This window comes from Roseicyclus mahoneyensis (genome assembly GCF_003148775.1).
In the GTDB taxonomy this organism is placed as follows: domain Bacteria; phylum Pseudomonadota; class Alphaproteobacteria; order Rhodobacterales; family Rhodobacteraceae; genus Roseicyclus; species Roseicyclus mahoneyensis.
The window spans coordinates 1-54375 of sequence record NZ_QGGW01000003.1 but is presented as its reverse complement, the minus strand read 5'-3'; the positions used below and the strand labels follow the sequence as shown (position 1 = coordinate 54375).

The following is a 54375-nucleotide window of genomic DNA, read 5'->3' as shown; positions in this document are numbered from 1 at the left end:
ACCTGACAGCGCCCTCGTTCAACTGATAGGCCTCGTCGGCCAGATGAATGCGGATCAAGGCCTCGGTGAAGCTGTCTTGATCCAGCAGCCCAGTGCCGATCGCCCGGATCGCCATAGGGATCGAGATGCGGTGGCGCAGATCTTCGGTATGGGTCAGCGCGTCGAACAGGGGCACGGTGGTCTGCACAGCGTAGAAAGTCGGGGCCGCGTCGATCTCGGAGGCGTCGGTGTTCACCCAGATGCCGAAACGACGGTCCTTGCGGCGCACGGTCGCCGGTCGGTTCGGACCTTGCACAGTGATCACGACCTGCATCGGCAAGGTGCCGGGTGCGGGTGCCTCGCGGCGCACGGCACCATAGATCAAGATCTCCGAGCCATCGAAATTCGTAGTGATGGAAATCGCTTCCTGGCTGAGGCCCGCCACCACAGTCTCGGCCCGCGCCGCAGCGGCTCCCACAATCAGGAACAGGAGCAGGGCAACAAGCCGTGCGGCCATCACACACCCCTCCGATCGGCCAGAGAATAGATCTCGGACGGCATCAATAGCAGATCCAGCGCCAGCTTGCCGCAGACCGCCAGCACGAGGACAGCCAGCAAGATGCGCAATTGCTCGGCCTTCATCTTGAGGCCGATCTGCGTCCCGATCTGCGCCCCGACCACGCCCCCCAGCAGCAGCAGGACCGCAAGGACCATATCCACGCTGTAGGTGGTGATCGCATGCATCAGCGTGGCAAAACCGGTGACAAAGATGATCTGGAACAGCGACGTGCCGATGACGACCTTGGTGGGCATGCCCAGCAGGTAGATCATCGCGGGGACCATGATGAAACCGCCCCCCACCCCCATGATCGCGGCAAGGACGCCCACGAAAAGCCCCACCAGAACCGGCGGGATGACCGAGATGTAAAGACCCGAGGTGCGGAACCGCATCTTGAAGGGCAGCGCGTGGATCCATGTGCGATGCTTGCGCGGGGGCATCGGCCCCCCTGCCCGCACCCGCCACAGCGCGCGCAGGCTTTCGAACAGCATCATTGCGCCGATGGTGCCCAGAAACACCACGTAGCACAGCTGCACCAGCAGATCGACCTGACCCAGCCGCGTCAGCGCGGCAAAGACCTGCACGCCCGCCGCCGCCCCGATCACGCCGCCCACCAGCAGCACGACCCCCATCTTTATGTCGACGGTCTTTCGCTTGAGATGGGCGAGCAGCGCCGAAAACGATGACGCGACGATCTGGTTGGTCGAGGTGGCCACTGCCACGGCAGGCGGGATTCCGACGAAAAACAAAAGTGGCGTGATCAGGAAACCGCCGCCGACCCCGAACATGCCCGACAACACACCAACCAGCCCGCCAAGGCCAAGGATCAGGAACGCGTTCACGCTCACCTCGGCAATGGGCAGGTAGATTTGCATGGGAGCCGCGCCGTTTCCTTGCGTCCGAACCCAGCTTTAGCGCGCCCCGCGCCTCAAGGCCAGCAGGCAGACGGCCCGCCCCGCATATCCATCAGGACCAGCGGGGCGGACAGGGTCGCTCAGATCACCACGACGTCGAGCGGCGGAAAGCCGTTGAAGCCGACCGAGGAATAGGAGGAGGTATAGGCCCCGCAGTTGCGGATCATCACCTTGTCACCCGATTTCAGCGAGACCGGCAGCGACACCGGGCGCTTTTCGTACAGCACATCCGCGCTGTCGCAGGACGGACCGGCCAGAATGCATGGCCCGGTCGCCTCGCCATCATGGGGCGTCACGAACTGGTAGCGGATCGCCTCGTCGATGGTTTCGGCCAGACCCGAGAACTTGCCGATGTCGAGGTAGACCCAGCGGTGCAGGTCATCCTCGGATTTCTTGGCGACCAGCAGCACTTCGGCGGCGATCATGCCGGCCTCGGCGACCAGACCGCGGCCCGGCTCCGCCATGATGCGGATGCCTGTGGGGAAGCGGGCTGTCACCTGCTCCATCACACGGGCGGCATAGACGGTCGGATGCGGGATCGCGTCGCCGTAGAAGGCCGGGAAGCCGCCGCCGATGTTCAGAAGGTCCAGATCAAAGCCCGCGTCCACGGCCGCCTGCCACACGGCCGCAACCTGATCGAGCGTATCGGCCCACATTGCCGGGTCGCGGGTCTGGCTGCCGACGTGGAAGCTCAGGCCGGCGGGACGCAGGCCCAGATCGCGCGCCTGCGCCATCAAGAGCAGCGCGGTGTCGCGGGTGGTGCCGAACTTGCGCGTGAGCGGCCAGTCCGCGCCGGAGGCTTCGACCAGCAGGCGGATATAGACCTCGGCGCCCGGCGCATGCTCGGCGATCTTGGCGATCTCTTCCGCGGCGTCGGCGGCGTAAAGCGTGATGCCCGCACGATGCGCAAAGGCGATGTCGGCGGCGCGCTTGACCGTGTTGCCAAAGGAAATCGCCTCGGGGTGCGCGCCATGCGACAGGCACAGCTCGATCTCGCCACGCGACGCGGCATCGAAATGCGAGCCCAGATCGACCAGACGGTCGATGATGGCGTCAGCCGGGTTAGCCTTGACGGCGTAATGGATCGTCGCGTCGCCCAGACCGGCGTTCAGGGCATGGAACTGCGCCTCGACGCTGTCGATGTCGATCACCAGCGTCGGGCGATCAAACTCGTGCGCGGCGATGAAATCCGCGATACGGGAGGAAGCAATAGGAAAGGAGGCCGAGAAATCGGCAATCGTAGCGTTCATGGTCATCTCCGACAGACCGGGGGCCGTGGCCCCGCGAAATTCCAAGGGAGACGTTACCGTCGCTACGTAACTGCGATGGTTAGGCCGGTGACCGGATTACCACCCGTGACAGAGGCGCGTGCGTTGGCGTCTTGCGGCGGCGTATGAGGCCGTTTGCATATTCGCGCAAGTGATTATTTTTGGGACGCAGCGGTTTTTTTCCTGGCGTGGTCGCTTGGGTCTTTCTGGTCGCGCCACGCGGCTGTCCCTGCGTCACCGCGGTGTTGCGCCGTCTTGCCCGGTGGCTCTCGCAGGGGTCTGACCCGCCGGCGCGAACCACGGCTTGCGGGCACCCTCGGGGCCGTACCAATCCTCGTTGCGGGTCATGAACATGGTCAGCGCCAGCGCGAGGAAGGCGAGTGTCGATCCCGCCAGCAGCGCATAATCGGCCGAGCGCAGGATCAGGTAGAGAACTCCGTAGGTCACCGCCAGCATGATCCCAAGCACGAGGCTGCGGCGACCAAGTTTCAGGCCCACCCACCCGAAGAGTGTCAGCAAGATCGTGGTCGCAGCCGCCGAAAGGCCATAGGCGGGCCCGAACCCGATCTGTTCGGCATAGGATACCATCAGCAGAACAAAGATCGACTGCGCCAGCCCGATCAGGATGTATTGCACCGGATGGGTCGGTTTCGCCGTGCGGTTCTCGATCAAGAGCACGGTCAGGAAGGTCAGCGCGATGAACAAGATGCCGTAGCGCGCGGCGCGGAAGGCCTGGGAATAGAAATCATTGGGCTGGAAGAAGCGCACCCCGAACCCCGATTGCTGCCGCGCCGTGCCGTCGTAATCCTCGCGCGCGGCCTGCGGCAGAGGGCGGGCGAGATGCGGGATGGTCCAGGTGGCGCTGAACCCCTCCTCGCTGATCTCGGAATGGTCGGGCAGGAAGGCGCCAAAGAAACTGGGATGCGGCCAATCACTTGTCATGGTGACGCGGGTGGCCCGTCCCATCGGCGTGGCCGCAAGGTCGCTGGCGCCGTTGAACCCCAGCGTCAGGGCGTAATCGCGCGCCTCTCGCGGGTCGCCCAGCACCGCGGTTACGCCCGCGATGCCATCGGCACGCGGCTCCAGTGCCAGATCGCGCCCATCGACCGTCAGCGTGGTCTCGCCCCGCAACGCCCGGTTTTCTGACACCGTGACACGCAGATAGGCCTGATCCCACAGCAGGCGCTCTCCCTCGGTCAAAAGACCCTCGGCGCCGGCCGTGTCGAAATCGAACGCGGCGCGGGCCCCGGCCGAATAGACGGTGACATCAAAGATGCCGCGGCTGCGGGTGTCGGTTGTGGTGGCGAGGTCCAGATCGAAGCGTTCCGGCAACAGATGCACCGGCGGGCGCGGCCGGATCTCGGTGCGGGTACGCGGCTCTTGCCGGGTCAGGCCGGTGGCCGGATCGGTGAGCTGTGCCATGTCCGTGATCGTCACCGGCCCTTCCACCGGCACGATCAGGACAGGGCCCGACAACAGCTGGCTGCCGCCCCATTCCTGACCCACCTCGCGCATGGTCTGCCGGCTGAAGCTGCCCCGGTCGTCGATCACCGCCGACACGAAGAACAGCGGGATGAACATCAGCAGGGCGAGAAGCCCGACGATCAGAAAGCGACTACCCGCAGCACGCATGAAACTCGTCCAATCCCCAGAAGACAGCCCATCGCTATTGTCGGCAGATGGAGTTTGCAAGTCGGGGAATCCTCCGTCCGGAGCATCACAGGCTGGCAAGTCTCAGGGCGCGCTTGCAGTCTTTTGGGGCGCGACCATCGTGCGCATACGCCGCGACACCGCAAGCCGCACAGGTGTAGCGCCGCGACGCCAGACGCGTCGTGCCACCGCCACCATCCCGACGCCACCGACAGTCACGCCGCCGAACGGCAAGGTGCCCGGGTCGGGCCGCACCGCGCCAAACGAGCAAGCCGTAAACCCCAAGGCCACACAAGACGGCGGCCACCAAGGCGGCTGCAACCGGGTCAGGTCCATTGGCCATCATCATCACGCGCGACGTCCGTGCCAGATATACGTGAATGACCATTCTGCGCAGAACCCGGGCCGGATCATGACCATGGCCCGGCGGTTGTTGGGCGTCGCGGCTGTCTCGGGCAGGTCTTGGGATCTGCACAGGTTGGGTGCGGTTCTGTCCAATTCCAAACAAGGCGTCCCGACGCATATGCTCAAGCGAAGGAGATCATAGCCATGCGAAAGACCTACACCGCGCCTTCGGGAACAGGCATCGGACATGTCCATCTGAAGGTATCCGATCTTGACCGGTCCATCGCCTTCTACCGAGATATCATCGGCCTTGAGGTCACGCAGCGCTTCGGCGCGCAGGCGGCCTTTCTGTCGGCCGGGGGCTATCACCACCACCTCGGGCTCAACACATGGGAAAGTCTTGGCGGCCCCCGCCCGGCCCGGAACGCGACCGGCCTCTATCACACCGCCTTTCTCTTTCCTGACCGCCCCGCTCTGGCGCGCGCCGTCGCGCAGGTTCTGGCGGCCGGTGTCGCGCTGGACGGTGCCGCCGACCACGGCGTGTCCGAGGCAGTCTATCTGAGCGACCCTGACGGAAATGGCATCGAGCTTTATGTCGACCGACCGGCCGCCGACTGGCCGCGCAGTGCCGACGGCAGCCTGCGGATGGTCAACGACCGCCTCGATCTGGAGGCGCTGCTGACGCTGGCTTGAGGATATGTGCCAATTCGCACAGAGTTAGCGCCAACATGGCATTTGACTTGAATTAGCGCATAGTTCTATAGTCACGCTCGCGGCCTGTGATCGCGTATCAAAGGAGCGTTTCATGCAGAGCAAACCCACCGAACGGGCCATTGGCCCGATGGATTGCGCGACGTCCGGCCAGCCCCCCCGGCCCGAGGCCCGCATCCGCCCGGATCATGCCACCCTTCGCGGCCGCAGCACCCCGCGCCGGGGCGCGGCCAAGGCGCCCGGCGTCGTTTCGATGGACTACCAGCAGGGCTTCTTCTCTGGACCTTCCAGCTGATCCCGGCCTAGGCTCTCCACCGTCCAGACGGGGGAGAGCGCGATGGCCGTGGGAACCGACATCAAGACCTATGTGAACGGGGTCTGGCATGACGCCGACATGCCGATCATGTCCGCCGCCGATCATGGCGCGTGGCTGGGGACAACGGTCTTCGACGGTGCCCGCTACGTCGATGGCATGGCGCCCGACCTCAAGGCGCATTGCGAGCGCGTCGTGCGTTCGGCCCGCGCGCTGATGCTGCATCCGGGCGTCAGCGGGCAACAGATCTTCGAGATCGCGTGGGACGGGCTGAAACGCTACCCCAAGGATGCCGCGGTCTATGTGCGCCCGATGCTCTGGGGGATCGACGGTGGCGCCTATGGCATCTTGCCCGCCGAGACGGAGGCGGGGTTCTGCGTCTGTCTTGAACGCGTGCCGATGGCCCCGCCCGAGGCCGCCGTGCGTCTGACGCGCACACAGTTTCATCGTCCGGTGCTGACCGACAATGTCTGCAACGCCAAGGCGGGCTGCCTTTACCCCAACAATGCGCGCATGCTGGCCGAGGCCAAGGCCAAGGGCTACGACAACGCGCTGGTGGCCGACGCCTTGGGCAATGTGGCGGAAACCGCGACCGCCAATGTCTTCATGGTCCGCGACGGGGTGGTGTTCACGCCGATCCCCAACGGCACCTTCCTTGACGGGATCACGCGCCAGCGCCACATCGCCAACCTGCGCGCCGACGGGGTCGAGGTGGTGGAGACGGTGCTGTCCTTTGACGATTTCAAGCAGGCAGACGAGGTGTTCTTGTCTGGCAATCTCAACAAGGTGACGCCGGTGGCCGAATTCGACGGGACGCCGTACGAGCACGGCCCCATCACGCGCCGCGTGCGCGCGCTTTACTGGGATTGGGCGGCAGATGCCGTGGCGGCGGCCTGAACGCTCCACCATGGACAGACACGGCGCGGCGCGGCATGGTGCAAGGCCGGAAGGGGTAGCCAGATGCGCAAGTTCCTCGTGGTGCTCGACGATACCCGCGAATGCCTGAACGCCATGCGCTTTGCCGCCATGCGCGCGGCGAATACGCAGGGCGGGGTCGAGATCCTGTCGATCATCCCGCCCGATGAATTCAACCACTGGATCGGCGTGGCCGAGGTGATGCGCGCCGAGGCCCGTGAACGGATCGAGGCGCATTTCAACGTCTTCGCCAAATGGATGCGCGATAGGCAGGGCGTCGACCCCAGCCTCGTGATCCGCGAGGGCGAGCCGGTGACGGAAATCCTCGCCCATATCCGCGAAGCGCCCGAGATCGGCGTTCTGGTGCTGGGGGCGGCGACGGGCAAATCGGGGCCGGGCCCGCTGGTCACGGCCATGGTGCGGCAGGCGGGCACGCTGCCCGTGCCGATCACCATCGTGCCGGTGGAACTGAGCAAGGAACAGCTGGAGCAGATCACCTGAGAAGGGGAGGCGCACATGCCGATGCCCTGGACCTATCGCCATGGTGACGTCGAATGGCGCAGGTTTCTGGCCGATATCCGCGAGGTGATGGGCACACCATCCGACAATGTCGCCTTCACCACCGCCGAAGGGGCATTTCGGGCCTTTCGGGCGCGGTTGACGGTGGAACAGGCGGCGGACTTCGCGCAGGTGCTGCCGGCCATGCCACGGGCGCTGTTCCTTGAGGGATGGCGGCCCGCCCCACCCCTGCCTTGGGCGGATGGCACGACCTATGTGGCGGAGGTCAAGGCGCTGCGCAGGGATCACAACTTTGCCACCGATCTGGGCCTGACAGCGGTGGCGGTCGCACTTCACCGCGCGGTCGGGCCAGATCGGCTGGCCATCGCGCTCGACGCCATCGGCCCCGAGGCCCGCGCGTTCTGGGCGGTGGATGGCTATGGCCCCGAGGCGCTAGCGGCGCATGGGTTCTGAACCGTGGCAAAGTTTAGAATTGTTCCAAATCTTGACACTGCGGTCATGGCGGCGCATATCTGACGAAACCGATAAGGATTGCGCGACATGTTCATCCAGACCGAATCCACCCCGAACCCGGCGACGCTGAAATTCCTGCCCGGCCAGACCGTGCTGGACATGGGCACCGCCGATTTCCCAAGTGCCGAAACGGCGCAGAAATCGCCGCTCGCCGCCCGGATCTTTGCCGTCGAGGGCGTGACCGGCGTGTTCTTCGGCAGCGATTTCGTCACCGTCACCAAGGGCGAGATGATCGCGTGGGAACATGTGAAGCCCGCCATCCTTGGTGCCATCATGGAACATTTCCAGTCCGGCGCGCCGGTGATGGACGCGGACCACACGGGCGCCGGAGGCCATGCCGAACATTCCGGCGAGGACGCGGAAATCGTGGGCCAGATCAAGACGCTGCTCGACACCCGCGTTCGTCCGGCTGTGGCGCAAGATGGCGGCGACATCACCTTTCACGGCTTTGACCGTGGCGTGGTCTACCTGCACATGCAGGGCGCCTGCGCCGGGTGTCCGTCCAGCACGCTGACGCTGAAGATGGGGATCGAGAACCTGCTGCGCCACTACATCCCCGAGGTGCTCGAGGTGCGTCCTGTCAACGTCTGAGCCGCTGATCCTGGCCTTCGACACATCGGCCGCGCATTGCGCGGCCGCTTTGCTGTCAGGCGACCGAGTGCTGGCCGCAGCCCAAGAGGACATGGGCAAGGGTCAAGCAGAACGGCTGATGCCGCTTATAGCCGAGGTTCTGGCGACGGGCGGCGCTGATCTTGCCCAACTCGACGCGATCGGGGTCGGGATCGGGCCGGGCAATTTTACCGGCATCCGCATTTCGGTCTCTGCAGCGCGCGGCTTGGCCTTGGCCCTTGGCATTCCCGCGGTCGGTGTCAGCACGCTGGAGGCGCGCGCCCATAGCCTGCCCCGCCCCGTGACGGTGATCGAGGATGCCCGCCGGGGCGAGGTCTATGTGCAGACCTTCGACGGTGTTCAAGCCGAGGCGCCCGTCCTGCTCCATGCGGGCGAGATGGGGCATGTCGTGCCCACCGCCGCCGTCACGGGCACCGGCGCGGCTGCGACCGCGGCAATCGTTGCGAAGCTGACCGCCCTGCCCGCCGCGATGCCGCTGGCCGAGGCCATTGCCTGCATCGCCGCCACACGGTTTCGCGACCCCGCCCTGCCGCGCCCCGCGCCGCTTTACCTGCGCGCCGCCGATGCCGCGCCCGCGCGGGACGGCGGGCCGGTCATGCTGGCCAGATGACGCCTGCGCGGATGGCCGCCATCCATGCCGCAGCCTTTGGCGGGCGGGGTCAGGTCTGGTCCGAGGCCGAGATCGCCGCGATGTGTGCCCGGCCAGCCATTCACTCCATCGGGGTCGACGACGACGGTTTTGCCCTGCTGCAAATCCTCGCGCCCGAGGCGGAACTGCTGACGCTGGCGGTCGATCCGTTGGCGCAGGGCCGGGGCCTCGGGCGGATCACGCTGGAGGCCGCGATGGCGCGGGCCGCGCGCGCCGGTGCCACGACAATGTTTCTGGAGGTGGCCGAGGACAACGCGGCCGCCTGCGCGCTCTATCGCAGGGCAGGCTTCATGCAGACCGGGCGGCGGCGCGGCTACTACGCGCGCAAAGGCGCCACCCCTGTCGACGCGCTGATCCTGTCGCGTATGCTGAACGCCGAAAATTCCGGCAACGCCAAGGAAAGTTGACCTTGCGGCACCCGCAACGGGCCTGTCGCGAAACAGAATCCGGTTGACCCTGCCGCCTCGCTTTGCCCTTATTCCGGGCGGGGGATCGTTTTCGATCTTTGACCTTGCGGGGACCGCAGCCGACCAAACGCGCCGCGGCCCGATCCAACCGGGAGTTTACCTGATGACCATGATGAAAACGCTGATGGGCGCTGCCGCTGCACTGGCCGTGACTGCCTCCGGCGCATTGGCCGATCCGGCAATCATTTTTGACCTTGGCGGAAAATTCGACCGCTCGTTCAATGAATCCGCCTTCAATGGCGCTCAGCGCTGGGCCGAGGAAACCGGCGGCTCCTACCGGGAAATCGAACTGCAGTCTGACGCGCAGCGTGAACAGTCGATGCGCCGACTTGCCGAAGCGGGCGCCAACCCGGTTGTAATGGCGGGCTTCCTGCAGGAAAGCGCTTTGGCAGTCGTTGCTCCTGACTACCCGGACACCACCTTCGTCATCATAGACGGTGTGGTCGATCAGCCCAACGTTCGATCGGTTGTCTTCGCCGAACATGAGGGGTCGTACCTTGTCGGCATGCTGGCCGCTATGGCGGCCGAGAGCGATACCGTGAGCTTTGTCGGCGGCATGGATATTCCCCTCATCTCGCGCTTTGCCTGCGGCTATGCGCAGGGCGTCGTCGCAGTGAACCCCGATGCAATCGTGATTGCCAACATGACCGGCACCACGGGTGCAGCGTGGAACGATCCGGTGCGCGGTGGCGAGTTGACGCGCGGCCAGATCGGTCAAGGATCGGAGGTTGTCTTCGCAGCCGCCGGCGGTACCGGCCTTGGTGTGCTGCAGGCCGCGGCGGATGAGGGCATCTTGTCGATCGGCGTGGACAGCAACCAAAATTACCTGCACCCCGGTTCGGTCCTGACCTCGATGATCAAGCGCGTCGATGTAGCGGTCTATGACGCCTTCACGACCGGCCCCGAAGTGGAGACCGGTTTGCATGTTTTCGGACTTGCCGAAGAAGGCGTGGGTTACGCGATCGACGAATTCAATGCGGACCTGATCACCGAAGAGATGCAGGCGGCCGTCGATGCCGCGCGCGAGGCTATCATCGCGGGTGAGATCGTGGTCCACAACTTCACCGACGACGGCACCTGCCCCGTGCAGATGCAGTAACCGCAAGACATCGTGACACCGGCGCGGGCCGTGGCGCATCAGACGCCGCGGCCCGTTCCGCATCGGACACCCGAGCCCCGAGGTTGCCATGACCACAGCCGCCCCCGCCATCGAACTCAAAGGCATCTCCAAGGCCTTCGGTCCCGTGCAGGCGAACCGCGACATCTCCATGTCGGTGGCGCGCGGCACGATCCACGGCATCGTGGGCGAGAACGGCGCGGGGAAATCGACGCTGATGTCGATCCTCTACGGCTTCTACAAGGCCGACCGGGGCGAGATCTTCATCAATGGCAAGCCCACCCCTATCCCCGACAGTCAGGCCGCGATCCGCGCGGGCATCGGCATGGTGCATCAGCATTTCAAGCTCGTCGAGAATTTCACCGTGGTCGAAAACGTGATCCTCGGGGCGGAAGATGGCGCGCTTTTGCGCCCCTCGATCGCCAAGGCGCGCAGGCTTCTGACCGAATTGTCGCAAGAATACGGCCTCAAGGTCGATCCGGACGCGGTGGTCGAGGAACTGTCCGTAGGCCACCAGCAGCGCGTCGAGATCCTCAAGCAGCTTTACCGCCACGCCGATATCCTGATCCTCGACGAGCCCACGGGCGTCTTGACCCCCTCCGAGGCGGACCAGTTGTTCCGCATCCTCGAACGGCTGAAGACCGAGGGCAAGACGATCATCTTGATCACCCACAAGCTGCGCGAGATCATGGAGATCACCGACACCGTCAGCGTGATGCGTCGGGGCGAGATGACCAATACGGTCAAGACGTCCCAAACCTCGCCGTCCGAACTGGCCGAGATGATGGTGGGCCGCAAGGTGCTGCTGCAGGTGGACAAGACGCCCGCAAAGCCCGGCGACGTGGTGCTCAGGGTCGAGGATCTGCATGTGCGGCGCGGCGGGGTGGACCGGATCAAGGGCGTGTCGTTCCAGATCCGGCGCGGCGAAATTCTGGGGATCGCGGGCGTCGCGGGGAATGGCCAGACCGAGTTGCTCGAGGTTTTGGGCGGCATGATCGCGGCCACGGGCGGCGCGGTCACCTTGTTCAACGAGCCCATCGATATCACCGGAAAACACTCCAACGCCCAGACCCGGCGCGCACGCGGCATCGGCCATGTGCCCGAGGATCGGCAGGACGAGGGGCTGATCATGGCCTTCGAGGCGTGGGAAAACGTGGCCTTCGGTTATCACAAGGATCCGAAATACAATTCCGGACCGCTGATGAACCATGCAGCGATCAAGGCTGATTGCGCCGACAAGATGGATCGCTATGACGTGCGCCCGCCCAACCCGCGCCTGCCTGCGCGCAATTTCTCGGGCGGGAACCAGCAAAAGATCGTGGTCGCCCGCGAGATGGACCGCGCGCCCGACCTGCTTTTGATCGGTCAGCCCACACGCGGCGTCGATATCGGGGCGATCGAATTCATCCACAAGCAGATCATCGCGCTGCGCGATCAAGGCAAGGCGATCTTGCTGGTGTCGGTCGAACTGGACGAGATCATGGGCCTGTCGGACCGCATCGCGGTGATGTTCGACGGCCGCATCATGGGCGAGCGTCTGCCGTCCGAGACCGACCAGAACGAGCTGGGCCTCTTGATGGCGGGCGTCGTCACCGACAGTACGAGGGGGGCCGCGTAAGATGGACAAGATGCCGAAATGGGCCGATGTCATCTTGATCCCCGTGATCTCGGTGGTGTTGGCGCTGCTGGTCTCGGGCCTTGTGGTGGCGATCATCGGCGAAAGCCCGATCCGCGCGATGCAGGTGATGGTGCGGGGCGCGTTCGGCTCGGCCTATGGCTGGGGCTACACGCTGTATTACGCGACCAATTTCATCTTCACCGGGCTGGCCGTCGCGGTCGCGTTTCACGCGCGACTGTTCAACATCGGCGGCGAGGGGCAGGCGGCCATCGGGGGTCTTGGCGTGGCCATCATCTTGCTCAATGTCGCTTGGCCGCACTGGACCATCGCGCTGGTCGCCGCCATCTGTTTTTCGGCGCTGTTTGGCGCGGCATGGGCGGCCATCCCCGCCTATCTGCAAGCCAAGCGCGGCAGCCACATCGTGATCACCACGATCATGTTCAACTACATCGCCTCGGCGCTGCTGGTCTATGTGCTGGTCAACGTGTTCCGCGTCGAAGGCTCGATGTCGCCCGAAACCGCCCGATTTGCCGAAGCCACGAACCTGCCAACCGCGTCTGATTTCGCGGGGTTCCTTGGCTTTGGCACCTCTGCACCGCTGAATTTCTCGTTCTTCATCGCGCTGCTGGCCTGTGTGGGGGTCTGGCTGCTGATATGGCGCACAAGATTAGGCTACGAAATACGGTCTTTCGGACATTCCGACACCGCTGCCGTCTATGCAGGCATAAACCCGGTCAAGATCACCATGATCACCATGCTGATCTCGGGCGGGCTGGCGGGCATGATGGCCATCAACGTCGTCATGGGCGAGGCGGAGCGGCTGGTGCTCGATTTCGTCGAGGGCGCGGGTTTTGTCGGCATTGCGGTGGCGCTGATGGGCCGCTCGCACCCGGTGGGCGTCGTGTTGGCGGCGCTTTTGTTCGGCGCGCTCTACCAAGGCGGGGCGGAATTGCAGTTCGAGATGCCCGCCATCAGCCGCGAGATGGTCGTGGTGATCCAGGCGCTTGTGATCTTGTTCACTGGGGCGCTCGACAACATGGTGCGCATGCCGATGCAGGCAGTGTTCCTAGGCTTGCGCCGGCGCCGCGAAGCTGCTGCCCCGAGAACGCCGGCGGAGTGAGATCATGGATTTCCTGACCATCCTGCAAATCCTCGACTCGACCGTCCGCCTTGCCACGCCGCTGCTGCTGGCCTGTCTGGCGGGGCTTTATTCTGAACGCGCTGGCGTCTTCGACATCGGGCTAGAGGGCAAGATCCTTGCGGCCGCGTTCTTCTCTGCCGCTGTCGCCTTTACCTCCGGTTCGGTCTGGCTGGGCCTGCTTGCCGGGATCGCGGCATCCATGGCGCTGGCGGCCCTGCATGGCGTGGCCTCGATCACCTTCCGAGGAAACCAGTTGATCTCGGGTGTGGCGATCAACTTCCTTGCCGCGGGTCTGACGGTGGTGATCGCGCAGACATGGTTCTTGCAGGGCGGGCGCACACCGCAACTGTCGGGCGCTGCGCGGTTCGAGAACATCGTGCTGCCGGGTGCCGCAAGCCGCATCCGCGACATCGCCCAGCAAGGGCCTCTGGGGCAGATATATTCCGAACTGATCTCGGGCCATTCGATCATCGTCTATGTGGCGCTCGCCATCGTGCCGCTGACATGGTGGGTGCTGTACCGCACGCGCTTTGGCCTGCGGCTGCGTGCCGTGGGCGAGAACCCGGCGGCCGTCGACACGGCGGGCGTGTCGGTGGTGGGGCTGCGGTTCGCTGCCGTGCTCATCGCGGGCGTCTTGTGCGGAATCGCCGGGGCATATCTCGCCACAGCGCTGAACGCGGGCTTCGTCAAGGACATGAGCGCGGGTCGCGGCTTCATCGCCTTGGCCGCCCTCATCTTTGCCAAATGGCGGCCTTGGTATGCGCTGTCGGCCTGCCTGCTGTTTGGCTTCTTCGACGCGGTCGGCAACCGCTATCAGAACATCCAGTTGGGCGAGATCATCGTGCCGGTGCAGTTCATGCAGGCCCTGCCCTATATTCTTGTGGTCATCGTGCTGGCGGGCCTCGTGGGCAAGGCCATTCCGCCGCGCGCCGGGGGGGAGCCCTATGTCAAGGAACGCTGAAGATCTCGCCACGCTGATCCGCGATCGCGCGGGATCCGCCCCGCCCGCCTATGGCATGGTGCTGGGATCGGGCCTTGGCCATATCGCCGATCAGGTGGATGGCGTGGCGATCGACTACGCCGACCTGCCCGGCTTTCCGCATGCGGGCGTGTCGGGCCATAATCCAAAGCTTGTCATCGGCGATCTTGAAGGCACCCGCGTCGCCATCTTCGGCGGGCGCGCGCATTACTATGAAAGCGGGCGCGGCGATGTCATGCGCCTGCCGCTGGAGGTGTTGAAAGCGCTGGGGGGCGAGCGGCTGATCTTGACCAATGCGGCGGGGTCGATGCACCCCGACCTCGATCCCGGCGACCTGATGCTTTTGTCAGACCACATCAACTTCTCGGGGCTGAACCCGCTGATCGGCGAGAAGACCGACGCGCGTTTCGTGCCCATGACGCAAGCGCATGACCCCGGCCTGCGCGCCGCGCTCAAAGCCGCAGCCAAGGCCGAGGACATTCCGCTGATGGAAGGGGTCTATGCGTGGTATTCCGGCCCCTCTTTCGAGACGCCAGCCGAGATCCGCGCGATCCGGACGCTGGGGGCGGATGCAGTCGGCATGTCGACCGTGCCCGAAGTGATCCTTGCGCGGTTTCTGGGCCTCAGGGTGGCGGCGATCTCGACCATCACCAACAAGGCGGCGGGCCTGTCGGACGAGCAGATCAGCCATGAGCATACCAAGGCCATGGCGCCGATGGGGGCCGCCAAGCTGGAGCGCATCTTGCGGCGCATGCTGCGGGGCTAAGGCACAGGACATCCCGGGGTTTCCCGCTCGAAAAACCCGGGTTTTTCGGGCCAGCCCTCAGGCGAAGGCCGCTTCCAGCGCGATCTCGACCATGTCGCGGAAACTCGATTGCCGGTCGGATGAAGGCAGCGCCTCATGCGTCAGCAGGTGGTCGGAGATCGTCAGCACCGCCAGCGCCCGGATCCCGTAGCGCGCGGCGAGAATGTAAAGCTCGGCCGCTTCCATCTCGACGGCCAGAACCCCGTGCCGTGTCATCTGTTCGTTCAGATCGGGCCGCTCGTCATAGAACACATCGGACGAATAGATACCGCCCACATGGGTCGGGATGTCTTTCGCCTTCGCAGCCGCCCGGGCCGCCGTAAGCAGGTCGAAATCGGCGCAGGGGGCGAAATTCAACTCCCGGAACAACCCGCGCGAGGGCGTGGAGAGCGTCGAGGCAGTCATCGCCAGCACGATGTCGCGCAGGTTCACGCCCGGCTGCATGGCACCGGCCGATCCGATCCGGATCAGCGTTTTCGCCCCGTAGTCGCGGATCAATTCATTGGCATAGATCGACAGGCTGGGCATTCCCATGCCCGACCCGTGAATGGTCACGCGATTGCCGCGCCATGATCCGGTATAGCCCAACATTCCACGAACCTCGTTTATGCAAACGGGGTTTTCCAAAAATGTCTCGGCCGCCCATTTGGCGCGGAGGGGATCGCCGGGCATCAGAACGGTGTCGGCGATCTCCCCCGGTTTGGCCCCTATATGGACCGTCACGACCTCAGATGGCCATGGAAGAAAGCGGTTTGCCCGTCGCCAGCGCATCCTTGACCCAAGCGGGCTGACGACCGCGACCGGTCCAGGTCTGGGTCGGATCGGCGGGATTGGCATATTTCGCCATGCCCTTGGTCACAGCCTTGCCGGGGGCCTTGCCGCTGGTCAATTCTTCCAGCGAAAAACCGTGCTGCTTCGCGGTCTCGCGGACAGCCGCCAAGGCATCGGCCCTGCGCTTTTTCTCGTAGCCCTTGATCGCAGCCTCCACTTCTTTTTGGTAGGCCTGCAGTTCTTCGAGGCTCATCTTTTCGATGGCTTTAGCCATTTCGCATGTTCCTTGTTGCATAAAAGCAGAAATTTGATGCCTCAGCACCCATTCAAATGCAAGAGGAATTAGCGCTGGCGCGTGAAGGCAACCGTAAACGAGCCCTATTGCGCTGCGATTTCCCGCGGATCGGCCAACTCCACGATGTCCATCATGATCCGGTTCAATTCGAAATCCTTGGGCGTATAAACCCGTGCCACGCCAAGGGTTTTCAGTTTCACCGCATCCTCATCGGGAATGATGCCGCCGACCATCACGGGGACATGATCCAGCCCCGCCTCGCGCAGTCGGCGCATCACGTCTTCGATGAGCGGAACGTGGCTGCCCGACAGGATCGAGAGGCCTATCACATGGGCATCTTCGGCCTTGGCCGCCGCCACGATTTCTTCGGGGGTCAGACGGATACCCTCGTAAGCTATATCCATTCCGCAGTCGCGGGCGCGAAAGGCGATCTGTTCCGCGCCATTGGAATGGCCATCCAGACCCGGCTTGCCGACAAGGAACTTCAAACGCCGCCCCAGCCGATCGCTCACGGCATCGACAGCATCGCGGATATCCTCCAGCCCCTCGGTCTTGTTCGACATCGCCTTGGACACGCCCGTAGGCCCTCGGTATTCGCCGTGCACAGCCCGCATCACACCGGCCCATTCGCCAGTCGTGACCCCTGCCCTCGCGGCCGCGATCGAGGCGGGCATGACGTTGCGCCCCTCGGCCGCTGCCGCGCGCAGATCGGCCAGCGCAGCGCGCACCACACCGTCGTCGCGCCCGTCGCGCCACGTCTGCAAGCGGTCGATCTGATCTTGTTCCACCGCCGGGTCGACCACCATGATCCCGCCATCCTCGCCCAGCAGCGGCGAGGGTTCGGAGGCGGTATACTTGTTCACGCCCACCACCACGGTTTCCCCCCGCTCGATCCGGTTGACCCGGTCGGCGTTGGATTCGACAAGGCGTGCTTTCATGTAGTCGATGGCTGCAATCGCGCCGCCCATCGCATCAAGATTGGCCAATTCCGCCCGCGCGCCATCCTTCAATTCTGCGACCTTGGCATCGACCGCCGGGTTGCCGTCAAAGAGGTCGTCGAATTCCAGAAGGTCGGTCTCATAGGCCATGATCTGCTGCATCCGCATCGACCATTGCTGATCCCAGGGACGGGGCAGGCCCAACGCCTCGTTCCAGGCGGGCAACTGCACTGCGCGGGCACGCGCCTTTTTGGACAGCGTCACGGCCAGCATTTCGATCAAGATTCGGTAGACGTTGTTTTCGGGCTGTTGTTCGGTCAGGCCCAGCGAGTTGACCTGCACCCCGTAGCGGAAGCGACGGTATTTCGGATCGCCGACGCCATAGCGCGTTGCGCAGATCTCGTCCCACAGGTCGACAAAGGCGCGCATCTTGCACATCTCTGTGACGAAGCGGATCCCCGCGTTCACGAAAAACGAAATGCGCCCCACCAGAACCGGGAAATCCTCCTCAGGCACGCGCGGGCGCAATTCGTCCAGCACGGCAACGGCGGTCGCCAAGGCAAATGCCAGTTCCTGTTCCGGCGTCGCCCCCGCCTCTTGCAGGTGATAGGAACACACGTTCATCGGGTTCCATTTCGGCACGTTGGTATAGCAATACTCAGCCACATCCGCGATCATCGCCAAGCTGGGTTTGGGCGGGCTGATATAGGTGCCCCGGCTCAGGTATTCCTTGATCAGGTCATTTTGCACCGTGCCCTGCAATTGCCGAACGTTGGCACCCTGTTCCTCGGCCACCGCGATGTAGAGCGCGAGCAACCAAGGCGCGGTCGCGTTGATCGTCATGGAGGTGTTCATCTGCTCCAGCGGGATCTGGTCGAACAGCATCCGCATGTCGCCCAAATGGCAGATCGGAACACCGACCTTGCCCACTTCGCCGCGTGCCAGCACATGGTCGCTGTCATAGCCTGTCTGCGTCGGCAAGTCGAAGGCTACCGACAGCCCGGTCTGCCCCTTGTCAAGGTTCCCGCGATAAAGCGCGTTCGACGCCTTGGCCGTGGAATGGCCCGCATAGGTACGGATGAGCCACGGATTTTCGCGCTTGGGGGCGGTCATGGGCAGGCTCCTGTCGTGATGTCGGCAATAAGATTTCGTCAAGGGCGGTATATGGAGAATATTATGACCTTGTCAATTCGCTGCGTTGCGGCAGACAGGTCGGCGTCTGCGATCACAACTGCGCTCTGGCCCAAGTGCGCACGGCGCAGTAGCTTGCCCCCATGGCCCGTTACCTTCTCACCCGCGCCCTGTCCCTCGGGCTCAGCCTGATCGTGGCGAGCGTGGTGATCTTTGCCTTGATCGAAGTGATTCCGGGCGATCCCGCCAGCTACATGATGGGCCTGAACGCGACCGAGGAAAACCTCGCCGCATTGCGCACGGAACTGGGCCTGACAGGTTCGGCCGTCGAGCGCTATCTTGGCTGGATCGGCGGCATGCTGACAGGAGATTTCGGCACCTCCTACACCTACCGCGTGCCGGTGGCCGATCTGGTGGTCGACAGGATCGGCGTGTCGCTGCCCTTGGCGATCTACGCATTGACTCTGTCGACGCTGATCGCCTTTCCCATCGGCATCATCGCCGCATCCCGGCGCGGGACATGGGCAGATCACGGCATCATGGGGGCGACGCAACTGGGCATCGCCATCCCGAATTTCTGGTTCGCCATGCTGCTCGTGCTCTTGTTCGCGGTCACGCTCCGCTGGTTTTCGGCGGGCGGCTTTCCCGGTTGGTCCGATCCGCTGGCCGCGCTCAAGGCGCTGACCCTGCCCGCCGTTGCACTGGCGTTGCCGCAAGCCTCGATCCTGGCCCGCGTGATGCGGTCGGCGCTGATCGACACGCTCGAGCAAGATTACATCCGCACCGCGCGCGCCAAGGGGCTGTCGCGCGGGCAGGCCATCCGCCGCCATGCCCTGCGGAACGCGCTGATCCCGGTGCTGACGATCATCGGGCTGCAATTCTCCTTTCTGATCGCCGGCGCGATCATCATCGAGAATGTCTTCTTCCTGCCAGGCTTGGGGCGGCTGATCTTTCAAGGGATCACCCAGCGCGACCTGATCGTGGTGGAATCCGTGACCATGCTGCTGGTCTTCGCGGTGATCCTCGTCACCTTCCTTGTCGATCTGGCCTATGCGCTGGTCGATCCGAGGCTGCGCCGCGGATGACGCGCCTGCCCCCGGCCCTTGTCCTTGGTGCCGCGCTCTCGGGCGTCTTCCTGATTGCCGCGCTTGTCTCGCTGGTCTGGGTGCCGCATGGGGTCACCGGCGTCTCCATCGCAACGCGGTTGCAGCCGCCCTCGGCCACGCACTGGCTTGGGACCGATCAATTGGGCCGCGACCTTCTGTCGATGCTGATGGTGGGCGCGCAGACCTCCATCGCGGTGGCGCTGCTCGCCGTGGGCATCGGGATCTCGCTGGGCGTGCCCTTGGGCCTTGCCGCAGCCGCCAACCGGGGTGGATGGCTCGATGAGATCATCATGCGCGGCAACGACCTGATCTTTGCCTTCCCCAGCCTCGTCATCGCCATCCTGATCACCGCGCGCTACGGGCCATCGGCCAGCAACGCGATCCTCGCCATCGGGATCTTCAACATCCCCGTCTTCGCCCGCGTGGCGCGCGGCGCGGCACTGCCGCTCTGGACGCTCGACTACATCCTCGCCGCGCGCACGGCGGGCAAGGGCCGCTTTCGCATCAGCGCCGAACATATCTTGCCCAATATCGCCAACCTGCTGATCGTTCAGGCGACGATCCAGTTTTCGCTCGGCATTCTGGCCGAGGCGGCGCTGTCCTATGTCGGCCTTGGCGCGCAGCCGCCTGTGCCCAGTTGGGGCCGGATGCTGGCCGAAGCTCAGACCATGATCTACACGCATCCCATGCTCGCCGTCCTGCCCGGGTTTGCCATTGTGCTGACAGTACTTGGGCTGAACCTGATGGGTGACGGTTTGCGCGACGTGCTGGACCCAAGGCTGCGGCGGGGCCGCGCATGATCGCGGTCGAGGAGCTTTCGCTGGCGATCCACACCACGCCGATCCTGCGCGGGGTCGGGTTCGACATTGGCCCCGGCGAGATCTTTGGCCTTGTTGGCGAAAGCGGTTCGGGGAAATCCCTGACGGCGCTGACGCTGATGGGCCTTGCCCCGCGCGGCACGCGGGTGACGGGGACGGCACGGCTTGACGGCACCGACCTGCTGGGCCTGTCGGAGGCACAGATGTGCCGGCTACGCGGCAACGAGATCGGGATGATCTTTCAGGAGCCGATGACGGCACTCAACCCGCTGCAGACCATCGGCGCACAGGTGGCAGAGACCCTGACCATCCACGGCAAGGCAACGCGGGCCGAGGCCCTGACCATCGCCCGGGACCGGCTGGACCGTGTGGGCCTGTCGCACCTTCCCCTCGACCGCTACCCGCATGAACTGTCCGGCGGCCAGCGCCAGCGCGTCTGCATCGCCGCCGCCATTGCGCTCAACCCGCGCCTTTTGATTGCGGATGAGCCCACCACAGCGCTCGATGTCACAACGCAGGCGCAAATCCTCGCGCTGCTGAGATCGCTCGTGAGGGATGACGGGCTGGCGCTCCTGCTCATCACCCATGACCTTGCCGTGGTGGCCGGCATGGCCGACCGCATCGCCGTGATGCAGGCAGGCAAGATCGTGGAAACCGGCCCGACCGCACAGGTGCTGGCCCGCCAGAGCCACCCCTATACCCGTGCACTTTTCGCGGCCTCGGCCCATGTGCCCGCCCGCAGCCCCCTCCATGTGCCCGAGCCATTGCTGGAGGTGGAGCGCGTCCATCGCCACTACCCCGGACCCCGACAGGGCCTCCGGCGCGGCCCGCAGATCGAGGCCGTGCGCGGCGTCAGTTTCACGCTCCACCGGGGTGAAAGCCTTGGACTGGTGGGCGAAAGCGGTTGCGGGAAATCCACGCTGACCCGCGCGATCCTCGGCCTTGATCCGGTGCAGAGTGGTGATATCCGAATTTTCGGCCGGTCCATCGTGCCGCACATGCCCGCGGGCCTTCGGGCCGGGATACAGGTCGTGTTTCAGGACCCTTACGGCAGCTTTGACCCCCGCTGGCGCGTTGACCGGATCATTTCGGAGCCCTTCCACCTCCTGTCCGACCCACCCCGGGGCGAGAACCGACGCGCCCGGGTGGCCGACGCGCTGACTGCCGTGCACCTTTCCCCCGACGACATGGACAAATATCCCCATGAATTCTCGGGCGGCCAACGCCAGCGCATTGCCATCGCCCGCGCCCTGATCACCCGCCCGAAAATCATCGTCCTCGACGAAGCCGTCTCGGCGCTCGACGTCTCGGTGCGCGCCCGCATCCTCGATCTGCTGGCCGAGTTGCAGGCAGAATTGGGCCTCTCCTACCTCTTCATCTCGCACGATCTGACCGTGGTGCGCGCGATCACCGACCGAGTCTTGGTGATGCAGGCGGGCCAGATCGTGGAAGAAGGTCCGACCGCCACCGTCTTTGACGCGCCCGAACACCCCTACACCCGCCAGCTTCTCGCGGCCGCACCACGGCTGCCCATGGTTTCGGAGGCCATCACATGACCCCCTGGTTTGACCCTTCGCTTGTCTTCGTGGGCGGCGCATGGCGCCCTTGCGCCAGTGGCGAGACACTGCCGGTCATCGACCCCTCGACCGGGGTGGAGATCGCCCGCATCGCCAGAGGCAGCGCCACCGACATCGACGCCGCCGTCACCGCGGCCGAGGCGGCGCTGTCGGGCGACTGGGGCGCGATGCCCGCCTTTCAGCGCGGGCGCATCCTTGCGCGCCTCGGCCAGATGGTCCTCGACCACATCGACCAACTCGCACAGATGGAGGCCACCGATGTCGGCAAGCCCCTGACCCAAGCCCGCAACGATGTCATCGCGCTGGCCCGCTACTGCGAGTTCTACGCGGGCGCCGCCGACAAGCTGATGGGCGAGACGATCCCGTTCCAGCCCGGCTTCACCGTCTACACCCTGCGCGAGCCGCACGGCGTCACCGGCCATATCGTGCCGTGGAACTACCCGATGCAGATCATCGGGCGATCTGTCGGGGCGGCGCTGGCCACCGGCAACGCCTGTGTCCTGAAACCGGCCGAGGAGGCATGCCTGACCGCACTTGCCTTCGCCGATCTGGCGCACAAGGCGGGCCTTCCGCCGGGCGCGCTCAACGTCGTCCCCGGTTTGGGGGCAGAGGCGGGCGCGGCGCTGACGGCCCATCCGGGTATCCGCCACATCTCCTTCACCGGCTCTGTTGCCACGGGCCGCCGCGTGCAGGCGGCGACGGCCGAAAACGTCGTGCCGGTCACGCTGGAGTTGGGCGGGAAATCCCCGCAACTGGTCTTTGCCGATGCCGATCTGAATGCGGCGCTGCCCTTTCTCGTCAATGCGGGCATCCAGAATGCGGGCCAGACCTGCTCGGCCTCGTCCCGCATCCTCGTGGAACGCTCCGTCTACGCGGAGGTCTGCGACCGGATGGCCGAGGCTTACCGGGCGCTGACCACCGGCCCCGCCATGGCCGATCTGCGCACCGGCCCCCTGATTTCGGCCCGCCAAAAAGGCATCGTCGAACGCTACCTCGCCATGGCCGACCCCGCGCATATCCTTGCGCGCGGCCAGCTTGCCCCCGACCTGCCGCCGGGCGGCCATTACATCGCCCCCGCGCTGATCGCGGGCCCCGCCCCCGACCACCCGCTGGCGCAAGAAGAGATCTTTGGCCCGGTCCAGATAATTCTGCCCTTCGAGGATGAAGAGGACGCCATCCGTATCGCCAACGGCACGCTCTACGGCCTTGTCGCCTCGGTCTGGAGCCGTCACGGGGGCCGCCAGATGCGGCTCGCCAAACGGTTGCGCGCCGGGCAGGTGTTCATCAACAATTACGGGGCCGCGGGCGGCGTCGAACTACCCTTCGGCGGCACGGGCCTGTCGGGCCATGGCCGTGAAAAGGGGTTCGAAGCACTTTATGCCTTCACCACCCTCAAGACGGTCGCCGCCCATCACGGCTGAGCCATTTACGCCTCCCGCCGCCATCGCTAGGCTGACCGCGACCTGACAGACCGGAGCCACCATGCCGCTTGGCAAATTCCCCATCCTTTTCCTTCTCGTTGCGCTTGCTGCGCTGTCGGCGGCCGTCTTCGGCGCATTGCACAACCAGCTGAGCTACAGCGTCGGCCCGGACTATTTCGTGAGCTTCAAATTCCCCCAGTTCGGCATCCCCGAGGGCACGAGCCCGCGCTTTGGCGCCGCACAAGTGGGCGTGCTGGCCAGTTGGTGGATGGGCGCCATCGTCGGCCTGCCTGCGTTCCTCTTTGGGCTGTTAACCGTGCCGAACGCCCGCAGCTACTTGGCGGCGGGGATAGGCGCCATCGGGCTGGTGCTGGTGCTGGCCACCTTCTCGGCATTGGCGGGTCTGGTGGGCGGCATCGCGGCCGAGGCGACGGGCATCCTTGACGGCTACCTGACGCCGCCCGCAGGCATCGACCGGACCGATTTCCTGCGCGCAGGCTTCATGCATGACGCCAGCTATCTGGGCGGCGCGCTCGGCGCGCTTCTCGCCTTTTGGCCGATGCGGCGCGCGCGGGTGATCGACATGGCGCGGGCCTGAGCCATGCAGACGCTCCGCCGCCCCGTCGCGCCGCGTGATTGCGACATCCTGGGCCACATGAACGTTGCGGCCTATGTCGATGCTGTCTCGGACGCGATGTTCACGCTGCAGGGTCTGGCGGGGCTCGACCGCGCGGCCATCGCAGCGACCCACCGCTCCTTTGTCGCCGCGCGCCTCGAATGCGACTACCGGGCCGAGATGCTGACGGGCGATGTGCTGAGCATGGAAAGCCGCGTGCTGTCGGTCGGCACCAAATCCGCGCGCTTCGCCCATCGCATGACCCGCCTGTCAGATGGGGCCTTGGTGTTCGAGGCTGAAAACATCTCGGTTTACTTTGATTTGCAGGCCCGCCGGGCTCTGCCCATCCCCGACGACCTGCGGCAGGCACTGGCACGTTTGAGGGACGCGACATGAGACTGCAGGGAAAGACCGCCATCGTGACCGGCGCAGGCTCGGGCTTTGGCGCGGGCATCGCGCGCATCTTTGCCCGCGAAGGGGCTGCCGTCATGGTCGCCGACATCAACGAAGGCGCGGCCACGGCCATCGCCCGCGAGATCGGCGGCATCGCGCAGACGGTCGATGTGGCCAACGGCACCTCGGTCGCCGCCATGGCCGGGGCCGCGCGTGACGCATGGGGCCGGATCGACATCTTGGTGAACAACGCGGGCATCACCCACCTGCCAAAACCGATGGAGGAGGTGACCGAGGAAGAGTTTGATCGCGTGTTCGCCGTCAATGCCAAGTCCGTCTACCTGACCGCGCGCGAAATCGTGCCGGGGATGAAGGCTGCGGGCAGGGGCGCGATCCTCAACATCGCCTCGACCGCGGGGCTTTCGCCGCGGCCGCGGCTCAATTGGTACAATGCGTCCAAGGGCTGGATGATCACGGCGACCAAGACCATGGCGGTGGAACTGGCGCCCCATGGCGTCCGGGTCAACGCGCTCTGCCCTGTGGCGGGGGAAACGCCGCTGCTGGCCAGTTTCATGGGCGAGGATACGCCCGAAATGCGGGCCAGGTTCCTGTCCACCATCCCCCTGGGCCGCTTTTCCACGCCCGACGACATGGGCGAGGCCGCGGCCTTCTTGTGTTCCGACGCCGCCTCGATGATCACCGGTGCCGCGCTCGAGGTCGACGGAGGCCGCTGCATATGACGGGCTACACCCGCCACGACCTGCCATGCGATATCGTGGTCCATGCGGGCCATTTCACGGGCCAGCCGGAAGCCTTCGCCCATCTGCTGACCGCCTGCCCCGCGCTGGACCTCGGCCATGTGGAGGTCATCCGCGACCGTCCCTCGACCCGGCTGCGCGCCCGGTTCGCCCCCGATATCGCGGACGAGATCGCCATCGTCGGCGCGGTCTGGAACACCTTGATCCTGATCCTGCCCGCCGCCTATGACGGCCTCGATTGCCCGCTGACCGACAGCCGCACGCTGCCCTATCTTGGCACGTGGCGCGGGCATGTGCCGCGCATGGTCCCCGAACGGCCCGCGCCATGATCCGCCCCGGGCCGCGCAACCTGATCACTGATGTGGCGGGCCTGCGCGTGGGCCATGCGCAAGACGACAAGATCAAGACCGGCGCGACCGTGCTGGTGGGCGACCGCCCCTTTGTGGCGGCGGTTCATGTCATGGGCGGTGCGCCCGGCACCCGGGAAACCGACCTACTCGCCCCTGACAAGACGGTGCAGGAGGCCGACGCGCTGGTCCTGTCGGGCGGCTCCGCCTTTGGGCTCGACGCCGCCTCTGGCGTGGCCGACGCGCTGCGCTTGCAGGGACGCGGCTTTGTCGTGGGCAACCAGACCGTGCCCATCGTGCCCGCTGCCATCGTCTTTGACCTTTTGAACGGAGGCGACAAGGACTGGCCCCAGAACCCCTACAAGAGGCTGGGGGCACAGGCGCTGGCAGCCGCGTCCGACTGGTTTGCACTGGGGTCTGAGGGGGCGGGTACGGGCGCGCTGATCGCGGATCTGAAGGGTGGGCTCGGGTCGGCCTCGGCCACATGGAACGGCATCACGGTCGGCGCGCTTGTGGTGGTCAATGCGTTGGGACGCGTCACCGTGGGCGACACGCGCCATTTCTGGGCCGCTCCCTTCGAGATGGACGCTGAATACGGCGGGCTGGGGATGGCGCCACGCTTCGACCCTTGCGCCGTGCCGCCCGTCAAGGGCGGGGACAGCCGAAACACCACCATCGCCATCGTCGCCACCGATGCGGCCCTGACCCAAGCGCAGGCCACGCGCATGGCCATCGCTGCGCATGACGGCATGGCCCGCGCGATCTACCCCAGCCACACACCGATGGATGGCGACCTTGTCTTTGCCGCCGCCACCGGTGCACGAAGGCTTGAGGACAGCGTAAAGGGGCCGATGATGCTGGGCCATCTGGCCGCCCTTTGCCTTGCCCGCGCCATCGCCCGCGGCGTCTTTGCGGCCGAACCCGCGCAGGGCGACACCAAGCCTTGTTGGTCCCAGCGCGACGATTGAAAGGTCAGGCTTTCCTGCCGTGGACTTGTGCCCGTCTGGCACCTAGCCTTTTGCCATACCGCAAAAGGAGATACCGACATGCGCATCCTCACCCCTATCCTTGCCGCAAGCGCCTTGCTGTTGCCGCTGCAGGCCCATGCCGATGACATCACCGACGCCCTGACTGCCGCCATCGAAGCATACGAGGCGGGCGATATCGCCGATGCGTTGGACGAGATGGCCTATGCCGAACAGCTTTTGCAAGGCTTGCAGGCACAGGGGCTGTCCGCGCTCTTGCCCGAGGCGCTCGAGGGGTGGACCCGCACAATCAACGCCGAGGCCGGCAATGCGATGGCCGTTTTCGGCGGCGGGTTCAGCGCCGAGGCAAGCTATGCCGGTCCGGGCGGCAATTTCACCCTCACCCTGATGGCCGACAATCCTATGGTCATGCAGATGGGCGGAATGCTGGGCAACCGCGCGATGATGGCCATGATGGGCGAGATCGTGCGGATCAACCGAGAGAATTTCGTCAATCAAGATGGCGAGTTGATCGGCCTGATCGGGGGGCGAGTGCTGATTCAGGCGTCGGGCGGGGCGATCGACGACATGGTCGCCCATGTGGAACAGATGGATTTCGTCGCGCTGCAGGACTTCGGCCGGTAAATCGCCCGAAAACCAAAGCACCCCGGATCGGCGATCCGGGGTGCTTTGCGTGTCGCCTGCTTGACCGTCAGTGCAGGCGGCGTTCGACCTCGCCGATGGCGTCGTCGATGAAGCGGTTGGCATCCGATGCGCCCATGCCCTTGGCCACGCTGTCTGCTGCAGCCGCGATGGCCACCTCGACCGCACGGTTGCGGATCGAGCGCACTGCCTTGTCCTCGGCACTGGCGATCTGGTCTTCGGCGGCGGCCAGCCTGCGTTCGATGGACCGGGCCAGATCGGCACGGGCCTGTTCGGCGGCGGCTTCGGCGTCGGCCTTTGCCTGCGCCACGATCCGCTCGGCCTGATCGGCGACTTCACGGCTCTTGCGCTCGTAGGAGGCGAGCAGCGTCTGCGCCTCTTCGCGCAGCGCGCGGGCCTCGTCGAGATCGGCCTTGATCCCCTCGGCCCGCTTGTCGAGCATGCCACCCAACATGGCGGGCACGTTGAAGTAGAACAGGATCGACAGGAACAGCAGGAAGCCGATCAGCACCACGAAATCGGTGTTGAAGAGCGAGGTAAATCCGTAGCCCGGCGCATAGCCCGGTTCGGCTGCCAGCGCGGGACCGGAGGTTACGATCAAGGCGGGGATCAGCAATCTGTTCATGGCTTACCCTTTCACGCGGGCCGAAACGGCCGCGGCCACGGCATCGGCGTCGATCGAGGTGCCCGGAGCCACGGCGGCAGCGATGTCACCGGCGATGGCGCGCGCCACCTCTTCGATGCTCTGGACGGCACCTGCGCGGATTTCACCGATGCGGGCTTCGCTTTCGGTGGCCTTGGCCGCGATCTCGGCGTCGGCGCGCGCAATGGCGTCGTTCAAATCGGCCTGAATGGCGGCGCGGGTTTCCTCGGCGATCTTGTTCGCTTCGTTCCGCGCATCGGCGAGCGCCTTGTTGTAGGCGGCCTCGGCCTCGACGGCCTTGCGCTTGAGATCCTCGGCTGCGGCCAGATCATTGGTCAGCGTCCCCTGACGCTCGGCCAAGACCGAGGCGATCCGGGGCAGCGCAACGCGGCTCAGGATGAAATAGATGGCGACCAGCGTGACGACCAGCCAGAAGATCTGGTTGGGAAAGCTGCTCGGGTCGAGCTGCGGCATGCCCGGGGCAGCGGCAGCAGTGGCGGCGTTGTCGGCCATGGGCGTCCTCCTGGAACCGGATTACTCCGGGGGTCCGCGTTTAGCCGCGAACCCCCGGACGCAAGGATGGTCTCGGAAGGGTCGGATCAGGCCGCGAACATCAGCAAAAGCGCGGTCAGGAACGCGAAGATGCCCAGCGCTTCGGCGAATGCGATGCCGATGAACAGAGTCGCGGTCTGGCCAGCTGCGGCCGAGGGGTTGCGCAGCGCGCCGGCAAGGAAGTTGCCTGCCACATTGCCCACACCAAGGGCGGCGATGCCCGCGCCCATGCCAGCAATGCCGGCGCCGATGTATTGACCCAGTTGTGCGATATCGCCTTCCATAGTGGTATCTCCTTACGTTGGAAGTTCGAGAAATCCGTAGGGTGGGCGATCCGCCCACCACTCCGTCAGTGATGCGGATGCAGTGCGTCCTTGAGGTAGACACAGGTGAGAATGGTGAAGACATAGGCCTGAATGGCCGACACCAGCACCTCGAGCCCATAGATCGCCACGACGCCGAGGATCGGCACGATGCCAGCCGCGCCCAGCGCACCGGCAAATCCCGCGAAGACCTTGAGCACCGCGTGACCGGCCATCATGGCCCCTGCCAGACGCACGGAATGGCTGACCGGGCGGACGAAGTACGAGATCAACTCGATGATTGCCAGAACGGGGCGCAGAACAAGCGGAGCCGACGACACCCAGAAAAGGCTGAGGAAACTCGCGCCGTTCTTGACGAAGCCAAGGATCGTCACCGACAGGAACACTGCCAGCGCCAACGTCGCCGTCACGGCGAAATGCGAGGTCGTGGTGAAGCTTGTCGGGATCAGGCCAAGGAAATTGGCCGACAGGATGAACAGGAAGACCGTGAAGATGTAGGGGAAGTAGGGCAATGCGTCCTTGCCCGCCACATCTTCGACCATCTTGCGGACGAAGCCGTAGGCCAGTTCCGCCATCGACTGGCTGCGCGAGGGGATGACCGCGCGGCCCTTGGTGCCCATCACCATCAGCGCCGCGACGGCGGCGATCGACAGGCCCATCCACAGCGTCACGTTGGTGGGCGTATACCACTGCACCGGGCCATTGCCGAAGAGCGGCTCGACAAGGAACTGCTCCATCGGTTTGATGTTGAAGCCGGGCTGCGTGTAGCTGTCCGTCAGGCCCAGCACGAACAGGATGGCCGCCAGCCCGATCAGCACGAAAAAGACGATGCGGCTGGCGCCGGACTTGCCTTGCGTATTGGTGCTTTCGGTCGCCACGGCCTTACCCCTTCTTTTCGTTTGCGGCATCCGCCGCCTCGATCTGCTTGCGCTGGACCTCTTCGGCCGAGCGGATCATCGTCTTGACCCCGGCAATGAAGCCAAGGACCGCAAACACCATCATCATCCACGGCGACGTGCCCAGAAGGGCGTCGAGGCCGTAACCGATGCCGAACCCGATCCCGAGACCCGCGACCAGCTCGATCACCATCCTCCAGGCCAGATGAGCCTGTGAATAGTGTTCCTCTGTGTGGGGTTTTTGCGTCTGGCCCTGTCTGGCCGCCGCGATCCGGGCCTCAAGGGCCTTCAATCGCTCGGCTTCGCTGGGCCCGGACATGACGCAAAACCCCCTCGAGGAAGTTGCGCGGACGCTATGTCGGGCGCGGCGCAGAGTCAACGCATGCCGCGCTGCAGAGAATTTCGCGTAAAAATCTGATAAAAAACGATTTTATCTCGATACGCGAATGCAGGTGGTCCAGCCCCACGCCCGGTCCTGGCCGGTTTTGACCCTTTGCGCATATTCAACCGATCGGTTGACGATCGCGCGCCGCGCTGTCACCTCCTGTGCCATGGCACCTCATCTCGACACCGTCTTTGCCGCCCTCGCCGATCCCACCCGGCGCGAGATCCTTCGCATGCTGCTGGAGGATGACATGGCGGTGACCGATGTGGCCGAACCCTTCGCCATGTCGCTGGCCGCGATTTCCAAACACCTCGGCATTCTCGCAGGGGCGGGTCTGATCACGCAAGAAAAGCGGGGCCGGGTGAAATGGTGCAAGCTGGAACCCGACGCGCTGAAAGCCGCCTCGGTCTGGATGCAGGGGTTCGGGCAATTCGAGCCGGTGAACCTCGACGCCTTCGAGGCGTTTTTGGAGCGTGAGCTCGGGGCCGAGCCCTTCGACACCCCATAGGAGCGCAGCCTTGCGCCCGGAGCCGCACCCTGCCCCCTAGTCTTTGAGCAAAAGCGCCAGCGCCGCGATGGTCAGGCCGACGCCGGCCAGCACCAGCAGGGGCGGCACAGGCTGACCCAATGCCAGTTCCCACATCAAGACCCAGCTGGGCGTCAGGTAGGTATAGGCCATCACCTTGGAGGACGGCAGCCGCATCGAGGCGAATTGCACCAAGAACACCGTCATCGAGGAGGCCGCCACCCCCGTATAGGCCAGCGTGACCCAGACCAGCGGGCGCAACGTTCCCCAGTCGGTCGCCGCGATGTCGCGCCAGCCCAAGACCCCGATGATCAGGGCCGTCGCCGTCAGCGTCCAGAAGGTGAAGGACAAGATCGGCTCGCCCCGGTTCAACACGCGCACCATCGGCGTATAGGCCGCGTGCGCCATGCAGCCCCAGAAGAATATCGCTTCGCCCCGCCCGATCTCGAAGGCCATGAGCGCCGTCAGGTCCGCGCGAAAGATCACCCACAGCGCGCCTGCCGCGCCGAGGCCCAATGCCAGCCAGATGCGCGCGCCCATCATCTGCCTGAGCAAGACATAGCCGAAAACGCCGCTCATCACCGGGGTCAGCGTGAAGACCGCAGCCGCAGAGACGGGTGGGGCTGTCTTGAGCCCCTCGAACATGGTGACGAAATACAGGGCGAAGAAGCCGCCGAGGATGCCATAGCGCCACGGTGCCGCAAGCGCCGCCGCCGTCGCCGTCCATCCGCCCCGCAGCCCGATCACGGCACCGACGACCGCCGCCGACAGCGCAAAGCGGACCGCGTTCAGCGCCGTCGGGGCGATCTCGTTGGCGACCTGCCCGCCCAGCGAGAACGACCCCGCCACCAGCGCCGAGAACAGTAGCATCGCCAGATGGCCGCGCCGCGCTTCGGGCATCGGCGCGGACAGCGTGCTCACGCGGCGTCCACCCCCCAGGCCTTGACCTGTTCCTTGAGGAAGCGCACGAAGGTCTGCACCTTGGCCGTCCTGTGCAGGTCCATGTGGGTGACCAGCCAGACCTTGGCCGACCAATCCTCCAGCGGCGGAAGGACCTCGACCAGATCCTCGACCCCGTCCTTGTCCCAAGACGCGATGAAGCCGATGCCTATGCCCGAGCGGACCGCCACCTTGGACGCCATCATCGAGGTCGCGCGGAAATAGATCGAACTGGCCGGCACATGTTCGTTGAGCCAGCGGAAATAGGGCGCGCGCGGCGTGTCCTCGGTCGCGCCGATGAAACGGTGATCGGCCACATTGCCGGTTTCCAGAGTGCCGAACCGGGCGACATACTCGCGCGAGGCCATCATCCGCAGGGTCTGGGTGAAGAAGGGCTGCACCACATTGTCGGGCTGGTCGGGCAAGCTGCCCGCCCGGATCGCCACATGCGCCTCGCCGTATTCCAGCCGGAACAGGCGCTGGTCGGTCATCAGCCGCACCCGCAGGTCGCTGTGGCGCTGCCCGAAAATGGCCATCGAGGGGATCAGGAGCGGTGAAAGTGCGTCGATCGAGGTCACGATCAATTCGCCCGTCACCTCGTCGCCGCGCCCCTTGATGCGACCCGCAAGCTGGGTGAACTGGTCATCGGTCTGGGCCGCGACGTTCAGCAGATCCTGCCCCGCCTCGGTCGGCGTGTAGCCGCGGGCATGGCGCTGGAACAGCTTGGCGCCCAGCCGTTGCTCCAGCGCGTCGATATGCCGGATGACGGTTGCGTGGTGCACGCCCAGCGCCTCTGCCGCACCCGACACGGTGCCGACGCGGGCGACCTGATAGGCGGTGCGGATCTCGTCCCAGTGGTCGAAAGACATTTCTGTGCGCTCTCCCACACGACTTTGCCCCAGATCGATCTTGCGTGCCGGTTTGCGGAAAGGCAAGCGGGGCGTATGGACCCCACCAGACATGTGCCGAAGGCCGCATCGCGCGGTGGCAGATCGTGCGGTGGCGGGGCGCGGCACCATCCGGCGATGTCTTGACTCCATCGATCGTGCCGCATATGCCCCGCAGTAATCCGGAATGCGCCAGCACTCCGGTCCTGATTGTATCAGGATCGCCCCCCGTCAGCGAGGTTTCGCCCACGGGGGTCATGGTGTGTTTGCGGCAGGCCCCTTACATTTCGGGGCAACCGAGACTTGCGAAAGGGGCATCCGCCCATGTTTGAAAACCTGTCAGAACGCCTCTCCGGCGTGTTCGACCGCCTCACCAAACAAGGCGCGCTGTCGGAGGATGACGTGCGCACCGCCATGCGCGAGGTGCGTGTGGCCCTGCTCGAGGCCGATGTCTCGCTGCCCGTGGCGCGCGATTTCATCAAGGCGGTAGAGAAGAAGGCGACGGGTGCCGCGGTCACCAAATCCGTGACGCCCGGACAGCAGGTCATCAAGATCGTCCACGACGAACTGGTCCATGTTTTGTCCGGCGACGAGGACCCCGGTCGCCTCAAGATCGACAATCCGCCCGCCCCCGTCCTGATGGTCGGCCTTCAGGGCGGCGGCAAGACCACCACCACCGCCAAGATCGCCAAGCGCCTGAAAGAGCGCGAGGGCAAAAAGGTGCTGATGGCCTCGCTCGACGTGAACCGCCCGGCGGCCATGGAACAGCTTGCCATCCTCGGCACACAGATCGGCGTCGACACCCTGCCCATCGTCAAGGGCGAGGATCCCGTAGCCATCGCCAAGCGCGCCAAGACGCAAGCCAGCCTTGGCGGCTACGATGTCTACCTGCTCGACACCGCCGGTCGTCTTTCGATCGACGATGAGTTGATGGCGCAGGTGGCCGCCGTCCGCGATGTCGCCAACCCGCGCGAGACGCTTCTGGTCGTCGACGGCCTGACCGGTCAGGACGCAGTGACCACGGCGGAAAACTTCGACGCCCGCATCGGCATCACCGGCGTCGTTCTGACCCGGATGGACGGCGACGGGCGCGGCGGCGCGGCACTGTCGATGCGCGCGATCACCGGCAAGCCGATCCGCTTCGTGGGTCTGGGCGAGAAGATGGATGCGCTCGAGACGTTCGAGCCTGCGCGCATCGCGGGCCGCATTCTGGGGATGGGCGACATCGTCGCGCTGGTGGAACGCGCGCAAGAAACGCTGGAGGCCGAGCAGGCCGAGCGGATGATGAAGCGCTTCCAGAAGGGTCAGTTCAACATGAACGACCTCAAGGCGCAGTTGGACCAGATGATGCGCATGGGCGGCATGAAGGGCATGATGGGGATGATGCCCGGCATGGCCAAGATGCAAAAGCAGCTCGATGACGCGGGCTTTGACGACATGGTGATCCGGCGGCAGATCGCGCTGATCAATTCCATGACGAAAAAGGAACGGGCCAATCCCGACCTGATGCAGGCCAGCCGGAAAAAGCGCGTGGCCGCCGGCGCCGGGCAGGAGGTGTCCGACATCAACAAGCTGCTGAAGATGCACCGCCAGATGGCGGACGCGATGAAGAAGATGGGCAAGATGGGCGCCAAGGGCCTGATGCGCGGCGGGCTTGGCGCGCTGATGGGCAAGGGCGCACCGGCTGCGCTCAAGGGCATGGACCCCAGCCAAATGGACCCGGCCGCCATGGAAGAGGCCGCGCGCAAGATGGGGCTGGGCGGCCCGGGTGGATTTGGCGGCGGCGGGATGCTTCCGCCGGGCCTGTCGGGGTTCGGGAAGAAGAAGTGACCATGCAGGCCCCGACCCTCCAGACCGCGCGGCTGACGCTGCGCCCTATGCGCGAGACGGATTTCCCCTCCTATGCCGCTCTGATGGCCGGTCCTCGGTCGATCTACATGGGCGGTCCCTTCGACACGGGAGCAGCCTGGGGCTTGTTTTGTCACGATGTGGCCTGTTGGGCGCTGTTCGGGCATGGCGCGCTGATGCTCGAACGGCACGACACCGGCGAGACCGTTGGGCAGGTCGGCCTGAACGCCGGGCCGCTGTTTCCCGAGACCGAGCTTGGCTGGATGGTCTATGATGGCCATGCGCGGCAGGGCTTTGCCACAGAGGGGGCCGCCGCTTTGCGCGACTGGGCATGGGACGCGCTGCCCCTCGACAGCCTGGTCAGCTACACGCACCCCGACAACGCCGCCTCGCAAGCGGTGGCCCGTCGTCTGGGCGCGGTCGAGGATGGCGATGCACCCCGACAGGACGCCGAGGATATCGTGTTTCGTCATTGGAGGGCCGCGTGATGGGTTGGATGCATCTCTGCGATCTGCCCACAGGCTTGCCCACAGGCGCGGCGCTGTTCCCTTGTCCTTTAGCAATCCTGCACGGGGGGTGGGGCCGATGAGCGCTGGCATTTTCCAGATCCCGACCCTCACCACCGAACGCCTGACCCTGCGCGCGCCGCGGATGTCCGATTTCGACGCCTTCGCGGAATTCCGCGCCTCGGACCGGGCGCGTTTTGTCGGTAGCCCAAATACCCGCAGCGAAGCTTGGGGCCAGTTTTTGGGCCTTGCCGGGCAATGGGCGATCCTTGGCTATGGCCGCTGGATCGTCGCCGACACGGCTACGGACGCGCCGCTGGGCGTGGTCGGCCTGCTGTTCCCCGTGGGCTGGCCCGAGCCTGAGATCGGCTGGACCATGTTCGCGGACGGCGAAGGCCGGGGTCTTGCCCATGAAGCCGCCCTTGCCGCCCGCGCCTATGCCTACGGCACCGCAGGCTGGACCACCGCGATCAGCCTGATCAACCCCGCCAACGAGCGCTCCGTTGCGCTGGGTCGCAAGATGGGTTGCCACCCGGAGGGTCAGTTCGTTCACGACGCCTATGGCACCATGCACATCTGGCGCCACCCCGCCCCGGAGGATTTGCCATGACCGACGCCACAATCCGCGCCGCAGAGCTCTTGAAAGGCCACCGCGAAAGCATCGACCGGCTTGATGCGATCCTCGTCTATACGCTGGGCGAGCGGTTCAAGCACACCCAGGCGGTCGGCAAACTGAAAGCCGAACACGACCTTCCCCCGTCCGATCCGGCCCGCGAGGCGGCCCAGATCGCGCGGCTCGAAGACCTGGCCATCAAGGCCGACCTCGACCCCGATTTCGCCAAGAAGTTCCTGAACTTCATCATCGCCGAAGTCATCCAGCACCACAAACAACACCAGGAAACCGGGGTCTGACGCCCCATCCCATCCCCAAGGAGATACCCCCATGGCAATGAAGATCCGACTGGCCCGCGGCGGCACGAAAAAGCGCCCCTTCTACCGCATCGTCGCCACCGACAGCCGCATGCCGCGTGATGGCCGCTTCATCGAGAAGCTGGGCATCTACAACCCGCTCTTGGCCAAGGACAACGAAGACCGCATCCGCATGGACATCGAGCGGATCAAGCATTGGCTCGATCAAGGCGCGCAGCCGACCGACCGCGTGGCCCGCTTCCTCGAAGCCGCCGGCGTGATCCCGGCCAAGACCCGCAGCAACCCCAACAAGGCAGAGCCGGGCAAGAAAGCCAAGGAACGCGCCGCCGAAAAGGAAGCCAAGGCCGCCAAGGCCGCCGAAGCAGCCGCCGCCCCGGCCGCAGCTCCCGCCGAAGACGCGACCGAGTAACCGGTGCGCGCATGATGCGCCGCGCACAGATCACGACGCAGGCCCGGCCATGACGGACCGGGTCTGCGTCGGTGCCATAGCTGGGGCCTTTGGCGTCCGTGGCGAGGTGCGGCTGAAAAGCTTTTGCGCCGAGGCGGCGGATATCGCCGCCTATGGCCCGCTCACGACCGAGGATGGGGCGCGGTCTTTCGAGGTCACGCTGACCCGGCCAGTGGCGCAAGGTTTTGCCGCCGTGCTGTCCGGTGTCACAACAAAAGAGGCCGCCGACGGCCTGCGCGGCACACGGCTCTATGCCCCGCGCGCGGCTCTTCCCAGCCTGCCCGACGATGAATTCTATCATGCCGACCTGCTGGGGCTGACGGCGGTGGACACCGGCGGACAGACCCTTGGCAAGATTGCCGCCGTCCTGAACCATGGCGCGGGCGATCTGCTGGAATTGCGCGGCCCCGGTCTAACGGGTTCGGTGCTTGTGCCCTTCACCCGCGAGATCGTGCCGACGGTCGATCTGGCGACGGGCCGCATCATCATCGACCCGCCCGAGGGTTTGCTGGACTGAGCGCCTTGCTGCTGTGGCGCACCGGGTCGGGCGGGACCTGGTCCGGCGCTGCTACAGGCAGGTGTCGATTTCCACCATCATCCGGCTGTCCAGATCGCGAATGGCGTAGCCGTCTGCGATCGGCTTGCAGAAACGCTCCAGAAATTCCGGGATCGCGGGTTCAAGACGCGGGACGGCGCCCTGTGCCGGGGGCGCACGAAACTCCGGGATCTTGAGCGCGGCCTCGGGCGTGATCTGCCAGTGCTGCGCCCGTCCGCGAAACTGTTCGGTCGAAATTTCCCTTGTGTTGCGCACCGCCTGACGCCGGGCGAATTCCCCGACGTCGACAAGCCGCAGATGCACCAGCGCCAGCGACGGCGCGACCGGCGTCGGACGCTCCACCAGCGTATGCTGACCCTTTCCGAACAGCCAGGATTCGCCCTTCCAGATCGCGGGCTTGGTGAAGGCGCTTTCGATCCGTCCGATCCGACGCTGCGCCGCCACCGGGCGCAGCGGGTCGAACGGCGCCTCGCGCGCAACATCATGGATGACCGACACCCCGACAGGCGCCGCGAAAGGCGCAGGTGCCTCCATCAGCAGATCGAACAGGGGCCGGGCGCGCGCCGCGCCGACGGGCATCACGATCTCGTCGGCATCGCTGGCGATCACGACGGCATGGCGTTCGACCGCCACGGTTGCCAGCGCAGAAAGCGCGTTGGCCTTGTACTGCACGTCGAAGGGCCCGTCGGGCAGGCGGATCACCTGAACATCTGCCGCGGGCACGCGCGCGCAAGCGGCCTCGATCGTGCCGGGCGCGGAGCCGTCATCGAGGATCAGGAAACCGGGCGCATCCAGCGCCTGCGAGTAATGCCACAGCCAATGGGTGAGAAAGAGACCTTCGTCGCGCGCCATGGTCACGAGACAGACGCCGCTGGTGGCCTGCGACCGGGTGCGCACCATGCGCGGCCCCGCCCCCGGCCCAGGCGACGCCGCGACAGACGCGGGTGGCGGCACGGGTGGGGGGGACGCGCGAAACCATTTCAACATGGCGCACAGATTTGCGGCTGGCTCGCGCCAGCGTCAAGCGCTTCGGACCCGCACCTTCGGGCTTGTCGCCCTGCGACGGGCCGCCTATTGCAGCGCCATGCCTGTTCCGCCCACGAAATCCCACGGCCGTCTGGCCATTTCCGCCAGCGCCAAGCCGCGCGAGGTGATGAGCGACACGCCGCGTCTGAAAGGTGCGTGGTGCGCCAAGGTGGTGACGCTGTTTCCTGAGCTGTTTCCGGGCGTGCTGGGCGCCTCGCTGACCGGCAAGGCATTGCAACGCGGCCTTTGGGCGCTTGAACCCATCGACCTGCGCATTTTCGGCACCGGCAAGCACCGGCAGGTCGATGACACGCCCGCAGGCGGCGGTGCGGGGCTGGTGATGAAGCCCGATGTGGTGGGCCGCGCGCTGTCCATGGCCGCTACCGGAGCACCCGATGATCCCGCCCGCTGGCCGCGCGTCTACCTGTCTCCGCGCGGCAAACCCTTTACGCAGGCGCATGCGCAGCGCTTTGCGCAGGCCGAGGGCATGACGCTGCTGTGCGGCCGGTTCGAGGGCGTGGATGAACGGGTGATCGAGGCCTTCGGGCTGGAAGAGGTCAGCCTTGGGGATTTCGTCCTGACCGGCGGCGAGATCGCGGCGCAGGCGATGATCGACGCCACCGTTCGGCTGATCCCCGGCGTTCTGGGCAATGCCGCCTCGACGGAGGACGAGAGCTTTGCCGCTGGCCTGCTGGAACACCCGCAGTATACCCAGCCGCGCGAGTGGCAAGGCCGCGCCGTTCCCGAAGTTCTGCTATCGGGCAATCACGGGGAAATCGCCAAGTGGCGCCGCGCCCAGGCCGAGCGGCTGACCCGGGAACGACGCCCCGACCTCTGGGCCGCGCACCTTGCCCGCAAGGACGAGTGAGCGCGGAATCGGCTTGATCCCACGGCCCGCCGCGCCTATACGCCCCCCATCCCCGCGGGAGGTCACTCCGGCGGGATTCCGTTTTGCGGTTGCTTCACCGCGCGTTCCGAACGGACCAGACGACAAGCAACGGTCAGACGACCTCTGACGGGCGCCCCGCATCGGCGGATCACGGCGGACCCGGGCGAAGATCAGAGCTCTCGGCGCAAGGCCACCAGACCTCCGCGGGCAAACCGTGGGCAGATAGAAGGAGCGGATCAGATGAACCTGATCGCACAGATCGAGGCGGAACAGATCGCCGCCCTCGGGAAGACCATTCCCGATTTCAAGGCCGGCGACACCATCCGCGTCGGCTACAAGGTGACCGAAGGCACCCGCACCCGGGTGCAGAACTACGAAGGCGTCTGCATCTCGCGCAAGCATGGCGCGGGCATCGCGGGTTCGTTCACCGTTCGCAAGATTTCCTTTGGCGAAGGCGTGGAGCGCGTGTTCCCGCTGCATTCCACCAACATCGACTCGATCGAGGTGGTGCGCCGCGGCAAGGTGCGCCGTGCCAAGCTGTATTACCTGCGCGCGCGTCGCGGCAAATCGGCCCGGATTTCCGAAGACAACACCTACAAGCCGCAAGGCGCGAAAGCATAAGGAGCGACGTGATGAAAAAGGATATCCACCCCGACTATCACGTCATCAACGTCAAGATGACCAACGGCGACATCGTGCAAATGCGCTCGACCTGGGGCAAGGAAGGCGACACCATGTCGCTCGACATCGACCCGTCGGTGCACCCGGCCTGGACCGGCGGCTCGTCGCGCCTGATGGACACCGGCGGCCGCGTGTCGAAGTTCAAGAAGAAATACGAGGGCCTCGGCTTCTGAGCCGTCGCAACCTTGCTGCATCTCTTGCAACGCCGCCTCTCGGGGCGGCGTTTGCGTTTGGCGATTGACGCTTAACCTTTGGGCGACATCGACGTATAATCCGCTACAATTCGCGCCCCGAACAATGAGGGCGTCCATATCTGGGGTAAGTCGGGGGACGGGCAGTGGCGCATATAATCGTCTTGGGCAATGAAAAGGGCGGGTCGGGCAAATCCACCACAGCCATGCATGTGGCCACTGCGCTCGCGCGACTGGGGCATGTGGTGGGGGGGCTCGACCTGGACCTGCGGCAGCGCAGCTTCGCGCGCTACATGGAAAACCGGAAGGCCACCATCGCTGCGCGCGGCCTCGACGTGGCAGCGCCCGAGTTGATGGAACTGCCCGAGATCGACGCGGGCACGCTGGCCGAGGGTGAGAACATCCTCGACAAGCGCCTGTCGGCTGCGGTGGCTGACCTGGAGGGTCGCTGCGATTTCATCGTGATCGACTGCCCCGGCAGCCACACGCGGTTGAGCCAGGTGGCCCACAGCTTGGCTGATACACTGATCACGCCGCTGAACGACAGTTTTGTCGATTTCGACCTTCTGGCGCGGATCGATTCCGAGACCTACGAGATCAAGGCGCCGAGCGTCTATTCCGAGATGGTCTGGCACGCCCGGCAATTGCGCTCGCGCGCGGGCTTGACCCCGATGGACTGGATCGTGGTGCGCAACCGGCTGCCGACGCAGCAGATGCACAACAAGCGCAAGGTGGGCCGCGCGCTTGAGACCTTGTCGAGCCGGATCGGGTTTCGCGTGGCACCGGGCTTTTCCGAACGGGTGATTTTCCGCGAGCTGTTCCCCACCGGCATGACGCTTCTGGACCTGCAGGAGTTGGGCGTGGACCGGCTCAACATCTCGAACCTTGCGGCACGGCAGGAATTGCGCGACCTGATGCGGGCGCTGAACCTGCCCGGCGTGTCCGTGGATTTTTGAACGACCTTGTGACCACGGTGCGCAGCCGTGTATGTGCGGCCACGCGATACGGAAGGGAATGACTGATGCGGAAACTTCTGGACCGGGTGGTTCGCCCCTTTGGCCTGAGAGTGATCAAGGCACATCATGCGGAAATGGTGTATCAGCACGAGTATTCGGGCGGCTATGCCCAGTATCGCGATGTGCAGATCACTCATAACAAGCGCAAACTGCAAAACGTCTGGGCCGACGACACGACACTGTCGGTCATCGCAACGGATCTGAAAGCGCGCGGGCTTGGGGCCAACGGCATCTGCCATGGTGCACGGAACGGCTACGAGGTTGAATGGTTCCGCAAGACGCTGCAGGGTGACGTGATAGGCACCGACATATCGGAAACCGCGACCGATTTTCCGAACATGCATGTCTGGGATTTTCAGAACGAAAACTCCGACTGGGCGGGAAAATTCGATTTCGTCTACACCAATTCCCTCGATCAGGCGATGGAACCACAGCACGCCCTGTCAGCCTGGACCAAGCAGCTTGCCCCGAACGGCCGCATCTATATTGAACACACCATGGCCCATGCCCCGCAAGGCGCGGGCGAAATGGACCCGTTCGGCGCCCATCCGATGGCCATGCCCTACCTGATTTTCACTTGGGGGAGAGGGCAATACCGGCTCGCCGACATCCTCGAAATACCCGCCAAGCAAAACAATGCTCAGCGGGCTTGGGTCTTTGTGCTGGAACGCGCTCAATCGTAGCGCAGTTCCGTCGCCTTGCCGCGAAAGATCGTATAGGCGAGCACCGAGTAGCCAAGGATGACAGGCACCACGAAACAGGCGCCGATCAAGATGATGAACAGGCTTTCGGGGGCCGATGCGGCCTCGTAGATCGTGAGGCGGTCGGGGACGACATAGGGGTAGAAGCTGTAGGCCATCCCCAGATAGGCCAGCGTAAAGAGCGCCGTCGCCGCGGCGAAGGGCAGCCACGAGCGGCGGTCTTCGGCGTATGGCATGGCGCGCAGCATGCGCCAGAGCCACAAGATCAGCAGCCCTGAAAGGATCGGAAGGGGCGCAAGGTAGAAGATCTCGGGGAAGGTCAACCACTTGTCGAAAATGCGGGTGGAAACCATCGGCGTGGCGAGCGACACCGCCCCGATGCCCAGGATCACGCCCCAGAGGCTTTCGCGGCCCCAGCGCACCGATTTCAGTTGCAGCGCCCCTTCGGTCTTGTGGATCAGCCAGGTCGACCCGATGAAGCTGTAGCCCACGGCCAGAAAGACCGCCGTCAGCGTCGCGAAGGCATAGGTGGCCCAGGTCTGTTCCAGACCCATGACGTAGAGGCCCAGCATGAAACCCTGCGCCAGCGCCGTCATCAATGAGCCGGTGAAGAACAGCCGGTTCCACAGCCGCTTGTGCCTGTCACGGGCCTTGGCGCGAAATTCGAAGGCCACGCCGCGCAGGATCAGGCCCACCAGCATGATGAAGACCGGCAGGTAAAGCGCGGTGAGGATCATGCCGTGCGCTTGCGGGAAGGCCACCAGCAAAAGCCCCACCGCCAGCACCAGCCAGGTTTCGTTGGCATCCCAGAACGGCCCGATGGAGCCGATCATGCGATCCTGTTCCGCCGGGGTCGCCAGCGGGAACAAGATGCCGACGCCAAGGTCGAAGCCGTCGAGGACCACATAGATCAGGATCGAGAGGCCCATCAGCGAGGCAAAGGCCCAGGGCAGCCAATCGGCGGGGTTGGTGAAATCGGGCAGCATGGGTGTCACTCCGCCGGGCTGAGGGCGATCACGCCGGCCTTGCCGGAATGATCCATGTCGATGGCCCGACCGTCTTCGCCGCGTGCGGCCTTGCGGGCGAGATAGGCGATGACGCCGATATAAGCGAAGAGCAGCGCTGCGTAGATCGCGAGATAGGTGATCAGCGTGCCCAAGACCAAGGGTGCGGGGACGTCGGCCACCGCCATCTCGGTCGTCATGACACCGTGCACCAGCCAAGGCTGGCGGCCGATTTCGGTCGTGTACCAACCGGCCAGCGTGGCGACCCAGCCGGAAAAGGCCATGGGCACCAGCGCCCAGAGGATTGGCTTGGGCAGCCCCTCGACAGCCAGCCAGTGACCCGCAATCCGCCCTTCATGCAGGGCGCGGCGGCGCCACATGAACCAGAGCGAGGCCCAGCTGAGAACCAGCATCGCCATGCCGGTGGCCACCATCACCCGGAAGGACCAGAAGACGGGGGCGACGGGCGGGTGCAGCACGGTGCCATCCTCGGCCACGAAATCGTTCAGGCCCCGCAACTCGCCGTTCCAGTCATGGGTCAGGATGAAGGAGGCAAGCCCCGGGATCTCGATCACGGCGCGGTTCGTCCGCGCCTCCTCATCGGGGATACCGAACAAGACGAGCGGCGCACCTTCCTGCGTTTCCCACAGACCTTCCATGGCCGCGACCTTGGCGGGTTGGTATTCCTTGGTGTTCAGCCCGTGCAGGTCGCCCATGAAGATCTGCACCGGGATCAGAGCCGCGCCCAGCACCACACCGGTCTTGAGCATCGCACGCACCTCGCGCGAGCGGTCACCGATCAGCCAGCGGAAGGCCGAGACGCCCGCGACCAGAAAGCTCACCGTCAAGAAGCTGGCCAGCATCATGTGCGCAAAGCGGTAGGGCATGGACGGGTTGAAGATGATCGCCCACCAATCGGTGGCAAAGGCCTGCCCGTCGATCATCTCGAAGCCTTGCGGCGTGTGCATCCAGCTGTTCAGCACGATGATCCAGAAGGCCGACATGGTGGTGCCGAAGGCGACAAGGAAGGTCGCCAGCATGTGCAGCCAGCCCGGCACACGCGAAAAGCCGAAGAGCATGATACCGATGAACACCGCCTCGAGAAAGAAGGCGGTCAGCACCTCATAGGCCAAGAGCGGCCCGGCGATATTGCCCACCGTTTCCATGAACCCCGGCCAATTGGTGCCGAACTGGAAGGACATTGTGATGCCCGAGACGACGCCCATGGCAAAGCTGAGCGCAAAGACCTTTACCCAGAAGCGATAGGCCGCCATCCATTTCTCGTCGGCCGTTTGCGCAAAGCGAACGCGGAAAAAGAACAGGACCCAGCCCAGCGCGATGGTGATCGTGGGGAACAGGATGTGGAACGAAATGTTGGCCGCAAACTGGATGCGGCTGAGGATGAGGGTATCAAGCGTTTCCATCGGTCTGGTGCCTCACTTGCGGTTCGTCAGTGTGGGGAACATGCCCGCGGTCTTGTCGATCAGCCCGGCAATCTTGCTGCCCAGAGTCATGAGCTTGACCAGCCGCTCGGTCTCGAGGCGTTCCATCTCGGCATAGAAGCCGGTCATCATCTCGATCAGCTCGCGCAACTCGGCGATGCGCGCTTCGGCGTAGTCGTCGCCGGCGGGACCTTGCAGTTCCAGCTCCCGCAGCTTGCTGAGCGTCGGGTCGATCTCGCGCTTCTTGCGCTCGGCCACGAGCGTACGCACGATTTCCCACAGGTCGTCCGGCGTGGTGAAATAGTCGCGACGGTCGCCGGGGATATGCTTGAGCCGGACAAGGTTCCAGCTTTGCAGCTCCTTCAGGCCCATCGAGGTGTTCGACCGGCTGACGCCCAGCGCGTCGGTGATGGTTTCGGCGTTGAGCGGCTCGGACGAGATGAACAGCAGGGCATAGATCTGCCCCACGGTGCGGTTGATGCCCCACCGGCTGCCCATTTCCCCGAAATGTAGAACGAACTCCTGCTGGAGCGGTGTAAGTGTCACGGTCAGGCCCCTGTTCACGCAGAGATTTCAGAAATTTCTGAAACAGAGGTAACGTTCATGACGGTCAAGGCAACCGCAAGAGGGTGCGACAGGGTGGCCTGCCCTTCCGGGCGGGCTCAGGCGGGACGGCCGCTCAGGCAGTCGCGGCGCAGGCCAGCACTTCGATATTGGTGAGGATATCGGTCAGGTGGTCGAAATCCTCGGCGATGATCGAGGCACCTTCGCGCAGCAGGTCGCAGGCCGGGGTATATCCCCAGGACACCCCAATCGCCCTGATCCCGGCGGCCCGCGCCATCTGCATGTCATAGCGGGAATCCCCGACAAGCACGGTTTCCGCAGCGCAGCGCCCGGTTTCGAGCAGGGCGCGATAGACCATCGCGGGCGAGGGTTTGGACGGGTTGATATCGGCGCATTGCACGGTGTGGAAGAGCGGGCCCCAGTTCATTTCGCCGAGCAGATGGCAGGTGCTGCGCCGCGCCTTTCCGGTCGCCACGCCCATCGCAAAACCCAACCCGGACAGCAAATGCAGGGTTTCTCCGGCGCCGGGATAAACGGGCAGCATGTCCATGTCCTCGACCATGTCGAAATACCGGAACCGGTAGCCGCAAAGGATCTTTTGCTGCACATCGTCGCCTAGGTCCGCGGCGAGGGCGAAGACCATTTCGGGCAAGGAAAGCCCGATCAGCGCCCGCACATCGGAATCTCTCGGCGGGGTCTGTCCTGCCGCGAGAAAGGCATCGGCCATGATGTCGCAAATTCCGGGCGCGCTGTCGAGCAAGGTGCCATCGACATCGAAGAGCACAAGCGCGCGACGCGTGGGATTGATCGCGCAAGAGCGACCTTCCATGCTGCGCCTTGTCCAGTCTCGCCCCATTTCAGTCATTCAAACCTTTTGTCGTTCATGACTTTCACGCAAGTAATTGTGGAATCATTATAGTCATCTTGACTTAGCATGACCCGAAGAATGACGAAAGTGTGGAAAATTTGCGACACCTGATCGCGGGGCCCGAAGCCTGCTCATGAAAGGTTGTTCGGGCCGTTTCGGCGCTTGGTCAGCGACAAAATACGCCGCGTGAGACATGGTTTGCCGAATACGGAACGACAAAAGGCCCCGCCTGGATGGCGGGGCCTTTCTTGGTCACCCGGTGAAGGGTTGTTCGGTGTCAGTCGGCGTCGCGCTTGAGCGCTGCACCCAGGATATCGCCCAGAGATGCGCCGCTGTCGGACGAGCCGAACTGTTCCACGGCTTCCTTCTCTTCGGCGATCTCGCGTGCCTTGATCGACAGGCCCAGACGGCGGGTCTTGGCGTCGATGTTGGTCACGCGCACATCGACCTTGTCGCCAATGCCGAAACGCTCGGGGCGCTGTTCGGCGCGGTCGCGCGACAGGTCGGAGCGGCGGATGAAGGACTTCATGCCCTCATATTCCACTTCGATGCCACCATCCTCGATCGCCGTGACGGCGACGGTGATGATAGAGCCGCGCTTGACGCCGCCGATGACCTCGGCCAGCGGATCACCTTCGACCGACTTGATCGAGAGCGAGATACGCTCCTTCTCGGTGTCGATCTCGGTGACGACGGCCTTTACCATGTCGCCCTTGCGGTAATCGCCGATAACATCCTCGCCGCGGCCTTCCCATGTCAGGTCGGACAGGTGGACCATGCCGTCGATGTCGTTATCCAGACCGATGAACAGGCCGAACTCGGTGATGTTCTTGACCTCACCCTCGACCTGCGTGCCGACGGGATGGGTTTCCTCGAACACTTCCCACGGGTTGCGCATGGTCTGCTTGAGACCCAGCGAAACGCGACGCTTGGCGGTGTCGATTTCCAGCACCATGACCTCGACCTCTTGCGAGGTGGAGACGATCTTGCCGGGATGCACGTTCTTTTTCGTCCAGGACATTTCCGAGACGTGCACCAGACCTTCGACGCCCGGTTCCAGCTCCACGAAGGCGCCGTAGTCGGTGATGTTGGTGACGCGGCCGGTGTGGGTCGATTCCAGCGGGTAGCGCTTTTCAACGGCATCCCACGGGTCGTCCAGCAGCTGCTTCATGCCAAGGCTGATGCGATGCGTGTCCTTGTTGACCTTGATGACCTGCACCTTGATCGTCTCGCCGATCGAGAGCACGTCCTTGGGGTCGTTCACGCGGCGCCATGCCATGTCGGTGACGTGCAGCAGGCCGTCGACACCGCCCAGATCCACGAAGGCACCGTATTCGGTGATGTTCTTGACCACACCATCGACGATATCGCCTTCGTTGAGCTTGCCGATGACCTCGGCGCGCTGCTCGGCGCGGGATTCCTCGAGGATCGCACGGCGCGACACCACGATGTTGCCCCGGCGGCGATCCATCTTGAGGATCTGGAAGGGCTGCTTGAGACCCATGAGCGGGCCTGCGTCGCGCACGGGGCGCACATCGACCTGAGAGCCGGGCAGGAAGGCCACGGCACCGCCCAGATCGACGGTGAAGCCACCTTTGACTCGTCCAAAGATCGCGCCGTCGACGCGCTCCTCGGCGGCATAGGCTTTTTCCAGCCGGTCCCAGGCAGCTTCGCGCTTGGCCATTTCGCGCGACAGCACGGCCTCGCCCTTGGCGTTCTCGACGTTGCGCAGGTAGACCTCGACCTCGTCGCCGACGGCGATTTCGGGGGCCTCACCGGGATTTGCGAATTCCTTGAGGTCGATGCGGCCTTCCATCTTGTAGCCGACATCGATGATGGCTTGTCCCGCCTCGATGGCGATGACCTTGCCGCGGACAACGGACCCTTCGTCGGGCGTGTCGATTTCGAAGCTTTCGTTCAGGAGGGCTTCGAATTCCTCCATCGTGGTTTTAGCGCACATGCGGTTCAGTTTTCCTTTGCGGTGTTTTGCTGGCCGCGCGGTTGTCTCCGCCGGTCTTGGATTGGTCCAAGGCGGAACGCCCCGGAAAGCACGAAGGGCCGGAGGTTGCCCCGACCCTGCCTGCATCCGACGTTGACCGCCTGCTTGATGACCCGCGCGCCATACGACATCGACGCGCGATAGGCAACCCCGCAAGGGGCGAAGGGTCTGCGCTGCGCCACGACGACCAAGGCGGCGTGGCGCAGCGGGTATCCTTCGTGGAACGACAGTATCGTTTGACCGATGCGCAATCCGCCCCCAACGTCGCCCTCCACGGTCGGGATGTACCCTTCATGCATAATGAGGGGGCTTCATGCCACTACTGATCACCGAACTTGCCATCAACGCCGACGGCCAATGGGCGGTCGAGATCACGAACACCGGTCCGGATGCCATCGCGTTCGACGGCACGACGAGCTTCACGCTCCTCGCGTATTCGCAGAGCGGCAACAACGTTAACCTCAGCTTGTCCAATTTTGCGGCATCCATCGCTGCCGGTGAAACGATCGTGCTGGGCCACAGCGCGATCACCGGCGTGGACAACGGGAACGATTTCAGGTTTTCGCATGACAATCTGTCGTACCTGCAATTGGCCACTGACGATGTCATTGATGGTCGCCCGGTATCTGCAAGCCTCGACACCATCGGCGTCCGGTCGGGCCCGATTCTTCCCGATGACACCGTCTGGACCAGCGACACGTCCCGCACGACCGACCCTGACCCCGACAACCTCGGCGATTTCACTCAGACCTCGCCGTTTTCCACCAACACGCTGGGCACCCCCACCCTCAGCTGTTTCCTTGCCGGGACCGCCATCGCCAGCCCGTCCGGCCCCCGCGCGGTCGAAACGCTGGCCCCCGGCGATATGGTCCTGACCGCCGATGGCCGCGCCGTGCCGGTGGTCTGGCTGGGCATCTTGACGCTGCGCCGCGTCACCGCCGACACCCCGCACCCGATCCGCATCGCGGCGGGCGCGCTGGGTCATGGCCTGCCGCTGCGCGCCCTGCGGCTGACCGCCGATCACGCGCTGCTGCTGGACGGCCTGCTGGTCAACGCGGGCGCGCTGGTCAACGGCACCACGATCCGGCCCGATCCCGTGGCGGCACCCTTCGCCGTCTACCATGTCGAGACCGAGGCGCATGAGGTGCTGCTGGCCGAGGGCGCACCTGCCGAAAGCTTCATCAACTACGCCGGGCGCAATCCTTTCGACAATCACACCGCCGATCCGCGGCGGGGGCAAGGGCATGTCATCGCGGAGCTCAATTTGCCCCGCGTGACCACTGCCCGGGCAGTGCCCGCACCCTTGCAAGACAGGTTGCGTGGCGTCGCGCCGGGCCGCGACGCCGCCTGAGGACGCAAGACCCCGGTCGCAGGCCTTGCCCCCGCCTCATCGCATCCCGGCTCAGCCTTCGGCTGCGTCTTGCAACCGCTGCGTCAGGCGATCGTTCAGCGCAGGATCGGCCGCCGCTTGTTCGAGGATGGCGGAATACAGCTCCACATCCATGCCATCGACCTCCTCGATGGCAGCCACGATGGCGGCATTGCCTTCCTCGACGATCGCCTGCTGCTCGGCTTCCTCGGTCGATTGCTGAAGGCGATCGGTGTAGGTCGAGCGCAATTCGCTGACTTCGAGGAAGGCCGCGACAAAGGCGTCAAGCTGGGTGGCGGAATAGGCCGTCTCGGTGGTCTGCGCTGTGGCGGATTGCGCCCCCACCATCAGCGCCGGGACGGCCGCAACCGTCAGTGCAACCGCGGTTGTGGCCGCCGCGAGCGTGGTCTTGAGCGTCATGATCTCTCCTTCGGGCGTTGCCCTTTGTCTGGTTCGGTCACGCCGGCCCCTCGCAAGGCACCGACCGTTTCACAGCATAGGGATAGCGGCGACGGATCACAAAACGGGCGGCACGATCTTGCCGACATAGGCCCGCGCCATTGGCGAAGGTCCGCGCGGCGTGCCCTGTGCGACAGACTTGACCCCCGAAGGCCCGTCATCGCACGCATGACAGCGCGCGGCGAAACATGTCCTTTTGGACAGGTTGGAAAAAAACATCACAGCCACTAGAAGGTTTCTTAATCAAACTGACAAAAAGTGTGGATGGTTACTGGTACGATGGAAAAGCTGTCGCTGATTGCCCAACTGTCTAATTTGAGAAAAGTCGTTCACGATATGGAGGTTGACCTCGGGCTCGCCGCGCTCGAACGCAAGGAACGCGACATCTTGCTTGCCTTCTTTGCCGCGAGCACGAAGGATCCAGATCACGGCATAATCGCACGCACGGACACCGTGCGCCAGCACCCCACGGTCCGCGACATTTCCCAGCCCACCTTTCACCGCGCCCTGCGCCGATTGATCGAACGCGGGATGATCCGGCGGCTGCCCCAACTTCCGGCGGGAACCTACCACCTCAACCTCGACTGACGGATTTCCGCCGACTGGTATGCCAGCGCATCACGCGGTGTGGACAAGCCCGCTTGATCCGACATAATGCACTGCAGTCAAAACGCATATGGGGGCTTCTGGCACCGATGTAATTGACAGCGTGCCGGTTGCACCCCTCAGCTGGCACAGCCATGGAAAAAAATCCGGAGACACGCCGCGTTCTTAATAGTCCGCCCGTGAAAACATTGGTCCTCAGCGGGATCCTCGTGGCGCTTGTGGTGATCACACACAGCGTCATCGTGCCGTTCGAACACACTGTACTGGGCGATCCCTTTGACCAAGGCGTGCTGTTCTACCTGCCCTTCGGGTTCTGGGTGATCGTCGCCTATTTCGAACGCTGGCACGCCGCGCTCTATCTGGCGCCCGGTTTTGCGCTCGGGATGGTTTTGTACGCCGGTTCCGGTGCGCCCATAACCGCACGCGTGCTGACGCTGGGGGTGCTTACGCTAACGGCGCCAGCGGTCTTTGCGATTCTTGCATGGGCGTCCGGCCGGGCCAATCACCCGGTCAGTGAACCCTCTGCCTGGCGCCTCATCGTCACGGCGGGCCTTTTCACGGCTATGGTCAACGCGATCGGGCTGAACCTTGTCCGCAATAGCGTCGTGCCCGACAGCGCCAGTCTGACCGGCGTCATCCAGTATTTCGCGGGCAGCATTGTCGGGATGTTCACCTGCCTGATCGGACTGGCCATCGCGTTCCGCATCCGCAAGTCCGTTCTGAACCTGCGCTGACCGCACAGGGGCGGTAGACCAACACTTGCAACCGTCTGACGGCAGAGATGCCGGCCGCCACAACGTCGTCCACACGCATCTGGCTGGTGCCGAGCCACACGCCATCCCCCGGCGCGCCCTACGCAGCGGCACCGTCGGAGAGCTGCAACCCCTCACGTCAGGGTTGCCCGCCATCCGGCGTGGAATTCAGAACCGCAAAACGACCCATGACGACCGGATCGACTCGGCCTCGACGCCCATCTGAGACGGAAATGGGTCTGTCCTCTCGATATCGCGCACGACATATTCGAGGCCCATGAACACGCGGTCGGTCACCGCGTATTCAACCCCAAGGCGATCGGTAATCCCGTCCATATCGATGCTCAGGGGGCTGAACGCGTCCGCATACTCCTGACGTGCGTATCCGATGGACGCCGAAACGGGCAGCCGACCGGTCGCATAGCCTACGCGGCCGCGAAGCTCCAAGATGCCTTTGATGGAAAAGGCCGGAAAATTGATGAACTGGCTGTCATGGGACACATACCCCAGCTCACCCCAGTAGACCAGCGAACCGGACTGGAACAGGCAGCCCCCGAAGATATCGAATGCCATGTCCTCGTCGAAGGGGTCATTGCTTGCCACACCTAGCGCGAAGGTCGCGCGCGGATTGAAGCATCGTTCCTAACCGGATCGTTGCAGACCCACCATAGGCGCGTCGGTCCGGGCGCCCCGGCCACGGACCTTGTCCGGCGTCAATCGCCGCGCGGTGCGCCGCCACGGGCTTCCACCACTGCGATGGCAGCCGCCACCGCCTCGGCTATGCTCATTTTGCTCGTATCGAGGATCACCGCGCGCTCCGCCGCGATCATCGGTGCGATGGCCCGCTCGGCGTCGCGCGCATCGCGAAGGCGCACATCGGCCAGCACCGTCTCGAAATCCGTGTCATGCCCCGCCGCGCGCAACTCGTTCAGGCGGCGCAGCGCGCGCACCTCGGCGCTGGCGGTGACAAACAGCTTCACCGCCGCCTCCGGACAGATCACCGTACCGATGTCGCGCCCGTCCAGCACCGCTCCGCCGGTGCGGGCGGCAAAGGCACGCTGGAAATCGACCAACGCGGCGCGCACCTCGGGTATGACGGCGACGCGGCTGGCGGCATCGGCGATGGCGGCGCTGCGCAAGGCGTCCGGGTTGGCGAGATCCCCCGGTGCCAGCTCCTGCGCGGCGTCAACAGGGACCTCACCTGCCAGCACCCGCCGCCCGACGGCACGGTAAAGCAGCCCAGTGTCGAGATGGGCAAAGCCGAAATGCGCGGCGACCGCGCGCGCAATCGTGCCCTTGCCCGCCGCTGCGGGCCCGTCAATGGCGACCGTAAAGCTCATGGGCTGGCGTTGAAACAGACCGCCGCACCCGCGACAAGGGCGAATGCGCGATCACTCGGCGCGCCGGGCCTCGGGAGGCTGACCCTCGCCCGCCTCGTGTTCCGCACGCACCTCGCGCCGCAGCGTGCGCGACGGCGGGCAGACCTCTTGCATGAAGGCCCAAAGATGCCCTGCGAGGTTGCCCTGATCCATCCCATACAGCACGAATTGCCCCTCGCGCCGCTTCCAGATCAAGCCCGCGCCTTCGAGGATCGACAGATGCTTGCTCACTGCCGGGGCCGACATGTCGAACCGAGCGGCGATGGCACCTGCGTGCAGCGGCCGGTCTCGCAAATAAGCAAGGATCTTGCGCCGCGTGGTCGAGGCGAGCGCGTCGAACACCTTGTCCGGGCTTGACATGAAACACCTTTTAGCTAATCAGTTAATTCATTAGTTCACTAATGAGTTAATCATTTAAACCGGGAGATGCAAGATGACCCGCCTGATCGACACTGACCGCGTCACAGCCACACCCCAAACCTCCGGCACCGATGGGCGGATTGTCTGGGCCCCGGCCAAGTCGCTTTGGTTGACCGCCCATGTCGCGGGCGGGCTGGCTGCGGTGATCTGGGTCCCAAGCTGGGGCGGAGCGCTGGCCTTCGTGCTCATCGCCGCGCTCACCCTGATGGCCGGGCATTCGATCGGCATGCACCGCCTGCTGATCCACCGCAGCTTTAACGCGCCCAAGAGGCTGGAACGGCTGCTGGTCTGGCTCGGCACGCTGGTGGGCATGGCCGGTCCTTTTGGCATGATCCGCGCCCATGACATGCGCGACTGGCACCAGCGGCAGGCGGTCTGCCCACCGCATCCCTCGCATGGGGCGGGCTGGATGCGCGATGCGTGGTGGCAGTTGCATTGCGAGTTTCGCCTGACCCGCCCGCCCCGGTTCGAGATCGAACCCGAGGTGGCGGATGACCCTTGGTATCGCTGGATGGAGCGCACATGGATGGCGCAACAACTGATCCCGGCGGCGGTGCTGTTTGCACTCGGCGGTCTGGGTTGGGTGCTCTGGGGCGTCAGCCTGCGCATCGCGGTCTCGCTGATCGGGCATTGGGCCGTCGGCCATGCGGCACATAAGGGCGGGCATCAGGGCTGGTCGGTCGAGGGGGTGCCGGTGCAGGGCTACAACCTGCGGGGGCTGGGCCTTGTCACCTTCGGCGAAGGCTTTCATGGCAACCACCACGCCTTTCCGCATTCTGCGCAACTGGGGGTGGAGCGCGGGCAGCTCGACCCCGGGTTCTGGCTGATCCGGGCGCTTGCGGCCACGGGCCTTGCGTGGAACGTCAAGGGACCGGCCTCTGAACCGCCGCGCGACGGGCTGACACGGGTGGTTCACGCCTCGGCAGACCAAGGCGCGGCGGTTGTGATGCCACAGACAGTCTAGGACCGCCGGCAGCCGCGCCCTGCCCTGCCATGCCTCAGGCGCGGTTGGTGCGGTCCAGCCGCGCACCGAGGCCGCGCATGAGCGGCTCGAACACCGGGAAGGACGTGGCGATAGGGCCTGCGTCATCCACCGTGATGGGCTGGGCCGAGGCCATGCCCGCACAGAGGAAGGACATCGCGATCCGGTGATCGAGGTGCGTCGCCACCGTCACGCCACCCGGCACTCCGCCCGCGCCCCGGCCATGGACGATCCACCAATCCGGACCGTCCTCGACCGTCACGCCCGCCGCCCGCAGGCCCACCGCCATCGCCTCGATCCGGTCGCTTTCCTTGACCCGCAACTCCTTGACGCCGCGCATCACCGTTTGCCCCTTGGCATTGGCAGCCACGACCGACAGGATCGGATATTCGTCGATCATGCTGGCCGCCCGCTCGGGCGGCACCTCGATGCCCGTCATGTCGGGCGAGAAGCGCGCACGCAGATCGGCGACGGGCTCGCCGCCTTCCTCGCGCAGGTTCTCGTAGGTCAGATCCGCACCCATCTCGCGCAATGTCTCGAACAGACCCGCGCGGGTGGGGTTCAGCCCGATATTGGGCACCAGCACGTCGGACCCCGGCACGATCAACGCGGCACAGACCGGGAAGGCCGCTGAAGAAGGGTCGCGCGGCACGACGATGGTCTGGGGCTTCAACTCCGGCTGGCCGGTCAGGGTGATGACCCGCCCCTCGGGCGTGATCTCGGTCGTGATCTCGGCACCGAACCCCGCCAGCATCCGCTCGGTATGGTCTCGCGTCGCTTCCGCCTCGATCACGACGGTCTGGCCGGGTGCGTTGAGCCCAGCCAGCAGCACGGCGGATTTCACCTGCGCCGACGGAACGGGCGTCTTGTAGCGCACCGGCACCGGATTGGCGGCCCCGGTGATCGTCATCGGCAACCGCCCTCCCTTGCGCCCGACGGAGGTCGTGCCGAACAATGCCAGCGGGTCCGTCACCCGCGCCATGGGCCGCCCACGCAGGGACGCGTCGCCGGTGAAGGTAGCAACGATGGGCGATGTTGCCATGGTGCCCATGATCAGCCGCACCCCGGTTCCGGAATTGCCGCAGTCGATCACATCCTCGGGCTCGGCGAAGCCGCCCACGCCGACGCCATGCACATGCCAAACGCCCTCCGCGTCGCGCGTCACATCGGCCCCGAAGGCGCGCATGGCCTTGGCCGTGTCCAGCACATCCTGCCCTTCCAGCAAGCCGGTGATGACCGTCTCGCCCACCGCCATCGCGCCAAGGATCAGCGAGCGGTGGCTGATCGACTTGTCGCCCGGCACATCGGCCACGCCTTTCAGTGCCGTGCCCTTGCGGGCGGTCATCGGAACGGGGTCACCATGGCTGGACATCGCGCGTCTCTCCTCGCTGGCGTGCCTGCGCCTGATAGCCCTGCGCGGGGGGGCCGTAAACTCCCCCCATCGGCGAGAGCTTGGGGATGGCGGCGGCGACCGTAATGAGGCCAGAGGAACACCTCCGACATGCGCCGAAACCGGACGACCCGCAAAACCCGGCCGTGCCCCTTTTGCCGCAAGGTGAGCTACTCCCCAACTCTTGGACAGATTCCGAGGGTGATTTAAGCTACTGCCTGGACCTGCTGATCGGTTTGGGTTGCGTTGAAGTAGACCACGGCGGGCGGCTGTCCGCCATGGGCGGCATGGGGCCGCTGGTGGTTGT

At 64.9% G+C, this 54375-nt stretch carries 64 protein-coding genes (1 of these 64 only partly in view); 39 read left to right on the top strand and 25 right to left on the bottom strand.

What is annotated here, in order from left to right:
• The 4 genes from C7455_RS07325 to creD form a co-directional block, all read right to left on the bottom strand.
• Positions 1-496 carry the 5' portion of a TIGR02186 family protein gene (locus tag C7455_RS07325; RefSeq protein ID WP_109666979.1) on the bottom strand. The gene continues 266 nt to the left of window position 1, outside the view, so the window shows 496 of its 762 coding nt (coding positions 1-496); it begins with the start codon at positions 494-496; its stop codon lies off the left edge, out of view.
• Positions 496-1413 carry a sulfite exporter TauE/SafE family protein gene (locus C7455_RS07320; protein WP_109666977.1) on the bottom strand — a complete coding sequence of 306 codons (918 nt, stop codon included), beginning with the start codon at positions 1411-1413 and terminating at the stop codon, positions 496-498. Before C7455_RS07320 ends, C7455_RS07325 begins: the two co-directional genes overlap by 1 nt.
• Before the next feature lie 119 nt (positions 1414-1532).
• Positions 1533-2702 (bottom strand): type III PLP-dependent enzyme, encoded by a 1170-nt coding sequence (locus C7455_RS07315; protein ID WP_170119040.1) that lies wholly within the window; start codon positions 2700-2702, stop codon positions 1533-1535.
• A gap of 252 nt (positions 2703-2954) precedes the next feature.
• Positions 2955-4352: a cell envelope integrity protein CreD gene (creD, locus tag C7455_RS07310; RefSeq protein ID WP_109666973.1), complete on the bottom strand. Its 1398-nt coding sequence runs from the start codon at positions 4350-4352 to the stop codon at positions 2955-2957.
• Between the two features lie 567 nt (positions 4353-4919).
• On the opposite strand from creD, the gene C7455_RS07305 reads away from it, so the two are divergent.
• The 13 genes from C7455_RS07305 (at position 4920) to C7455_RS07245 (ending at position 15053) form a co-directional block, all read left to right on the top strand.
• Positions 4920-5408, top strand: coding sequence for a VOC family protein (locus C7455_RS07305; protein ID WP_109666971.1), 489 nt, complete (start codon positions 4920-4922; stop codon positions 5406-5408).
• Positions 5409-5520: 112 nt separating this feature from the next.
• Positions 5521-5721 (top strand): hypothetical protein, encoded by a 201-nt coding sequence (locus tag C7455_RS07300; protein WP_109666970.1) that lies wholly within the window; start codon positions 5521-5523, stop codon positions 5719-5721.
• Between the two features lie 42 nt (positions 5722-5763).
• On the top strand, positions 5764-6636 hold the full coding sequence (locus C7455_RS07295) for a branched-chain amino acid aminotransferase (protein ID WP_109666968.1): 873 nt from the start codon (positions 5764-5766) through the stop codon (positions 6634-6636).
• Between the two features lie 63 nt (positions 6637-6699).
• Positions 6700-7155 carry a universal stress protein gene (locus C7455_RS07290; protein WP_109666966.1) on the top strand — a complete coding sequence of 152 codons (456 nt, stop codon included), beginning with the start codon at positions 6700-6702 and terminating at the stop codon, positions 7153-7155.
• A 15-nt stretch (positions 7156-7170) separates the two neighbouring features.
• Positions 7171-7626 (top strand): DUF2267 domain-containing protein, encoded by a 456-nt coding sequence (locus tag C7455_RS07285; protein WP_109666964.1) that lies wholly within the window; start codon positions 7171-7173, stop codon positions 7624-7626.
• Positions 7627-7713: 87 nt separating this feature from the next.
• Complete coding sequence (locus C7455_RS07280; RefSeq protein ID WP_109667520.1) at positions 7714-8277, top strand: NifU family protein; 564 nt, start codon at positions 7714-7716, stop codon at positions 8275-8277.
• Complete coding sequence (gene tsaB / locus C7455_RS07275; protein WP_109666962.1) at positions 8264-8926, top strand: tRNA (adenosine(37)-N6)-threonylcarbamoyltransferase complex dimerization subunit type 1 TsaB; 663 nt, start codon at positions 8264-8266, stop codon at positions 8924-8926. The genes C7455_RS07280 and tsaB overlap by 14 nt, the downstream gene beginning before the upstream one ends.
• Entirely contained in the window at positions 8923-9372 is a 450-nt protein-coding gene (locus C7455_RS07270) for a GNAT family N-acetyltransferase (RefSeq protein WP_109666960.1), read from the top strand. Before tsaB ends, C7455_RS07270 begins: the two co-directional genes overlap by 4 nt.
• A gap of 163 nt (positions 9373-9535) precedes the next feature.
• Positions 9536-10531 (top strand): BMP family lipoprotein, encoded by a 996-nt coding sequence (locus C7455_RS07265; protein ID WP_109667519.1) that lies wholly within the window; start codon positions 9536-9538, stop codon positions 10529-10531.
• An 88-nt stretch (positions 10532-10619) separates the two neighbouring features.
• The gene (locus C7455_RS07260; protein WP_109666959.1) at positions 10620-12167 is read left to right on the top strand and encodes an ABC transporter ATP-binding protein; all 1548 of its coding nucleotides are present in this window, start codon (positions 10620-10622) and stop codon (positions 12165-12167) included.
• A gap of 1 nt (position 12168) precedes the next feature.
• Positions 12169-13287, top strand: coding sequence for an ABC transporter permease (locus C7455_RS07255; RefSeq protein WP_109666957.1), 1119 nt, complete (start codon positions 12169-12171; stop codon positions 13285-13287).
• Positions 13288-13291: 4 nt separating this feature from the next.
• Positions 13292-14269, top strand: coding sequence for an ABC transporter permease (locus C7455_RS07250; protein WP_109666955.1), 978 nt, complete (start codon positions 13292-13294; stop codon positions 14267-14269).
• Positions 14253-15053 carry a purine-nucleoside phosphorylase gene (locus C7455_RS07245; protein WP_109666953.1) on the top strand — a complete coding sequence of 267 codons (801 nt, stop codon included), beginning with the start codon at positions 14253-14255 and terminating at the stop codon, positions 15051-15053. Before C7455_RS07250 ends, C7455_RS07245 begins: the two co-directional genes overlap by 17 nt.
• Positions 15054-15110: 57 nt before the next feature.
• On the opposite strand, the gene deoD is transcribed toward C7455_RS07245, so the two are convergent.
• The 3 genes from deoD to C7455_RS07230 all read right to left on the bottom strand — a co-directional run bounded on the left by deoD (position 15111) and on the right by C7455_RS07230 (position 18209).
• Positions 15111-15815: a purine-nucleoside phosphorylase gene (gene deoD / locus C7455_RS07240; protein WP_109666951.1), complete on the bottom strand. Its 705-nt coding sequence runs from the start codon at positions 15813-15815 to the stop codon at positions 15111-15113.
• A 4-nt stretch (positions 15816-15819) separates the two neighbouring features.
• Positions 15820-16137, bottom strand: coding sequence for an H-NS histone family protein (locus C7455_RS07235; protein WP_109666949.1), 318 nt, complete (start codon positions 16135-16137; stop codon positions 15820-15822).
• Between the two features lie 104 nt (positions 16138-16241).
• Complete coding sequence (locus C7455_RS07230; RefSeq protein WP_109666948.1) at positions 16242-18209, bottom strand: protein meaA; 1968 nt, start codon at positions 18207-18209, stop codon at positions 16242-16244.
• A gap of 161 nt (positions 18210-18370) precedes the next feature.
• Here C7455_RS07230 and C7455_RS07225 point away from each other — a divergent pair, with 161 nt between their 5' ends.
• From C7455_RS07225 to C7455_RS07180, 10 genes are all read left to right on the top strand, one after another.
• Positions 18371-19312 (top strand): ABC transporter permease, encoded by a 942-nt coding sequence (locus tag C7455_RS07225; protein WP_109666946.1) that lies wholly within the window; start codon positions 18371-18373, stop codon positions 19310-19312.
• Complete coding sequence (locus C7455_RS07220; protein WP_211315460.1) at positions 19309-20133, top strand: ABC transporter permease; 825 nt, start codon at positions 19309-19311, stop codon at positions 20131-20133. The genes C7455_RS07225 and C7455_RS07220 overlap by 4 nt, the downstream gene beginning before the upstream one ends.
• On the top strand, positions 20130-21707 hold the full coding sequence (locus tag C7455_RS07215; protein WP_109666944.1) for an ABC transporter ATP-binding protein: 1578 nt from the start codon (positions 20130-20132) through the stop codon (positions 21705-21707). The genes C7455_RS07220 and C7455_RS07215 overlap by 4 nt, the downstream gene beginning before the upstream one ends.
• A complete protein-coding gene (locus C7455_RS07210; protein ID WP_109666942.1) occupies positions 21704-23149 on the top strand; it encodes an aldehyde dehydrogenase family protein in 1446 nt (481 codons plus the stop codon). Before C7455_RS07215 ends, C7455_RS07210 begins: the two co-directional genes overlap by 4 nt.
• 61 nt (positions 23150-23210) lie before the next feature.
• Positions 23211-23747, top strand: a complete 537-nt coding sequence (locus C7455_RS07205; protein WP_109666940.1) for a hypothetical protein — start codon at positions 23211-23213, stop codon at positions 23745-23747.
• A 3-nt stretch (positions 23748-23750) separates the two neighbouring features.
• Positions 23751-24161, top strand: coding sequence for an acyl-CoA thioesterase (locus C7455_RS07200; RefSeq protein ID WP_109666938.1), 411 nt, complete (start codon positions 23751-23753; stop codon positions 24159-24161).
• Entirely contained in the window at positions 24158-24898 is a 741-nt protein-coding gene (locus C7455_RS07195) for an SDR family oxidoreductase (RefSeq protein WP_109666936.1), read from the top strand. The genes C7455_RS07200 and C7455_RS07195 overlap by 4 nt, the downstream gene beginning before the upstream one ends.
• The gene (locus tag C7455_RS07190; protein WP_109666934.1) at positions 24895-25245 is read left to right on the top strand and encodes a hypothetical protein; all 351 of its coding nucleotides are present in this window, start codon (positions 24895-24897) and stop codon (positions 25243-25245) included. The genes C7455_RS07195 and C7455_RS07190 overlap by 4 nt, the downstream gene beginning before the upstream one ends.
• The gene (locus C7455_RS07185) at positions 25242-26231 is read left to right on the top strand and encodes a P1 family peptidase (RefSeq protein ID WP_109666932.1); all 990 of its coding nucleotides are present in this window, start codon (positions 25242-25244) and stop codon (positions 26229-26231) included. Before C7455_RS07190 ends, C7455_RS07185 begins: the two co-directional genes overlap by 4 nt.
• A 78-nt stretch (positions 26232-26309) precedes the next feature.
• Positions 26310-26873, top strand: a complete 564-nt coding sequence (locus C7455_RS07180) for a hypothetical protein (protein WP_109666930.1) — start codon at positions 26310-26312, stop codon at positions 26871-26873.
• A gap of 67 nt (positions 26874-26940) precedes the next feature.
• On the opposite strand, the gene C7455_RS07175 is transcribed toward C7455_RS07180, so the two are convergent.
• The 5 genes from C7455_RS07175 to C7455_RS07155 all read right to left on the bottom strand — a co-directional run bounded on the left by C7455_RS07175 (position 26941) and on the right by C7455_RS07155 (position 29624).
• Positions 26941-27516 (bottom strand): F0F1 ATP synthase subunit B, encoded by a 576-nt coding sequence (locus C7455_RS07175; RefSeq protein ID WP_109666928.1) that lies wholly within the window; start codon positions 27514-27516, stop codon positions 26941-26943.
• Positions 27517-27519: 3 nt separating this feature from the next.
• Entirely contained in the window at positions 27520-28047 is a 528-nt protein-coding gene (locus tag C7455_RS07170) for a F0F1 ATP synthase subunit B' (RefSeq protein WP_109666926.1), read from the bottom strand.
• 86 nt (positions 28048-28133) lie between these two features.
• Positions 28134-28370, bottom strand: a complete 237-nt coding sequence (locus C7455_RS07165; protein ID WP_109666924.1) for a F0F1 ATP synthase subunit C — start codon at positions 28368-28370, stop codon at positions 28134-28136.
• Positions 28371-28435: 65 nt separating this feature from the next.
• Positions 28436-29146 carry a F0F1 ATP synthase subunit A gene (locus tag C7455_RS07160; protein ID WP_245904273.1) on the bottom strand — a complete coding sequence of 237 codons (711 nt, stop codon included), beginning with the start codon at positions 29144-29146 and terminating at the stop codon, positions 28436-28438.
• A gap of 145 nt (positions 29147-29291) precedes the next feature.
• Positions 29292-29624 carry an AtpZ/AtpI family protein gene (locus C7455_RS07155; RefSeq protein ID WP_109666921.1) on the bottom strand — a complete coding sequence of 111 codons (333 nt, stop codon included), beginning with the start codon at positions 29622-29624 and terminating at the stop codon, positions 29292-29294.
• Between the two features lie 232 nt (positions 29625-29856).
• On the opposite strand from C7455_RS07155, the gene C7455_RS07150 reads away from it, so the two are divergent.
• Positions 29857-30198 (top strand): ArsR/SmtB family transcription factor, encoded by a 342-nt coding sequence (locus C7455_RS07150; protein WP_109667516.1) that lies wholly within the window; start codon positions 29857-29859, stop codon positions 30196-30198.
• 36 nt (positions 30199-30234) lie between these two features.
• Here the strand turns inward: C7455_RS07150 and C7455_RS07145 are convergent, their stop codons facing one another.
• Together C7455_RS07145 and C7455_RS07140 are read right to left on the bottom strand one after the other, a co-directional pair.
• Positions 30235-31116 carry a DMT family transporter gene (locus C7455_RS07145; RefSeq protein WP_109666919.1) on the bottom strand — a complete coding sequence of 294 codons (882 nt, stop codon included), beginning with the start codon at positions 31114-31116 and terminating at the stop codon, positions 30235-30237.
• 17 nt (positions 31117-31133) lie between these two features.
• The gene (locus tag C7455_RS07140; RefSeq protein WP_109667514.1) at positions 31134-32024 is read right to left on the bottom strand and encodes a LysR family transcriptional regulator; all 891 of its coding nucleotides are present in this window, start codon (positions 32022-32024) and stop codon (positions 31134-31136) included.
• A 342-nt stretch (positions 32025-32366) separates the two neighbouring features.
• Between C7455_RS07140 and ffh the strand changes: the two genes are divergently transcribed.
• The 6 genes from ffh (at position 32367) to rimM (ending at position 36291) form a co-directional block, all read left to right on the top strand.
• Positions 32367-33872, top strand: a complete 1506-nt coding sequence (gene ffh / locus C7455_RS07135) for a signal recognition particle protein (RefSeq protein WP_109666917.1) — start codon at positions 32367-32369, stop codon at positions 33870-33872.
• A 2-nt stretch (positions 33873-33874) separates the two neighbouring features.
• On the top strand, positions 33875-34378 hold the full coding sequence (locus tag C7455_RS07130) for a GNAT family N-acetyltransferase (protein WP_109666916.1): 504 nt from the start codon (positions 33875-33877) through the stop codon (positions 34376-34378).
• A gap of 97 nt (positions 34379-34475) precedes the next feature.
• On the top strand, positions 34476-35006 hold the full coding sequence (locus C7455_RS07125) for a GNAT family N-acetyltransferase (RefSeq protein ID WP_109666914.1): 531 nt from the start codon (positions 34476-34478) through the stop codon (positions 35004-35006).
• The gene (locus C7455_RS07120; RefSeq protein ID WP_109666912.1) at positions 35003-35308 is read left to right on the top strand and encodes a chorismate mutase; all 306 of its coding nucleotides are present in this window, start codon (positions 35003-35005) and stop codon (positions 35306-35308) included. The genes C7455_RS07125 and C7455_RS07120 overlap by 4 nt, the downstream gene beginning before the upstream one ends.
• Before the next feature lie 31 nt (positions 35309-35339).
• Complete coding sequence (rpsP, locus tag C7455_RS07115; RefSeq protein ID WP_109666910.1) at positions 35340-35735, top strand: 30S ribosomal protein S16; 396 nt, start codon at positions 35340-35342, stop codon at positions 35733-35735.
• Between the two features lie 49 nt (positions 35736-35784).
• A complete protein-coding gene (gene rimM, locus C7455_RS07110) occupies positions 35785-36291 on the top strand; it encodes a ribosome maturation factor RimM (RefSeq protein ID WP_109666908.1) in 507 nt (168 codons plus the stop codon).
• Positions 36292-36342: 51 nt separating this feature from the next.
• On the opposite strand, the gene C7455_RS07105 is transcribed toward rimM, so the two are convergent.
• The gene (locus C7455_RS07105) at positions 36343-37230 is read right to left on the bottom strand and encodes a glycosyltransferase family 2 protein (RefSeq protein WP_109666907.1); all 888 of its coding nucleotides are present in this window, start codon (positions 37228-37230) and stop codon (positions 36343-36345) included.
• Between the two features lie 184 nt (positions 37231-37414).
• On the opposite strand from C7455_RS07105, the gene trmD reads away from it, so the two are divergent.
• The 5 genes from trmD to C7455_RS07080 all read left to right on the top strand — a co-directional run bounded on the left by trmD (position 37415) and on the right by C7455_RS07080 (position 40816).
• Positions 37415-38224, top strand: a complete 810-nt coding sequence (gene trmD, locus C7455_RS07100) for a tRNA (guanosine(37)-N1)-methyltransferase TrmD (RefSeq protein ID WP_109667513.1) — start codon at positions 37415-37417, stop codon at positions 38222-38224.
• A gap of 261 nt (positions 38225-38485) precedes the next feature.
• Entirely contained in the window at positions 38486-38866 is a 381-nt protein-coding gene (gene rplS, locus C7455_RS07095) for a 50S ribosomal protein L19 (RefSeq protein WP_109666905.1), read from the top strand.
• 11 nt (positions 38867-38877) lie between these two features.
• Entirely contained in the window at positions 38878-39099 is a 222-nt protein-coding gene (gene rpmE, locus C7455_RS07090) for a 50S ribosomal protein L31 (protein ID WP_109666903.1), read from the top strand.
• A gap of 164 nt (positions 39100-39263) precedes the next feature.
• A complete protein-coding gene (locus C7455_RS07085) occupies positions 39264-40073 on the top strand; it encodes a division plane positioning ATPase MipZ (protein ID WP_109666901.1) in 810 nt (269 codons plus the stop codon).
• Positions 40074-40138: 65 nt separating this feature from the next.
• Positions 40139-40816: a hypothetical protein gene (locus C7455_RS07080; protein ID WP_109666899.1), complete on the top strand. Its 678-nt coding sequence runs from the start codon at positions 40139-40141 to the stop codon at positions 40814-40816.
• Here the strand turns inward: C7455_RS07080 and C7455_RS07075 are convergent.
• The 5 genes from C7455_RS07075 to rpsA form a co-directional block, all read right to left on the bottom strand.
• Complete coding sequence (locus tag C7455_RS07075) at positions 40807-41820, bottom strand: cytochrome d ubiquinol oxidase subunit II (RefSeq protein WP_211315459.1); 1014 nt, start codon at positions 41818-41820, stop codon at positions 40807-40809. The genes C7455_RS07080 and C7455_RS07075 overlap by 10 nt on opposite strands.
• 5 nt (positions 41821-41825) lie before the next feature.
• Positions 41826-43262 (bottom strand): cytochrome ubiquinol oxidase subunit I, encoded by a 1437-nt coding sequence (locus tag C7455_RS07070; RefSeq protein ID WP_109666897.1) that lies wholly within the window; start codon positions 43260-43262, stop codon positions 41826-41828.
• Between the two features lie 12 nt (positions 43263-43274).
• A complete protein-coding gene (locus C7455_RS07065) occupies positions 43275-43826 on the bottom strand; it encodes a GbsR/MarR family transcriptional regulator (protein ID WP_245904255.1) in 552 nt (183 codons plus the stop codon).
• Positions 43827-43959: 133 nt separating this feature from the next.
• Positions 43960-44673 (bottom strand): HAD family hydrolase, encoded by a 714-nt coding sequence (locus C7455_RS07060; RefSeq protein WP_170119022.1) that lies wholly within the window; start codon positions 44671-44673, stop codon positions 43960-43962.
• A 316-nt stretch (positions 44674-44989) separates the two neighbouring features.
• Positions 44990-46672 (bottom strand): 30S ribosomal protein S1, encoded by a 1683-nt coding sequence (rpsA, locus tag C7455_RS07055; protein WP_109666892.1) that lies wholly within the window; start codon positions 46670-46672, stop codon positions 44990-44992.
• Positions 46673-47024: 352 nt separating this feature from the next.
• On the opposite strand from rpsA, the gene C7455_RS07045 reads away from it, so the two are divergent.
• The gene (locus C7455_RS07045; RefSeq protein WP_109666888.1) at positions 47025-48062 is read left to right on the top strand and encodes a Hint domain-containing protein; all 1038 of its coding nucleotides are present in this window, start codon (positions 47025-47027) and stop codon (positions 48060-48062) included.
• A 51-nt stretch (positions 48063-48113) separates the two neighbouring features.
• Here the strand turns inward: C7455_RS07045 and C7455_RS07040 are convergent, their stop codons facing one another.
• Positions 48114-48500 carry a DUF4168 domain-containing protein gene (locus C7455_RS07040; protein ID WP_109666886.1) on the bottom strand — a complete coding sequence of 129 codons (387 nt, stop codon included), beginning with the start codon at positions 48498-48500 and terminating at the stop codon, positions 48114-48116.
• A gap of 318 nt (positions 48501-48818) precedes the next feature.
• Between C7455_RS07040 and C7455_RS07035 the strand changes: the two genes are divergently transcribed.
• Together C7455_RS07035 and C7455_RS07030 are read left to right on the top strand one after the other, a co-directional pair.
• Positions 48819-49127, top strand: a complete 309-nt coding sequence (locus tag C7455_RS07035; protein WP_146199948.1) for a hypothetical protein — start codon at positions 48819-48821, stop codon at positions 49125-49127.
• A gap of 197 nt (positions 49128-49324) precedes the next feature.
• A complete protein-coding gene (locus C7455_RS07030) occupies positions 49325-49879 on the top strand; it encodes a hypothetical protein (protein WP_146199947.1) in 555 nt (184 codons plus the stop codon).
• Between the two features lie 186 nt (positions 49880-50065).
• Here the strand turns inward: C7455_RS07030 and C7455_RS07025 are convergent, their stop codons facing one another.
• The 3 genes from C7455_RS07025 to C7455_RS07015 form a co-directional block, all read right to left on the bottom strand.
• Positions 50066-50470 carry an outer membrane protein gene (locus C7455_RS07025; protein ID WP_146199946.1) on the bottom strand — a complete coding sequence of 135 codons (405 nt, stop codon included), beginning with the start codon at positions 50468-50470 and terminating at the stop codon, positions 50066-50068.
• 140 nt (positions 50471-50610) lie between these two features.
• Entirely contained in the window at positions 50611-51237 is a 627-nt protein-coding gene (locus tag C7455_RS07020; RefSeq protein WP_109666878.1) for a (d)CMP kinase, read from the bottom strand.
• 51 nt (positions 51238-51288) lie between these two features.
• A complete protein-coding gene (locus C7455_RS07015; protein WP_109666876.1) occupies positions 51289-51636 on the bottom strand; it encodes a metalloregulator ArsR/SmtB family transcription factor in 348 nt (115 codons plus the stop codon).
• A gap of 73 nt (positions 51637-51709) precedes the next feature.
• Between C7455_RS07015 and C7455_RS07010 the strand changes: the two genes are divergently transcribed.
• A complete protein-coding gene (locus C7455_RS07010) occupies positions 51710-52660 on the top strand; it encodes an acyl-CoA desaturase (protein WP_109666874.1) in 951 nt (316 codons plus the stop codon).
• A 34-nt stretch (positions 52661-52694) separates the two neighbouring features.
• Here C7455_RS07010 and aroA read toward each other — a convergent pair whose 3' ends face one another.
• Complete coding sequence (gene aroA / locus C7455_RS07005) at positions 52695-54050, bottom strand: 3-phosphoshikimate 1-carboxyvinyltransferase (RefSeq protein WP_109666872.1); 1356 nt, start codon at positions 54048-54050, stop codon at positions 52695-52697.
• Between the last annotated feature and the right edge of the window lie 325 nt (positions 54051-54375).

What these genes read in the sequence shown, in the direction of transcription:
- C7455_RS07125 (WP_109666914.1), top strand. Translation starts at nt 34,476, where the DNA reads ATGAGCGCTGGCATTTTCCAGATCCCGACCCTCACCACCGAACGCCTG.
- C7455_RS07020 (WP_109666878.1), bottom strand. Translation starts at nt 51,237, where the DNA reads ATGAGCTTTACGGTCGCCATTGACGGGCCCGCAGCGGCGGGCAAGGGC.
- C7455_RS07305 (WP_109666971.1), top strand. Translation starts at nt 4,920, where the DNA reads ATGCGAAAGACCTACACCGCGCCTTCGGGAACAGGCATCGGACATGTC.
- rimM (WP_109666908.1), top strand. Translation starts at nt 35,785, where the DNA reads ATGACGGACCGGGTCTGCGTCGGTGCCATAGCTGGGGCCTTTGGCGTC.
- C7455_RS07130 (WP_109666916.1), top strand. Translation starts at nt 33,875, where the DNA reads ATGCAGGCCCCGACCCTCCAGACCGCGCGGCTGACGCTGCGCCCTATG.
- C7455_RS07075 (WP_211315459.1), bottom strand. Translation starts at nt 41,820, where the DNA reads ATGCTGCCCGATTTCACCAACCCCGCCGATTGGCTGCCCTGGGCCTTT.
- C7455_RS07210 (WP_109666942.1), top strand. Translation starts at nt 21,704, where the DNA reads ATGACCCCCTGGTTTGACCCTTCGCTTGTCTTCGTGGGCGGCGCATGG.
- C7455_RS07180 (WP_109666930.1), top strand. Translation starts at nt 26,310, where the DNA reads ATGCGCATCCTCACCCCTATCCTTGCCGCAAGCGCCTTGCTGTTGCCG.
- C7455_RS07120 (WP_109666912.1), top strand. Translation starts at nt 35,003, where the DNA reads ATGACCGACGCCACAATCCGCGCCGCAGAGCTCTTGAAAGGCCACCGC.
- C7455_RS07320 (WP_109666977.1), bottom strand. Translation starts at nt 1,413, where the DNA reads ATGCAAATCTACCTGCCCATTGCCGAGGTGAGCGTGAACGCGTTCCTG.
- C7455_RS07145 (WP_109666919.1), bottom strand. Translation starts at nt 31,116, where the DNA reads ATGCCCGAAGCGCGGCGCGGCCATCTGGCGATGCTACTGTTCTCGGCG.
- rpmE (WP_109666903.1), top strand. Translation starts at nt 38,878, where the DNA reads ATGAAAAAGGATATCCACCCCGACTATCACGTCATCAACGTCAAGATG.
- C7455_RS07200 (WP_109666938.1), top strand. Translation starts at nt 23,751, where the DNA reads ATGCAGACGCTCCGCCGCCCCGTCGCGCCGCGTGATTGCGACATCCTG.
- C7455_RS07290 (WP_109666966.1), top strand. Translation starts at nt 6,700, where the DNA reads ATGCGCAAGTTCCTCGTGGTGCTCGACGATACCCGCGAATGCCTGAAC.
- C7455_RS07190 (WP_109666934.1), top strand. Translation starts at nt 24,895, where the DNA reads ATGACGGGCTACACCCGCCACGACCTGCCATGCGATATCGTGGTCCAT.
- C7455_RS07235 (WP_109666949.1), bottom strand. Translation starts at nt 16,137, where the DNA reads ATGGCTAAAGCCATCGAAAAGATGAGCCTCGAAGAACTGCAGGCCTAC.
- trmD (WP_109667513.1), top strand. Translation starts at nt 37,415, where the DNA reads ATGCCTGTTCCGCCCACGAAATCCCACGGCCGTCTGGCCATTTCCGCC.
- C7455_RS07225 (WP_109666946.1), top strand. Translation starts at nt 18,371, where the DNA reads ATGGCCCGTTACCTTCTCACCCGCGCCCTGTCCCTCGGGCTCAGCCTG.
- C7455_RS07010 (WP_109666874.1), top strand. Translation starts at nt 51,710, where the DNA reads ATGACCCGCCTGATCGACACTGACCGCGTCACAGCCACACCCCAAACC.
- C7455_RS07150 (WP_109667516.1), top strand. Translation starts at nt 29,857, where the DNA reads ATGGCACCTCATCTCGACACCGTCTTTGCCGCCCTCGCCGATCCCACC.
- C7455_RS07230 (WP_109666948.1), bottom strand. Translation starts at nt 18,209, where the DNA reads ATGACCGCCCCCAAGCGCGAAAATCCGTGGCTCATCCGTACCTATGCG.
- C7455_RS07060 (WP_170119022.1), bottom strand. Translation starts at nt 44,673, where the DNA reads ATGGAAGGTCGCTCTTGCGCGATCAATCCCACGCGTCGCGCGCTTGTG.
- aroA (WP_109666872.1), bottom strand. Translation starts at nt 54,050, where the DNA reads ATGTCCAGCCATGGTGACCCCGTTCCGATGACCGCCCGCAAGGGCACG.
- C7455_RS07295 (WP_109666968.1), top strand. Translation starts at nt 5,764, where the DNA reads ATGGCCGTGGGAACCGACATCAAGACCTATGTGAACGGGGTCTGGCAT.
- C7455_RS07080 (WP_109666899.1), top strand. Translation starts at nt 40,139, where the DNA reads ATGCGGAAACTTCTGGACCGGGTGGTTCGCCCCTTTGGCCTGAGAGTG.
- C7455_RS07170 (WP_109666926.1), bottom strand. Translation starts at nt 28,047, where the DNA reads ATGGCCGACAACGCCGCCACTGCTGCCGCTGCCCCGGGCATGCCGCAG.
- C7455_RS07280 (WP_109667520.1), top strand. Translation starts at nt 7,714, where the DNA reads ATGTTCATCCAGACCGAATCCACCCCGAACCCGGCGACGCTGAAATTC.
- C7455_RS07045 (WP_109666888.1), top strand. Translation starts at nt 47,025, where the DNA reads ATGCCACTACTGATCACCGAACTTGCCATCAACGCCGACGGCCAATGG.
- C7455_RS07040 (WP_109666886.1), bottom strand. Translation starts at nt 48,500, where the DNA reads ATGACGCTCAAGACCACGCTCGCGGCGGCCACAACCGCGGTTGCACTG.
- C7455_RS07255 (WP_109666957.1), top strand. Translation starts at nt 12,169, where the DNA reads ATGGACAAGATGCCGAAATGGGCCGATGTCATCTTGATCCCCGTGATC.
- C7455_RS07315 (WP_170119040.1), bottom strand. Translation starts at nt 2,702, where the DNA reads ATGAACGCTACGATTGCCGATTTCTCGGCCTCCTTTCCTATTGCTTCC.
- C7455_RS07070 (WP_109666897.1), bottom strand. Translation starts at nt 43,262, where the DNA reads ATGGAAACGCTTGATACCCTCATCCTCAGCCGCATCCAGTTTGCGGCC.
- rpsP (WP_109666910.1), top strand. Translation starts at nt 35,340, where the DNA reads ATGGCAATGAAGATCCGACTGGCCCGCGGCGGCACGAAAAAGCGCCCC.
- C7455_RS07175 (WP_109666928.1), bottom strand. Translation starts at nt 27,516, where the DNA reads ATGAACAGATTGCTGATCCCCGCCTTGATCGTAACCTCCGGTCCCGCG.
- C7455_RS07205 (WP_109666940.1), top strand. Translation starts at nt 23,211, where the DNA reads ATGCCGCTTGGCAAATTCCCCATCCTTTTCCTTCTCGTTGCGCTTGCT.
- C7455_RS07250 (WP_109666955.1), top strand. Translation starts at nt 13,292, where the DNA reads ATGGATTTCCTGACCATCCTGCAAATCCTCGACTCGACCGTCCGCCTT.
- C7455_RS07185 (WP_109666932.1), top strand. Translation starts at nt 25,242, where the DNA reads ATGATCCGCCCCGGGCCGCGCAACCTGATCACTGATGTGGCGGGCCTG.
- C7455_RS07105 (WP_109666907.1), bottom strand. Translation starts at nt 37,230, where the DNA reads ATGGTGCGCACCCGGTCGCAGGCCACCAGCGGCGTCTGTCTCGTGACC.
- C7455_RS07155 (WP_109666921.1), bottom strand. Translation starts at nt 29,624, where the DNA reads ATGTCCGGGCCCAGCGAAGCCGAGCGATTGAAGGCCCTTGAGGCCCGG.
- C7455_RS07270 (WP_109666960.1), top strand. Translation starts at nt 8,923, where the DNA reads ATGACGCCTGCGCGGATGGCCGCCATCCATGCCGCAGCCTTTGGCGGG.
- C7455_RS07165 (WP_109666924.1), bottom strand. Translation starts at nt 28,370, where the DNA reads ATGGAAGGCGATATCGCACAACTGGGTCAATACATCGGCGCCGGCATT.
- ffh (WP_109666917.1), top strand. Translation starts at nt 32,367, where the DNA reads ATGTTTGAAAACCTGTCAGAACGCCTCTCCGGCGTGTTCGACCGCCTC.
- C7455_RS07015 (WP_109666876.1), bottom strand. Translation starts at nt 51,636, where the DNA reads ATGTCAAGCCCGGACAAGGTGTTCGACGCGCTCGCCTCGACCACGCGG.
- rpsA (WP_109666892.1), bottom strand. Translation starts at nt 46,672, where the DNA reads ATGTGCGCTAAAACCACGATGGAGGAATTCGAAGCCCTCCTGAACGAA.
- C7455_RS07215 (WP_109666944.1), top strand. Translation starts at nt 20,130, where the DNA reads ATGATCGCGGTCGAGGAGCTTTCGCTGGCGATCCACACCACGCCGATC.
- C7455_RS07220 (WP_211315460.1), top strand. Translation starts at nt 19,309, where the DNA reads ATGACGCGCCTGCCCCCGGCCCTTGTCCTTGGTGCCGCGCTCTCGGGC.
- C7455_RS07035 (WP_146199948.1), top strand. Translation starts at nt 48,819, where the DNA reads ATGGAAAAGCTGTCGCTGATTGCCCAACTGTCTAATTTGAGAAAAGTC.
- C7455_RS07160 (WP_245904273.1), bottom strand. Translation starts at nt 29,146, where the DNA reads ATGGAGCAGTTCCTTGTCGAGCCGCTCTTCGGCAATGGCCCGGTGCAG.
- C7455_RS07285 (WP_109666964.1), top strand. Translation starts at nt 7,171, where the DNA reads ATGCCGATGCCCTGGACCTATCGCCATGGTGACGTCGAATGGCGCAGG.
- C7455_RS07300 (WP_109666970.1), top strand. Translation starts at nt 5,521, where the DNA reads ATGCAGAGCAAACCCACCGAACGGGCCATTGGCCCGATGGATTGCGCG.
- C7455_RS07025 (WP_146199946.1), bottom strand. Translation starts at nt 50,470, where the DNA reads ATGGCATTCGATATCTTCGGGGGCTGCCTGTTCCAGTCCGGTTCGCTG.
- C7455_RS07140 (WP_109667514.1), bottom strand. Translation starts at nt 32,024, where the DNA reads ATGTCTTTCGACCACTGGGACGAGATCCGCACCGCCTATCAGGTCGCC.
- rplS (WP_109666905.1), top strand. Translation starts at nt 38,486, where the DNA reads ATGAACCTGATCGCACAGATCGAGGCGGAACAGATCGCCGCCCTCGGG.
- C7455_RS07260 (WP_109666959.1), top strand. Translation starts at nt 10,620, where the DNA reads ATGACCACAGCCGCCCCCGCCATCGAACTCAAAGGCATCTCCAAGGCC.
- C7455_RS07245 (WP_109666953.1), top strand. Translation starts at nt 14,253, where the DNA reads ATGTCAAGGAACGCTGAAGATCTCGCCACGCTGATCCGCGATCGCGCG.
- C7455_RS07195 (WP_109666936.1), top strand. Translation starts at nt 24,158, where the DNA reads ATGAGACTGCAGGGAAAGACCGCCATCGTGACCGGCGCAGGCTCGGGC.
- C7455_RS07265 (WP_109667519.1), top strand. Translation starts at nt 9,536, where the DNA reads ATGACCATGATGAAAACGCTGATGGGCGCTGCCGCTGCACTGGCCGTG.
- creD (WP_109666973.1), bottom strand. Translation starts at nt 4,352, where the DNA reads ATGCGTGCTGCGGGTAGTCGCTTTCTGATCGTCGGGCTTCTCGCCCTG.